This is a genomic window from Streptomyces sp. NPDC002845, from assembly GCF_053591955.1.
The window spans coordinates 1-56,909 of sequence record NZ_JBSFUU010000040.1; the positions used below are offsets into that span (position 1 = coordinate 1).

Here is a 56,909-nt window from a genome sequence, read left to right on the forward strand (position 1 = left end):
CAGGGGCTTTACGTCTGTTCGCAGCCGGGCCCAGTTCGCCCGACCCACCCACGCATGGTCTGTTTCACACCGCTTCGCGCAGATCATTTCGCTGAGAAAACGTCAGTCGCTGGACGAAGCCTTGGCGCTCAAGGCTCGCCACCCGGATTGGGTGGCGCTCAAAGACGGTCCGCCCGCGCCCGGGTTCGACATGGTCAACTCGCCGGGCCTGCTGCGGTCTGTTGACCTTGACGGACGGACCGTTGTGCAGAAAACCACGGCAGGGACGGTCGGCGCCCTCGCAGTCAAGGAGGCGTCGCTGGTGCTGTGCGCCAGCTTCGTGGTGGCGGAGGCGACGGCTCGGCTCTTGCGGACGCGCAAGAGTGACAGTGTCACGTTCGTGGTCACTGGCGAAGATGGGCAGGCCGATGAGGATCTGGCGTGTGCTCAATACATCGCTCGGAGGGTCACCGAGGCGGGGACGGATGCTGCTGAGTTCCTCCGCCGCGCTGCCGAGTCGCGCGCCGCTGCCGAGCTGGCGGAGGGTGTGCGTCAGGGAGTCCATTCTGATGACGTTGCACTCTGTCTTGAGGTGGACCGGTTCCCCTTTGCCATGGTGGCGACCTTGGAAGGTTCGCCCATGGTCCTCCGTCGGTGCGCCATGCCTTCGCTGACCGACGATGCCCCGATCTGATCGCTGGTGAGGTCGAACTCGCAGCATGCGAGAGTCAGCACCCAGTCGGGTATGCGGCATCAGCTGCATGTCCCGATGACGGTGGTTCGGGGTGGCGGCAGGCGGCTGACCTGGGTTGTGCCGACGGCGGCTTCGCGGAGCCGGATGATTTCTTCGTGCTGGGCGGCGAGCCGGGCCAGGGCCCGACCGCGGAAGTCGGTGAGTTCTTCGACCGTCTGCTCCGACTGGGTCAGCCGTTCCCGGAGCTTGGTGATCTCTTCCTTGAGCCGGGTGATCTGGGCCTCGCGGGGGTCGGGGATCTCGCCGGCGTCGTGAAGTGCCTGCACGCGTCGTTCGAACTCGGCGCGGAGGTGAGCGTAAGGGCGAGTGCCGTAGAACGCGGTGCGGTCGACGGCGGCCTCACTGGCGAGGGTCTTGATGTCACACTTTCCGCCGGGCGGGATCTCGCCGCGAAGAAGGCGGTCGATGGCGGCCCGTATGCGGTTCTCGTTCTCGGTCCGCTGAGCTGTGGAGATTCTCATGAGGCTTCCTCGTCCACGGTGTTGGCAGTGTCGATCTCGGCGACAACGCGGAGGGCCCGGTCGTAGTCGGCCTGGAGCCGGGTGCGTTCGGTCTTTCGTGTGGTGCCGAGCTGCCCGAGGAAGATCTCGGTCCGTTCGGCGTGCTCGGCCCAGACGGGGCGATGGCAGGGATGATGGGTGGCCTGCGGACAGCGGGCGGAGTCACACATCCCGACCAGCGGACGGTCGGCCTTCGGGGTGCTGGCCAGCTTCAGGCAGAGGGCCCGGGACGGGTCGGTGAACCAGCAGTAGTTCGCGGGCCCGAGGTGAAGCACCTTGGAGCATTCGGTCAACAGGTTGAGCACGTCGCGGTCACTGCGCTGGGTCTTGGGTGCCGTGACTGCTGCCGGGTCGAGCTTCTCGTCGATGCTGGCGAAGAACTCGGTGAGGCCCCGGGCGCCTGGACCGGCCGGCAGGATGCCCTGCTGGTAGTTGCGGAACTCTTCCATGACCAGGCTGAGGTTCCAGTCAGTCTCGTGCTTGTTGACCTCGGCCAGCAACTCGGCCTGAGCCCCGCCGGGGCGGGAGGCATACCCCTCGGTAGTGGCCACTGCGGCCGCCCGCGCTCTGGGCGCCGACACCGAAGCCATCCTGACCGCCGCCCACAAGCCCCGGACGACGGCCTGCCCGGTCGGCCGGGCACGCCGCGCAGATGATCGACGTGGCCCGCGGTCGTGGACAACGGCGTCATGTGGGCAAACCTGCCCTGTGATTTCCCGTATCGGCGGGTGCACGCCCTCGCGCGCCGCTGGCGGATCCAGGGCCTGCTCACCGAGCTCCACGATCGTCTGCGCGACCGCGTCCGGGAGAAGCCGGCGCATCGTCGTCAAGCACACCGATGCCGAGATGTGCCTCTGGCGGCCGCTGCAGGGCCGCACCGGGCGCCGCGAGGACTACGCCGAGACACACCGCGCCATCGCCGGACTGGTCTCCGACCGCGCCACCCGGCCCGTGCACAGCACCGAACTGGTGCTCGCCCAACAGGCTGCTACTGATCAACCACCAGCCGCGCCCGCAGGCGAGCACGCCCCGACCTCAAACGCCGACCGCGTCGTCACTTGGACGCGCCACGGCACCCCCTCCAGGAGGAGCACGGCCGGAACAGACCAGGACCCCGCGTGGCGCGTCCTGAGGAGAAGGAGCCGAAGGTCGTCCAGGCGCTCGGTGCACCACGACAGACGCTGCGACATCGTCGCGCCGCGCACTTGGAGGTTGCCCCCCAGCAGCACGCGACTGGCCTCGCCCCCCACGTGTACGCCCACGGACGGCACCATCAGGCTGTCCAGTCGTCCGGACACTCACCTCTCCATCGCCTCGCTGACGGCTGCTTCAGGAGATGTGCTGCGACCTCTTGACGCCCCGAGTGATGCACCTTACTTTCAGGGGTCTGCAGATTGCCGATCGTCTGACAATCTGCATTTTGGTCGACCACCCGAAGAGGGTCAGGGCCAGTTCCCGAGGAGTCGTTGGCCCTCGAAAAACGAGGAAGCGAGCACCAAGCCGATGGAGTCAGTACTTGTCGGAGTGGACCACAGCGAGAGTTCAAGACGGGCGGTGAAGTTCGCCCTGGAGCGGGCGCGAGTGAACCAGTGGCGGATGTCGATCGCCTACGTCATCAACTGGTCGCCCTACAACACGTTCCGCACACAGCAGGACAACGAGGCCCGGCCCGTGGTTCGTAAGGCCGAGATCGAACGGGCGCAGGCGGAGGTCATCGATCCCATCCTGAGTTGGGCCGAGTCGGAGAAGCACCTCGGTGACGTGGAGGTGACGCCGGTGATCCGCCACGGGCGCCCTTCAGAGGTTCTCGCCGACATCGCCGCCGAGGGCGGTCATGACCTCATCGTCGTCGGCCGGACCGGGGAGTCGAACCTGCGCACGGCGATCTTCGGGAGCACCGCCTACCGCCTGGTTCAGCACGCACCTGTCGCGGTGGTGGTGGTCCCGTGATGGCTACTTCCCCGATACACGCCACAGTGCTGGCGGCGACGTCCGAGAGCGGCGTCGACGCCTGGCTCGAGCGGTACTTCGGGCCGTTCGCCGAATGGCTGGCCTCTGTCGTCTTCTACTCGGTGCCCCTGTTCGGGACCGAGGTCCCGCTCATCGTGACGTGGCTCGTCGTCTGCGGCGTCTTCTTCACGATCTGGCTCAAGTTCCTCAACGTCCGGGGGATGAAGCACGCCGTAGACCTGGTGCGGGGCAAGTACACCCCGCCCGATGCCGAGGGTGAGGTCACCCACTTCCAGGCACTGGCGACGGCGCTCTCCAGCACCGTGGGGCTCGGGAACATCGCGGGCGTCGCGGTGGCCATCAGTCTCGGCGGTCCCGGAGCGGCCTTCTGGATGGTGCTCGCCGGGTTCGTCGGAATGTCGACGAAGATGGCCGAGTGCATGCTCGCCGTCAAGTATCGCCATGTTCACCCCGACGGCACCATCTCCGGTGGGCCGATGTACTACCTGCGTGACGGACTGGCCGAGATCGGTTACAAGAAGATCGGCAAGTTCCTCGCCGTGGCGTGGGCCATCTGCATGATGATCGCGGCCCTGGGGACCAACGCCTTTCAGGCCAACCAAGCCACCGAGCAGCTCGTCGGTGTCTCCGGGGACGGGTCCCTCGGCACGTGGCTGGGCGACAACCGGTGGGCGGTCGGCGTCACCATGGCGGTGCTGGCCGGCGCCGTCATCATCGGCGGGATCAAGTCGATCGCCCGGGTCACCAGTGTGATGGTGCCCTTCATGGCGGTTCTTTACGTTCTCGGGTGTCTGGTCGTCCTCGTGACCCACATCGGGTCCATTCCGGCCGCGGTCGGCGATATCGTCACGGGTGCGTTCTCGCCACAGGGCGTTGCCGGCGGAGTCGTCGGGGCTCTCATCGTCGGCTTCCAGCGGGCGACCTTCTCGAATTCCGCGGGAGTCGGTGACGCGCCGATCGCGCACTCCGTGGTCAAGACCAAGCGCCCGCCGACGGAAGGCTTCGTCGCCTCGCTCGAACCGTTCGTCGACACCATCATCGTCTGCTCGATGACCGCGTTGACGATCGTCGTGACCGGAACGTGGCAGGGCTCCGACGCGGGTGAGGTCAGCGGGGTCACCCTCACCTCGCGCTCCTTCGAGTCCGTCGTCTCGTGGTTCCCCTACATCCTGGCCGTCGCGGTGCTGCTGTTCGCCTTCTCCACGATTCTCAGCAACTCGTACTACGGGATGAAGGGCTTCGGATATCTCCTCGGGGACAACGGCAAGGCCGAAATGGCGTACAAGGGCGTCTTCCTCTGCTTCACCGTCATCGGGGCGGCGTCCGCGCTGGGTCCGGTCATCCTGTTCGCGGACTCGATCTTCTTCCTCCTGGCCCTGGTCAACGTGATCGGGCTGTACTTCCTGGCCAAGATGGTCCGCCGGGAGTTCAGGAAGTACTGGGGGGAACTGCAGGCGGGTGAGTACGAAATGGTCCGCGCGCCCCGTAAGTCGGAGATGGCATGAGGCGTACCGATCCCACGGCGTTGCTGCACGCCGCACGCGTCTGAGGAGGAAGGCATCGCCTGCGTCATCGTCACCCACGACATGGCGTTCGCCTCCAAGGCCGCCGGCCTCCTCTGCTTCTTCGAGGACGGCGTGATCAAGGAGGATGCCCTGCCCAGCGAGGCTTTCAGCAATCCCCGCACACCGGGCCTCAGTGCCTTCATCGACGCCATCCGCTTCTGAACACACCTCCCTGGAACTGCGACCCCGCTCACCACACCGAACCGGAGCCCGCTGCGCGGGTCCGAGCGGGGTTGCGCACCGTGGCAGGCCCCCGGGTCTCCTCCCCTGTCCGGGGGTCTGCCACGGTGTTCACCCCGGACGCTCTGCTTCGTACTGAAAGTTGAAGGGTCTCAGGCATGTCCCGACTCACCGAGTTCGCCCGCACACTGGCCTCCGGACCGAACTTCGCGACGGTCGCCACCATCGGCAAGGACGGTCTGCCGCAGCAGACCGTGGTCTGGGTGAAGGCCACCGACGACGGCGTCGCCTTCTCCACCGTCGATGGCCGGGTCAAACACCTCAACCTGCTGCGTGACCCGCGCGCCAGCGTACTGATCACCGACCGCGACAACGCCCACGTGTACGCCGTCGTACGCGGACCGGTCACCATCACCCGGGACGGCGGCCCGGAACTGATCGACGAACTCTCCCGCAAGTACGATGGCCGACCCTGGCAGGAGCGCGCGACGAGTCCCAGGGTGGTCGTGACCGTCCGGGCCGAGCACGTAACCGAGTACGGCGCCTGAAACCGCCGTGGGCCGCGCCGATGATCGCGCCCGAACGGTTCACTCGTGAACCCGGGACCGGCCGCCCCGAGACGCCCCTTGGCCTCCCCCGGCGGTGAACAGCGCTCACGTCCCCTTTGGGGTCACGGCAGCGCCTACGATGCGGTCTGACAATCTGCGGAGGATCAATGAGCGAACGCGCCCCCGCACAACAGCCGGACCCCGGCCGACCACCCCAGCAGACCCGCCGCGACGCCGTGGTGAACGGGCTGCGGCGCGCCATCCTGGCCGGTGAGCTGGGGCCGGGGCAGCGGCTCCGTGAGGTGCAGATCAGCGAACAGATGGGGGTCAGCCGGCCGACCCTCCGTGAGGCCATTTACCAGCTGATCCACGAAGGATTACTTGAGCAGCAGCCCTACCGCGGCGTCGTCGTGACCACGATCGACGAGAAGTTCATCACCGACGTAGCCGCAGCCCGGGTCGCCCTGGAGCAACTTGCCGCCCGCGCCCTGGCCAACGACCCCGACGGCTCCCGCAAGGCCAAACTCCGCGACTGCTGGGAGGAGTACAAGGCCGCACACGCCTCCCATGACGCGGACCGCCTCCGCCAGGCCCATATCAACCTGCACCGGACGATCTGGTCCGCCTCCGACAACACCATGCTCGAACGCATGTGACCCACCGTCGAAGCCCAGATCAACATCGCCATCACGGTCGACGAGAGCACCCGCTCGGACCCCGACCGCGCCCTCCACGTCCACGAACGACTGTTCGACGTGATCCTGGACGGCGACCCTCGGCTCATCGACGCCGAAGCCGAGCGGCACACCATGTGGAGTGCGGCGGGACTCATCGACATGCTCGCCGAACGGAAGAAGAGCGCCCGCAGGCCGGACGCCGTGTGATCGGGCCCGGCAGAACAGGCGGGAGCCATCACGACCGGCTTTGAGCGCCAGGCCACAACCTTGCCCACAGCCGGCCGGCCCGCGGCCTCAAGACTGTCGGCCGACTCGATCAAGCAGTCGACTTCCCCGACCGAACGGCTCATCGCTCATCGGTGGCCGACCCCAAGGCAGTCACTCGCCGTGACTGCCTTGCGTCATCAGACCGCTGTCGCCTGCCGGCGGTTTCCTCTCTTGCCTGCTGCCGCATCTCCCCGTGGCCATCCAGAGCTTGCCGCAGCCCCGTAGACCTTGCTCGGCGGTGTCTCCTCGCCCCCAAGCGCAGGCGGGCGGAATTCTGCTGGGCCCGGCCCAGCCGCTCCCTCTGGGGAGCGGCTGGGGAGTTCTCGTCACCCGGGGAGGCTCTGGGGAGTTCGGGCCGGAGCTCTCCTCCGCCCACTCCCCCAGCAGGCTATCGATCGCCCTGCGCCCCTTCCTCCCCGCCTCCAGTACGGCCCCGGTAGGGGCCGGTTGCCCGCGGCCGGTGGCGGGGCGCGTCACCCGTGCCCGTGCTCCGCCGGGCCGCTGTCCTCGGTGTGCTCGTCCTCCCCGGCGGCGGTGTCACCGCCGAGGCCCGCCCGGACGGTGAAGCTCGCGGTGCGCACCTCGCCGTCGTGCTTGAAGTCGAGGAAGAGGCGGTAGGCGTGGGCGCTGGGCGCGGTGGCGGTGAAGGAGACAGTGGGCCCGGGCTTCGTCTTGGCGTCACCTGCTTCGCTGTTGGGGTGGACGTGCAGGTAGGCCAGGTCTCCGGCGCGCAGCGCCACCAGGTGCCCGTACGCGCCGAGGTAGGGCTGCAGGTCGGTCACCGGCTTGCCGTCCTTGCTCACCTCGAAGGTCAGGTCCCGGGCAGAGCCGGTGTCGAGGTCGCCGCTCAGGGCGACCGTGTAGCCGTCGACCTCGCTGGTGCTCACCTGCTGGGGCAGCTCCTGCGGCTCGTAGCTGCCCGCCACCGCCAAGTCGGTGCCCAGGGTGAGGCTTTCACCGCCCTCCGCGGCCGGGGCGAAGTCCGCGAAGAGGCGGTAGTCCCCGGCCGTCGGCAGGTTCACGGACGTGCGCCACGTGCCGTCGGCGTCGCGCGTGGGGTGCAGGTGGCGGTAGACGGTCAGGTCGCGGGAGGCCAGGATCAGGTGGAGCTCCTTCTCCTGCTCCACCTCGTAGTCCGTGACCGCCTGCCCCTGCGCGTCGAGGATCGCGAACCGGATCTCGGTGCCGCGCCCGCGCTCGATCCGCGGGGTCCTCAGGTCGATCGAGTAGCCGTGGGCCGAGACCTGAAGCCCCTCGGGTACTTCCGCGGCGTCGTCCGCACCGCCGGCTTCCGCCGCCACGACCTCACGGCTGGTTCGCGCACCCGGTGCGGCATCCACGTCGCCTGATCCGGCGAGGCTGCCCACGCCGTAGGCCGCGCCGAACACGACGGCGAGCGCCGCGGCGAAGCCGGTGATCTTCGGCCAGGTCTTCATAAAAGTCTCCCGGGAGGGCCGCAGAAGGAACGTCACCCGAGGAATTTATACCCCCGTGGGGTATGAGGCAACAACCGGCTTGAATATACGGCTGGGGGGCATATAGCCTACCCCCCGGAGGTATGCGATCTTCACCTCTCGGGAATACCCCCAAGGGGTATATCGTTTGTCCCCGTGTCGGGAGGAGCGGCAATCAAGCCTTCTCCCTGGAGTACCCGCGCATCGACACCTGAGGTGAAACCCATGACCGCCCAGATCGCCACCGAGATCGCCGGAGAGTCTCCATGACCAGCACGGCTCCCGATACGACAAGGACACTGCCCGGCCCGGCATCCGCCTCCGCCGCCCCCTCCGAGGTCGAGCTCTCCATCGGCGGCATGACGTGCGCCTCCTGCTCGGCCCGCATCGAGAAGAAGCTCAACCGCATGGACGGCGTCACGGCGACCGTCAACTTCGCCACCGAGAAGGCGAAGATCTCCTATCCGGAGGGCATCGAGGTCGCCGAGCTCATCGCCACCGTCGAGAAGACCGGCTACACGGCCGAGGAGCCGCGTCCTCCCACTCCGTCGGCCGATGACGAGGGAGGGGGAGAGGGAGACGCCCGGGCGGCGGCCGGACCTGCTGCGGACGGGGAGTTGCTCTCCCTGCGGCAGCGTCTGCTGGGGTCGCTCGCGCTCTCGGTGCCGGTCGTGCTGATGGCCATGGTTCCGGCGCTGCAGTTCGACAACTGGCAGTGGCTGTCGCTGACTCTGGCCGCACCGGTCGTCGTCTGGGGCGCGTTCCCCTTCCACAGGGCCGCGTTCGCCAACGCCCGGCACGGCGCCGCGACCATGGACACCCTGGTGTCCCTCGGCACGCTCGCCGCGCTCGGCTGGTCGTTGTGGGCGCTGTTCTTCGGCCACGCGGGCATGCCGGGTATGCGGCACGGCTTCGAGTTCACCATCTCCCGTTCGGACGGCTCCTCCTCCATCTACCTGGAGGCCGCGGCCGGTGTGACCACGTTCATCCTCGCGGGCCGCTACCTGGAGGCGAAGTCCAAGCGCAAGGCGGGAGCGGCGCTGCGGGCGCTGCTGGAAATGGGCGCCAAGGACGTCTCCGTACTGCGCAACGGCGAGGAAGTACGCATCCCCGTCGCACGGTTGGCGGTCGGTGACCGCTTCGTCGTACGCCCCGGAGAGAAGATCGCGACCGACGGCACCGTCGTCGACGGGTCCTCGGCGGTGGACGCCTCGATGCTGACCGGCGAGTCGGTGCCGGTGGACGTGACCGTCGGCGACGCCGTGACCGGTGCGACCGTGAACGCCGGTGGGCGGCTGGTCGTCGAGGCGACCCGCATCGGCGCGGACACCCAGCTCGCCCGGATGGCGAAGCTGGTCGAGGACGCGCAGAACGGCAAGGCCGAGGTGCAGCGGCTCGCCGACCGGATCTCCGGCGTCTTCGTGCCCGCCGTCCTGTTCATCGCCGCCGCCACCCTCGGTGCCTGGCTCGGCGCCACGGGCGAGGTGGCCGCCGCCTTCACGGCCGCCGTGGCCGTGCTGATCATCGCCTGTCCGTGCGCGCTCGGCCTGGCCACGCCGACCGCTCTGATGGTCGGCACCGGCCGCGGTGCCCAGCTCGGCATCCTCATCAAGGGCCCGGAGGTCCTGGAGTCCACCCGCCGCGTCGACACCGTCGTCCTGGACAAGACCGGCACGGTGACCACCGGCCGGATGCAACTCCAGGACGTCTTCACCGTGCCCGGCGTGGACGAGGTCGAACTGCTGCGGGTGGCAGGTGCGTTGGAGCACGCCTCGGAGCACCCGATCGCCCGGGCCATCGCGGCCGGGGCCGGCGAGCGAAGCGAGACGGGTGTCCACCCGGCCGAAGGCCGGCGGAGGGCCGGAAGCCTGCCGGTGCCGGAGAGCTTCGAGAACGTCGCCGGCCTCGGCGTCCAGGGCGTCGTGGACGGGCGCGCCGTACTCGTGGGCCGCGAGAAGCTCCAGGACGAGTGGGCCATCGAGCTGCCCCGCGAGCTGGCCGAGGCCAAGGCCGCCGCAGAGGCCGAGGGACGTACGGCGGTCGCCGTCGCCTGGGACGGCGAGGCGCGGGGCGTCCTCACCGTCGCCGACGCGATCAAGGAGACCAGCGCTGAGGCGGTGGCGGAACTACGAGGGCTCGGCCTGAGGCCCGTCCTCCTGACCGGCGACAACCGACTCGTCGCCGAGTCGGTCGCCCGGGCCGTCGGCATCGACGAGGTGATCGCCGAAGTCCTGCCCCAGGACAAGGTCGACGTGGTCAAGCGGCTGCAGAAGGAAGGCCGTACGGTCGCCATGGTCGGCGACGGCGTCAACGACGCGGCCGCGCTGGCCACCGCCGACCTGGGCCTGGCGATGGGCACCGGCACCGACGCGGCGATCGAGGCGGGCGACCTGACCCTCGTACGCGGTGACCTGCGGGTGGCTGCCGACGCCATCCGCCTGTCCCGCAAGACCCTCACCACCATCAAGGGCAACCTCTTCTGGGCCTTCGGCTACAACGTCGCGGCCCTGCCGCTCGCCGCGCTCGGCATGCTCAACCCGATGATCGCCGGAGCCGCGATGGCCTTCTCCTCGGTCTTCGTCGTCACCAACAGTCTGCGCCTGCGGTCCTTCAGATAGACCAGGGCACATCACCAGGGCGAAACACGGCTCACCGCGAACGGTCTCTCAGGGAGTCCTGGCCCAGGCCGTGGTCCCGATGCGGCCCGTGTTGCCGAGGTCGATGCGGCCTTGCGGGGTGATGATCTCGGCGGGCCTGCCCAGCGCCGTGGCAAAACGCAGGTAAGTGCCGCTCACCGCGGTCGTGGTGGTGTCGGTGACCGTGTTGCGCCAGACCAGCACCGTGTGCGCCGACTGACCGGGCTTCAGGCTGACGGGGTGCGGGCCGGGGTCGGGCTGGCCCGTCGTGACCGGCTCCGTGCCTTCGAGGATCTGCACGTCGAGGGCTTCGCGGTGCTCGTCGAGGACCTGGACATCGGGGTAGCCGTAGACGTCGTACGTCGTCGTACCGCAGTTGGTGACGGTCACGCTCATCGCCCGCAGGCCCATCGCGGCGCTGATCGCCTCCGGCTGGATCCGTATGCCGGAGGGCGGGCAACCGGTCGACGTGGCGGGCGGGGAGTCCGCCGCCCCGGGAACGTCGACGCCGAGGTCCGTCGGGACCGCGCCCGGCGTCACGCCGTCGGGCGGTTCCGTCTCCGCGAGCGAGGCCGCCGCCTCGGAGGGCCTGGCCGTGCGTGCGGGATCGACTTCGCGGTCCAGCTCGGCCGACAGCCCGCAGCCGCTCACGGTGAGGGCCAGGATCGACACAGCCGGCAACAGCGCGCGGGGGGCCGTACGGCCGCGTATCGGAATCACGCGGCCGATCATGGCACGCGCCGTGGGCGGAAGCCGTGACTCCGCCCACGTGCCCTCCTCACTCGCTCCGCCCGCGTGCCGTCACCAGTCCCGACTCGTAGGCGAACACGACCAGTTGGGCCCGGTCCCGGGCCCCGAGCTTCGTCATCGCCCTGCTGATGTGCGTCTTGGCCGTGAACGGGCTGATGACCATGTGCGCGGCGATCTCCTCGTTGGTCAGGCCGCGGGCGGCGAGGGCGGTGACCTCGCGTTCGCGGCGGGTGAGGGTCTCCAGGCCGGGGGCGGTGGCACGGTCCGGAGGGCGGGAGACGAACTCGCCGATCAGGGTGCGGGTGACCGACGGGGACAGCAGGGCCTCGCCGCGGGCGACGACCTCGATGGCCTGGAGGAGGTCGTCGGGCTCGGTGTCCTTGAGGAGGAAACCGCTGGCGCCCGCCCGCAGCGCCTCGAAGACGTACTCGTCCAGGCCGTAGTTGGTGAGGATGACCACGCGGACACCGGACAGCTCCGGGTCGGCCGCGATGCGGCGGGTCGCCTCGATGCCCGTCATCACCGGCATCTGTACGTCGACGAGGGCGATGTCCGGAACCTCCGCGCGGACGAGGGCCAGCCCCTGTTCCCCGTCGGCGGCCTCGCCCACCACTTCGATGCCGTCCTCGGCGTCGAGCAGAGCACGGAAGCCGGCACGCATCAGGGCCTGGTCGTCGACCAGTGCGACCCGGATCGGTCCACAGCCCACCGGCACCCCGCGGGCCCCGCGCTCCGCCTCGCTCACGCCGCCCCCTCCCCCGCACCGTGCGACGGCAGTTCGGCCCGCACCGAGAAACCGCCGTCCGCGCGCGGGCCGGCGTCCAGACTGCCGCCGAGGGCCGTGACGCGTTCGCGCATGCCGGTGAGGCCGGTGCCCGGGGCGGGCGGCCGGGCGGGGTCGGCACAGCCGTCGTCGTCGACGCGTATCGCCAGCTTCTCCGCCCCGTAGTCGAGTTGGACGCTCACCTTGGCGGGTCCCGCGTGCCGGGCGGCGTTCGTCAGGCCTTCCTGGACGATGCGGTACGCGGCCCGGTCCACGGCCGCCGTCAGCGGGCGTTCGTCGCCGGTGACCGTCAGGTCGACGGTGAGGCCAGCCGCGCGTGCCCGTTCCACGAGGAGCGCGGGTGTGCCGGTCGGCTCGTCCGTGCGCAACACCTCCAGTGTGGCCCGCAGTTCGCGCATCGCCTCACCGCTCGCCTCCTGGATGGCGAGCAGCGCGGGCGGCACCTCCTCGCCGCGCTTGCGGGCGAGGTGGACGGCGACTCCCGCCTGGAGCTTGACGATCGAGATGCTGTGCGTGAGCGAGTCGTGCAACTCCCGGGCTATGCGGAGCCGTTCCTCGCCCGCCCGGCGCAGGGCGGCCTCCTCGCGGGTGCGTTCCGCCTCCAGCGCGCGCTGTTCCGTCTGGCGCAGGTACGCCTGCCAGTTGCGGTCGGCGAGACCGGTGACCACGGCGCACAGGAACCAGCCGACGAGCAGCGCGGCGCGCTCGGCCGTCTCCTGGGCCCCCGGGCCCGTGGCGAGGTATCCCGCGAGGAACACGGCACTCGCCACGGCCGCCACCCCTCGGTGCCCCACCCGGGCCGCCGTATGGACGGCGCCGAGCACGGGGAGGGCGGACACGGGGCCCGGGTGGGCGTGCAGGACGTACGCCGTCATGGCCGCCGTACTCACCACGAGGACGCCGCGCGGCGCCCGGCGATGGCCCGCGAGAACCAGGGACCCGACGGCGATGAGCGCGTGGTCGAGCGCCGTCGTGCCGTCGTCGAACGCGGCCGCGACCACGACCACGGCGCCCACGACGACGGCGAGCGTCACATCGGCCAGCCACCTGCGAACGACCTGGTGCGATTGCATGCACGGCACGTTAGCGCCCGGCACCGACAGTGACGTCAGCCCTGTGGACGGATCCCGGACTACTCCCGGCGAAGTAGTCCGCGCCGCGCCCCGCCCCGTCGGCTCAGCCGCGAATGCCTCCGGCCGTACGACGATTCCGGGCACCTCCCGAAGCCAGGGTTACGACAACCGGCAAACCCCGCACACCGACCACAAGGAGGCCCCATGCCCACCCCCTTCCGCCACACCGCCCCACCCCCGCCCGGGTCCGCCACCGGCGTCACCGCCGAGGTGTACGCCCAACTCGCCGTGGACTTCGGCATCGAGCGGGCCAGTCTCTTCGTGGCGCTCTCCTCGGCGCCCGAAATCCTCGCCCCCACCTGGGCGTTGCTGCGGGAGTCGCTGATCGCGGGGGCGGGCGGCCGGTCCGGCAAGGAGGTCGTGGCCCTCGGGGTCTCGCTCGTCAACCGCTGCCCCTTCTGTGTGGACGCGCACACGGTCATGCTCCACGCCACCGGGGACCACGGCCTCGCGGAGCTCATCGCGAAGGGTGGGACTCCCGACGACGAGGCGCACGCGCGCGTGCTGGCCTGGGCGAAAGCGACCCGCGTACCGGGTGGCCCGGGCCTCAGCCCGCTCCCCTTCGCCCGGGAGGAGGCCGCCGCCCACATCGGCACCGCCCTCTCGTTCCACTTCATCAACCGCATGGTGTCCGCCCTGCTGACCGAGAATCTCCTCCCGTACAACGCCCAGCGCTTCCGCGCGGTCCGCAGCCTGGGCGGCCGTTCGCTCGCGAAGACCGTCCGCCGCCGCCACACCCCGGGCGTGAGCCTGCCGCTCCTGGACGACTCCGGCCCCGGACCGCAGTGGGCGGCCGGCACGACGGTCGGCCCGGCCTACGCGGCCCTGCGCACCGCCGCCACCGCGGGCGCGGGCCTCCTCGACGAGCCCGAGCGGGATCTCGTACGGGAAACGCTGTACGCCTGGGATGGGGCGCACCCGTCGCTCGCGTGGGACGGCCTGCCGAGCCGGCACGACAGCCCTGGCGCGCGGCTGGCTCTCCTGACCGCGCTGGCCCCGTACCGCATCACGGACGAGGACGTGGCGGCCTGGCGCACGCCCGCCCACACCGACCACTGCCTGGTCCACCTCTTCGCCTACGGCGCGTTCGCCGCCGTCGACCGCATCGAGAGCGCCCTGCCCGTGCGGGCACAGCACCCGCACCCCCAGAAGGAGACGGCATGACCGCGACCGCCAACCCGCCCCAGGCGCAGGCCTGGAACGGTTTCCTGGGCACACACTGGGCCACGCACCAGGAGCGGTACGACACGATGCTCTCCGCCGTCGACGACGCGTTGTTCGAGGGCGCGGCGATCCGCGCGGGCGACCGGGTGCTCGACGTCGGCTGCGGCGCCGGGGCGACGACCCGGACCGCGGCCCGGCTGGCCCCGCACGGGCACGCGGTGGGCGTCGACATCTCGGAGCCGCTGCTGCGCAGGGCACGGGAGCTGACCGCCGCCGAGGGGGTGCCGAACACCGCCTACGAGCACGCCGACGCCGACCTGCACCGCTTCCCTCTGGGCGGGTACAACGTCGTCATCAGCCGGGGCGGGGTCATGTTCTTCGCCGACCACGCGGCCGCCTTCCGCAATCTGGCGCGAGCGCTCAGGCTGGGCGGACGGTTGGCGTTCGTGTGCCCCCGGCCGCCGGGGCCGGACACTGAGGAGTCGCGGATTCTCGGGCTGTTCAACAGGCTCCTGGAGGAGCGCGAAGGGCCGGCGGTACCGGACGCGCACGCCGCGGGGACGGCGATGATGTCGCTGACCGAGCCGTCCCGCATCCGGGCCGCGCTGCGGGACTACGTGGAGGTGACCGTCGCTCCGGTCGACGTGGCGACGGTGTGGGGGCGTGACGCGGCGGACGCGGCCGGCTTCCTGCTGTCCCGCACCCCGGACCGGACGGTCTCGGCCGACACCCGCTCCGCCCTGGAGGACATGCTGCGGCCGTACGAGACGGACCGAGGCGTACGACTGCGGGCGGGCGTCTGGCTGGTGACCGCCGTCGCTCCGTGCACAGCGCGGAAACCGTGAGGCTCTGTCACCACGCCGCCACGGAGCGAGTTGGCACTTCCGCCCCACAGGCAGTCATGTGAAACTGGCGTCCCCCACCGCCGTGCGGACCCCCGCACCGACCCCGAGAAGTGCGCCTTGCGTGATCTTCCCCTGCCACTCGCTCTGACCGCGCGTCTGCTGCCGGTCGCCGTACTCGCCTCCGCGGGCTGGGCGTTGACGTCCGGCCCGTTCGCCGCGAGCCCGGCGGCGCAGGACGAGTCGGCCCGGAAGCCGGAGTCCGGGTCGACCTCGGCCCCGTCGACCTCGGCGGCCACGAAGACGTATCCGAAGGCACCGGCGCCCTGCGACAGTCTCGCGGACAAAACGGTCAAATCCCTTGTCCCAGGCGCCAAGGCGGCGGGCAAGGAGATAGCGTCGACCGACAGTTCCGTGCGCCGCACCTGCTCCTGGAACGCGCTCAAGGAGTACGACTACCGCTGGCTCGACGTCTCGTTCGAGATCCGGGACACCGACGCGGAGGCCAAGACCGTCTACGAAAAGCGCGTCGAGGAGAACGGCGGCGGAGGAGCCGTACCCGGTCTCGGCGATTCCGGCTACTCCGTCGTGAACCTCACCACCGAGGACAAGCAGCAGACGCGCGAGGGCGTGGTGATCGCCCGCGCCGCGAACGCCCTCGTGGTCGTCACGTACAACGGCAGCGACTTCGAGACCAAGAAGGCACCCGGCACGGACGAGATCAACAAGGGCGCCATCAAGGCCGCGAAGGAGGCGGTGGCCGCGCTGGAGAAGACCGCCCAGTAGGCGGAACGTCTCTCCAGCGCGGCCACCGGTCCGTTCAGGAGACCTTCTCGCGTTCCCTTCCGCCCATCAGCAGCACGTACAGCAGCAGCGAGGCGCCCAGGCCCACCGCCCAGCCGTAGTCGGCCAGCGGCTTGAGGAACGGGATCAGACCGTCGGCCGGGAAGGGGCCGGCCTTGTTGCCGTCGGCGTCGACGTTGGAGTACGAGCCGCCGACGGCGAGAACGGCACCCACGGCGAAGGCCGCCAGGGCCCGCCAGTTCCAGCCGTTCTCGTACCAGTAGCGGCCGCCCTCGGTGTAGAGGCCGGGCAGGTCCAGCTTGGTGCGGCGGACCAGCCAGTAGTCGGCGATGAGGACGCCGGCCACGGTGCCGAGGAGACCGCCGACGGTGCCCAGCCAGGTGAAGATGTAGATGTCCGGGTTCTCGATCAGCTTCCACGGGAAGATGATCACGCCGACGAAGCAGGCGATGAGGGCCCCGGTGCGGAAGTTGATGAGCTTCGGGGCCAGGTTGGACAGGTCGTACGCCGGGCTGACCAGGTTGGCGGCGATGTTCGTGGACAGCGTGGCGAGCAGCAGGATGAACAGCGCGAAGATCACGCCGACCGTGCTGTCCATCCGGGCCGCGAGCTCGCTCGGGTCCCAGATCGGCTCGCCGTAGACGGCCTGTGCGCCCGAGGTGACCAGCACCGACAGCAGCGCGAAGACGGCCATGGTGGTGGGCAGGCCCAGCGACTGGCCCCACACCTGGGCCCTCTGTCCGGCGCCGAAGCGGGTGAAGTCGGGGATGTTGAGGGAGAGCGTCGACCAGAAGCCGATCATGCCCATCAGCGCCGGGAAGAAGACCTTCCAGAAGTCGGCGCCCCAGCCGAGCTGCGAGGGCTGGTCGAGCAGCGGGCCGAAGCCGCCCGCCTTGTCGGCGATCCAGATCAGCAGGGCCACCGCGCCCGCCAGCATCAGCGGCGCCGCCCAGTTCTCCAGCTTCCGTACCGCCTCCATGCCGCGCAGGATGATGACGATCTCGATAGCGAAGAAGAGCAGGAAGCACAGCCACTGCGTCCACGGGTAGCCGCCGACCTGGCCGGCGTCGGTCCACCAGCTGCCCGCCCCGAACATCTTCCCGGCGAGGAAGAAGATGGACTGGCCGCCGATCCAGGTCTGGATGCCGAACCAGGCACAGGCCACCAGGCCGCGCAGCAGCGCGGGGAGGTTGGCTCCGCGCAGCCCGAAGGAGGCGCGGGCCAGCACGGGGAACGGGATGCCGTACTTGGGCCCGGCGTGGCCGGTGAGCAGCATCGGAAACAGCACGATGATGTTGCCGAGCGCGATGGTGAGAACGGCCTGCTTCCAGTCCATGCCGAGTGCGACCAGGCTGGCGGCGAGCGTCCACGACGGGACGTTGACCGCCATGCCGATCCACAGCGCGGCGAAGTTGTACGTCGTCCAGCGCCGCTCGGCGACGGGGACCGGAGCCAGGTCCTCGTTGGCGTAGCGGCTGCCGGCCGGTATGGCGTCGGCGGGGAGTTCTATGCGGCCGCTGGGGTCGGCGGTCTGCGTGGTGGGCGACCCCGTGGGAGCTGTTTCGGTCATGGGCAGGCCAATCGATAAGGCGGGACGGGGAGGAAAGGCCGTGCGGGGCCTTGGGCCCCTCCCCGGGACGCGGGGAGGGAGAACAAGGTGGGGGGTCTGTGTTGAGCGGTGCCTTACGTGGAGTTCGGTGCCTTACATGCAGTGGTCAGGAGTTGACCGCCGGGATGACCGTCTCGCCGTACGCGTCGATCACGGCCTCCTGGGCGTCGTGCATGTCGTAGACGGCGAACTGGTCGACGCCCAGTGCGCGCAGCGCGTTCAGCTTCTCGATGTGCTGCTCGGGGGTGCCGATGAGGCAGAAGCGGTCGACGATCTCGTCCGGCACGAACTGGGTGTCGGGGTTGCCGCTGCGCCCGTGGTGGGCGTAGTCGTAGCCCTCGCGGGACCTGATGTAGTCGGTGAGTTCCTGCGGGACCATGCCGCCGTCGGTGCCGTACTTGGAGACGAGGTCGGCGACATGGTTGCCGACCATCCCGCCGAACCAGCGGCACTGTTCGCGCGCGTGGGCGAGCGCCTGAGGCGAGTCGTCGGCGGTGACGTAGGCGGGCGCGGCCACGCAGATCTTGACCTCGTCAGGGTCGCGTCCGGCGGCGACGGCGGCGTCCTTGACGGCCTTGACCATGTACTCGGTCAGGTAGAGGTCGGCGAGCTGGAGGATGAAGCCGTCGGCCTCCTCGCCGGTCATCTTCAGGGCCTTGGGGCCGTACGCGGCCATCCAGACCGGGAGTTCGGCACCGGGCTTGATCCACGGGAACCTGACGACCGTGCCGCCGAGGTCGGCCTCGTCGCCCCGGCCCAGCGCGCGGATGACCTTCATGGCCTCGCTGATGCGGGCCAGCGTGTTGGGCTTGCGGCCCGCGACGCGCATCGCCGAGTCGCCGCGCCCGATGCCGCACACGGTGCGGTTGCCGAACATGTCGTTGAGCGTGGCGAAGGTCGAGGCGGTGACCTCCCAGGTGCGGGTGCCCGGGTTGGTGACCATGGGGCCGACCGTCAGTTTCTCGGTGCTGGAGAGGATCTGGCTGTAGATCACGAACGGCTCCTGCCACAGCACGGCGGAGTCGAAGGTCCAGCCGTGGGTGAAGCCGTTGTTCTCGGCCCGCTTCATCAGCTCGATGACACGCGAGGCCGGCGGGTCCGTCTGCAGGACGAGTCCGAAGTCCATGTGCGTCGCCACTCCTAGTTCAAGTACTGGCAGGTGGAGCGGGGGGTGTAGACGCCGTGCCCGGCGCGTCCGGTGAACTCCCGCTCGGTGATGACGAGTTCGCCGCGCGAGAGGACCGTCTCGACCCGGCCGGTGGTGCGCTTGCCCTCGTACGCCGAGTAGTCGACGTTCATGTGGTGGGTCTCGGCGGACATGACCTGCTCGGCGCCCGGGTCGTAGATGACGACGTCGGCGTCGGCGCCCGGGGCGATGGTGCCCTTCTTCGGGTACAGGCCGAACATGCGGGCCGGGGTCGCGCAGGCGATCTCGATCCAGCGGCGGCGCGAGATGTGCCCGTCGACGACGGCCTGGTGGAGCAGGTCCATGCGGTTCTCGACGCCCGGGAGACCGTTGGGGATCTTCGAGAAGTCGCCGCGGCCCAGCTCCTTCTGGCCGGTGAAGCAGAAGGGGCAGTGGTCGGTGGAGACCACCTGGAGGTCGTTGGTGCGCAGGCCCTTCCACAGGTGAGCCTGGTGCTCCTTCGGGCGCAGGGGCGTGCTGCACACGTACTTCGCGCCCTCGAAGTCGGGTTCGGCCAGGTTGTCGGTCGACAGGAACAGATACTGCGGGCACGTCTCACCGAAGACGTTGAGCCCCTCGTCGCGCGCCCTGGCCAGCTCGGCGACTGCCTCCATCGCCGAGACGTGCACGACGTACAGGGGCGCACCGGCCACCTGGGCGAGCTTGATGGCGCGGTGGGTGGCCTCGGCCTCCAACAAAGCCTTCCGCACTTCGCCGTGATAGCGCGGGTCGGTCTCGCCACGGGCCAGCGCCTGCTCCACCAGCACGTCGATCGCGATGCCGTTCTCCGCGTGCATCATGATCAGGCCGCCGTTCTCGGCGGAGCGCTGCATGGCGCGCAGGATCTGGCCGTCGTCGCTGTAGAAGACGCCCGGGTAGGCCATGAACTGCTTGAAGGAGGTGACGCCCTCCTCGACCAGCAGGTCCATCTCCTTGAGCGTCTCCTGGTTGACGTCGGAGACGATCATGTGGAAGGCGTAGTCGATGGCGCACTTGCCGTCGGCCTTGGCGTTCCAGGCGTCGAGGCCCTCGCGCAGTGTGTGGCCGACGCTCTGCACCGCGAAGTCGATGATGGTGGTGGTACCGCCCCAGGCCGCCGCCCGCGTCCCGGTCTCGAAGGTGTCCGCGGCGAAGGTGCCGCCGAACGGCAGCTCCATGTGGGTGTGCGCGTCGACGCCGCCCGGGATCACGTACTTCCCGGTGGCGTCGACGGTGTGCTCGGCCGTCCAGGACTCGGCGGCCGGGGTGCCGCTCGCGGCGAGGGCGGCGATGCGGCCGTCCTCGATCAGGACGTCTGCGTGCATCTCGTCGGACGCGGTGATGACGAGACCACCGCGGATGAGGGTACGGCCGACCATGGGTTCACGCTCCGTTCGGTTGTCGGAAAAGTACCGGTCGTCGGTGGCTGGTCGCGCAGTTCCCCGCGCCCCTTGAAAGCACGGGGCGCGGGTAGTGCGTTGTTACGGCGCTGTCAGCGGGTCGTACGCCTCGGGACGGCGGTCCCGGAAGAACTGCCAGCGGTCGCGCACCTCGCGCAGCTTGGCCATGTCGAGGTCGCGGACGACGAGTTCGGTCTCCTTGTCGCTCGCCACCTCGCCCACGAACTGGGCCTCCGGGTCCACGAAGTACGAGGTCCCGTAGAAGTCGTTGTCGCCGAGGTCCTCGACACCGACCCGGTTGATCGCGCCGATGAAGTACTCGTTGGCGACGGCCGACGCCGGCTGCTCCAGCTGCCACAGGTAGCGGGAGAGGCCGCGCGAAGTGGCCGACGGGTTGAACACGATCTCGGCGCCCGCGAGACCGAGGGCGCGCCAGCCCTCCGGGAAGTGGCGGTCGTAGCAGATGTAGACGCCGATCTTGCCCACGGCGGTGTCGAAGACCGGCCAGCCCACGTTCCCCGGGCGGAAGTAGAACTTCTCCCAGAAGCCGGGGACCTGCGGGATGTGGTGCTTGCGGTACTTGCCGAGGTACGAGCCGTCGGCGTCGATCACGGCCGCGGTGTTGTAGAGGACGCCGGGCTGCTCCTCCTCGTACATCGGCAGGACGAGGACGATGCCCAGTTCCCTGGCGAGCGCCTGGAAACGCTTGACGATGGGGCCGTCCGGGATCTGTTCGGCGTACTCGTAGAACGCCTTGTCCTGGACCTGGCAGAAGTAAGGCCCGTAGAACAGTTCCTGGAAGCACAGGACCTGAGAACCCTGCGCGGCCGCGTCGCGGGCCGCCTGCTCGTGTACCTGGATCATCGATTCCTTGTCGCCGGTCCATGCGGTCTGGAAGACGGCGGCGCGGATCACCCGGTTCCTGATGGGGTACGCTGTTTGCGGTGCGTTGCGAGAATCAAGCACGTGCTACCTCCGATCTTGTTTCAAGATCCCGGGCTGGTTCCAACCCGGCTGGTGTTGATCGCGTAAGACTCGGCAGCTTGTTGAGCCAACGAGCGGCGTGAGCCAGGAATCCCGCTAGCCTCGGCTGGGGGGAGGGTTCAATCTGCTCATCGGGACCTCTGGTCGCTCGGTGTGCTGGGGCGGACGTGGGCGATGCCGTCGTCCGCCCCAGGAGCCTATGAAGTCCGCAAGCTGTCTCTGAGTTGCACCGTGTCACGTCTGCGGGCGCCCGGCGTTCCACGGTGTCACTCTCGCGTGGGCCCATGTTTCACCGCCGTTTTCCCAAGTCCTGCCATGTTTCAGTTCTGTTGCGCGTCGTGTGCGAGGAGCGCGATGTGCACGGACGCGGCCTGCTCGAAGTCGTCGAGGTCGACGCCGAGGCGGGCCTGGATCGCCTCCAGCCTGCGGTACAGCGCGGGCCGGCTGACGTGGTGCAGCTGGGCCGTGCGGGACTTGTTGCGGCCGGTCGCGAGATACGTCCGCAGGACGGGCAGCAGGTCCTGTTCGGCCGTCCCGTCGCCGGACAGCAGCCCGTCCAGCTCCCGTTCGGCGAAGGCCTGGACGTGCGGGTCGTCGCGCAGCAACCGGATCAGCCCGCGCAGATGGACGTCCCTGAGGCGTACGACCACGGGCAGGTCGAGGCCGGTCGAGCCCTGGGCGACCGCGTCGGCGACGTGCTGGGCCTCGCGCAGCCCGGCGGGCACGTCCTCCCAGGCGGTACGGGCGTCGGCGGCGGCCACGACCGTCCTGCCCACCCCGGACTCCGCGCGCAGCCGGGTCGCGAAGTGGGCCGCGAGCGCCTCGGCGTCCTGGTCCCGGGCGAGGCTGACCAGGACGGCGGTGGCGCCCTCGCCGAGCTCCGCGACGAGCCCTTGCAGCCCCACCATCCGCAGGACGCGGTCGAGCCCGGCCGGATCGCCGTCCCGGACGACGAGCGGCACGAAGGTCCGCCGGTTGACGGGCAGTCCGGCGGCCCGTGCGCGGGGCAGGAGCTGCCGGGCCGGTACGACACCGGAGACCAGGTCGGTCAGCAGGCCCTGCGCGGACTGCTCCTCCCAGCTGTGCGCCGCGCCACCGCCGAGCATGCGGTGCAGGACGAGCGCCTCGGCCGCACGGTCGGCGAGCAGCCGCCCGGTGGCGCTGTCGCCTCGGTACCCGCACAGCACGATCCGCCCCCAGCGCTCCCCGCGTCCGCCGAGCTCGGCCCGTACCCAGCCGTCGCCCTCGTTGCCGCCCGCCTGCCGGGAGATGCGCTCCCAGTCGCGCAGCACGTCGTCGACGGCGGACCGCTCCCCCGCCGTGGCGAGGACCCGGTGGGCGAGGTTGGTGACGACGACGGGGCAGGCGGCGTGCTGGGCGATCTCGTCGAGCAGCCGTTGCAGCGGGGCGCCCGCGGTGATGAGCCCGGTCAGCGTCGTCCGTACCGCCTCGGACAGACTGACGGCCGCGAACTTCCTTCGTACGAGCCGGGACTGGACCTCCTCGGTCAGGTCGGCGAAGGGGAACGGCCGGTGGAGCACCACCATGGGCAGCCCGCACCGCTCGGCCGCCCGGCGCATCACGTCGGGCGGTGTGGGAAAGGCGCGGCCGAGTCCGAGGACGACGGCCGCGGCCTCGGCGCGGTGCAGCGAGCGGATGTACTCGGCCTGGGCGTCCGTGTTCCCGGCGAGCAGCACCCCGGTGGTGAGCACCATCTCGCCGCCGCTGAGCATCACGCCCACGTCGGCGGCCTCGGCGACGTGCACCCAGCGCACGGGCCGGTCGAGCTGGCCCGCCCCGGCCACCACCTCGGGCTCTCCGGCGAGAACCCGGTCCAGGGTGAGGACCTGGCGCACCGACAGGGCGGGTTCCAAGGTGGTGGTCATGACATGTTCCCTTGCTCGGGCCTTACTGGACGCTCCTCAGGGCGCGTTCGAGGATCTCGGCGCCCTCCTCCGCCTCGGCGACGGTCAGCGACAGGGGCGGGGCGACGCGCAGTGCGCTGGTGTTGTGTCCGCCTCCCTTGCCGATCAGCAGGCCTTCCGCGCGGGCGGCTTCGAGTACGGCGGCGGCCGCGTCCGGGTTCGCTTCGTCCGTGCCGGGTTTGACCAGCTCGACGCCGATCATGAGCCCGCGGCCCCGCACCTCCCGTACGACGGGCAGCTGCGCGCCGATCGCCCGCAGCCGTTCGAGGAGCAGCCCGCCGACGCGCCGGGCGTTGCCCTGGAGGTCGTGCTCCACCAGATAGGTGAGGTTGGCGAGCCCGGCCGCCATGGTGATCTGTGTGCCGCCGAAGGTCGAGATGGAGTTGGAGTCCAGGCAGTTCATGATCTCGGCGCGGGCGACGACACCGCCGATGGACATGCCGTTGCCGATGCCCTTGGCGAAGGTGAGGATGTCCGGCGGCCCGTTCTCGCCGTGTGCCTGCCAGCCCCAGAAGTGGTCGCCGGTGCGGCCCCAGCCGGTCTGCACCTCGTCGGAGATCCACAGCGCACCGTGCCGCTGGAGCACCTCGCGGAAGGCCGCGTACAGTCCGTCCGGCGGTGAGGTGAAGCCTCCGACGCCCTGGATCGGCTCGGCGATCAGGGCGGCGGGCGGGCGGACATGGCCGAGCAGGTCCTCCAGGTCGGCGACGCAGGCCGCGATGAAGTCGGCGTCGCTCAACTCCGCATACGGGCCGCGCGTCCGCACGCCCCCGTGGACGTACAGCGTCTGGAGCGGTGACAGCGAGGTCGGCGACCAGCCCTTGTTGCCGGTGATGCCGACCGTGCTGAACGACCGCCCGTGGTAGCTGTTGCGCATGGCGAGGATCTGGTTGCTGCGGCGGTACGTCGTGGCCAGCAGCAGCGCGGTGTCGTTGGCCTCGGTGCCGGAGGTGGTGAAGAACACGCGCGCGTCCGGGATGCCCGACAGCTGGGCGATCCGCTCGGCGAGTTCGACCATCGGCCGGTTGAGGTACAGGGTCGACGCGTGGATGATCCGCCCGGCCTGCTCGCTCACCGCCTTGGTGACCTCGGGCAGGGCGTGCGCGGTCATCGTGGTGAGGATGCCGCCGAAGAAGTCGAGGTACTTGTTGCCCTCCGCGTCCCACACATGGCGTCCCTCGCCGTGCGTGAGCTCCATCGGGTCGGCGTAGTAGAGCGCCAGCCAGTCGGGCAGAACGGCGCGGTGGCGGTCGTACAGGTCGCTCACGGCTGTACCAGTCCTTCGTACGCGTCCGGTCGGCGGTCCCGGTAGAACGCCCACTGCTGCCGGACTTCCTCGATCAGGTCGAAGTCGAGGTCCCGGACGACGAGTTCCTCGCTCTTGTCGCTGGCGACCTCGCCGACGAACTGCCCACGGGGGTCGACGAAATAGCTCGTCCCGTAGAAGTCGTTGTCCCCGTACTCCTCCTGCCCGACCCGGTTGATCGCGGCGATGTAGTACTCGTTGGCGACCGCCGCCGCGGGCTGCTCCAGCTGCCAGAGGTAGGCGGACAGGCCACGGGAGGTGGCGGACGGGTTGTAGACGAGCTGGGCGCCGTTCAGGCCGAGCTGGCGCCAGCCCTCCGGGAAGTGGCGGTCGTAGCAGATGTAGACGCCGACCTTGCCGACGGCGGTGTCGAAGACGGGCCAGCCCAGGTTCCCCGGTTTGAAGTAGTACTTCTCCCAGAAGCCCTTGACCTGCGGGATGTGGTGCTTGCGGTACTTGCCGAGGAAGGTGCCGTCGGCGTCGATCACGGCCGCGGTGTTGTAGTAGAAACCGGACTGCTCGACCTCGAAGACCGGGACGACGATCACCATGGCGGTTTCGCGGGCCAGTTCCCGCATACGAGTGACGGTCGGCCCGTCGGGCACGGGTTCGGCCCAGTCGTAGTGCTCGGGTTCCTGGACCTGGCAGAAGTAGGGGGCGTTGAAGACTTCCTGGAAGCCGATGACCTTGGCACCCTGCCGGGCCGCCTCCCGGGCGTGCTCCACGTGCTTGGCGACCATGGATTCGGTGTCGCCGGTCCAGGTGGCCTGGACCAGAGCGGCGCGTACGACGTTGGCCATGTGAGCTGCTCCTTCGACGGGAACGTCAGAGAGCCTCTACGCCCGTAGATGCAGGCTGTAGAGGCTTGAACGTAAGCCTCGTCGACGTGCTGGGCAAGACCATCGTCGTTAACCGGGCGAGTCGATCACGTTTCTTACTCCTCCGAGTGACCGTCCGGGCCGCCGGGGTACGCGTATCGGGTGCGGCCGACGGGCTCAGGCGGTGAAGCCGGCGACCCGCAGGGCGTGCACCAGGTCCCAGTAGCGGTCCTCCGAGACACCCCGGGCCGCGTTCAGGAGGAGGGGCCCGAGGCGCTGCGGGTCCGGTTCCACACTGCGGGCGGCTTCTTCGGGTGTACGGACGCGTACGTACGCGTCGAGGAGCGCGCGCACCTCACGCTCACGCCCCTCGCGGGCGAGGCCGAGCACGGCGGTGCCGATCTCGGCGGCCGGGCGGGCGACGCCCTGCCGCAGCATCTGCTCGCCGTCCGTGGTGCGGCCCGCGGCCGCGAGGGCGTCCGCGGCGGCGACCAGCCGGTCGGCGGGCAGCGAGGCGGCCTCCCAGAGCAGGGTGGCCCAGTCGGCTCCGAGGCCCGCGCGGTGCAGTTCGGCGGCGAGCAGCGGGAAGCGGGCGGGGGGCCAGTAGGCGGCCTCGACCAGCAGGGCGTGCGCCTCGCCGCTGCGGCGCTCGCCGCGCAGCCGCATCAGCCCCTCGACGGTCGCCACCGTCTCCCGGCGCGCCTCATCGTCCAGCGGCTCCCGGGCGGGCGGCGTCCGGGGCCGCTCGGCCTCTTCGGTCACCCCGGCGAACCTGGCGCCTCGGGGGGTGCGGGCCTTCGGCGCGACTGGGGCGGGCGCCGTTTCGGGGACCCCTACGGGCGGGGCGGCATCTTCGACGTCCATCGCGCCGGCGAAGCGGGCGCCGCCTCGGGGGCGGCGTTTGGTGCGTTGCTTGGCGGGGCGGGGGGCGGGCTCGGGGGCGGCCTGGGGCTCGGGGTCGGGTTCGGGTTCGGGGGCGGTGTGCGTGGGCCGGTCGGCGTCAGGGGCGGCTGTCCGCGCGTGGCGGTCCGGCGTCCGGTTCGTACGTCCGTCGTGGTCCCACCCCGCCTCCGTACGGGCGTCGGGTTCCGGCACCCGGAAGGCGTCGCCGGCGTCTCCGTCCGCGAGGTGCGGTCCGCCCATGGCAGGGGTGCGGAGGGCGCGGCGGTCGATGTCCTCCACACGGGCGCGGATCTCGGCGCAGCGGGCGGTGGCGCGCTCGTGGTCGTCATGGGCCCAGGCCAGGTCGAGGCGAATGGACTCGGCCTCCTGCCGCGTGGTGGCCGAGTGGAGCCGGCGGTTCAGTTCGGCGGTGCGCTCGGCGGCGTAGCGCTGTTCGCGGATCATCACGTCGAGACGGTCACCGAGGGCGTCGCGGGCGCCGGGGCGGGAGTCGTATGCGGCGAGGGAGGCGCGGTGCAGGGCGTAGGCCCGTTCGGTCTCCTGGGCGGCGGCCGCGGGGCCGTACGCCGCGGCGAGGTCCGTCAGGAGCGCCTCCACGACGTCCCAGGGCGGGACCTCCCGGCCGTCGAGACAGGCGCGCATTCCGTCGGCGTCACGCTGCCAGAACACCGCGCACCAGCCGGTGCTCTGGTCGAGCCGCGTCAGCAGCTTGTTCAGGTAGCTCGCGAACTCCCGCACCCTGCCCGGGAGTTGATCCACTGCCATCGCCACAACTCCCGCCAGACTGGAGCACTCCGGTTCGCCAGACAACACCAGCCGTGTTACGGACGCGCTACGAGGAGTTTTCGGAGTGGGCGCAGAGTGCTGTACGGGGTCAACCGACGCCTGTGCGTTACCTCTTCGCGATCAAGCCGGGCACGCTGACCGGGGTCGATCCCGACCGGGTTCGATTCAGACCGGGTTCGATTCAGACTCCGGCCAGGGCGCACTGTCCGGCGAGGTCGTCCATGGACAGGCCGAGGGCGCGCGCGAGGGCCGCGACCGTGAAGAAGGCCGGGGTCGGGGCCCGGCCGGTCTCGATCTTGCGGAGCGTCTCCGCCGAGAGCCCGGCGCTGGCGGCCACCTCCGCCATGCTCCGCCCGCCGCGGGCCTCGCGCAGCAACTTCCCGAGCCGCTCGCCGCGTTCACGCTCTTCGGGGGTGAGAGGGGTGCGCACCATGACCCCATTCTAATACCGACCCCCACACATCGGACCGGTATAATAATTGGGCGTCGACCGGTATAGTAATTGGCATGGTGGAACTGAAGACGGATGCGTCCATCGACGCGATGTACGAAGCCGGGCAGGTCGTGGGGCGTGCGCTCACGGCCGTACGGAAGGCCGCCGGCGTGGGGGGCTCCCTGCCGGAGCTGGACGAGGTGGCGCACGATGTGCTGCGGGAGGCGGGCGCGGCGTCCCCCTTCCTCGGCTATCACCCCTCCTTCGCACCCACCCCCTTCCCGGCGGTGATCTGCGCCTCCGTGAACGACGCGATCGTGCATGGCATCCCGACCGCGTACCGGCTGCGGGACGGCGACCTCGTCTCCGTCGACTTCGGCGCCGAACTGTGCGGCTGGGTCGGCGACTCGGCGATCAGCTTCGTCGTGGGCGAGCCGCGCGTGGCCGACCTGCGCCTCATCGAGACCGCCGAACGCGCCCTCGACGCGGGCATCGAGGCCGCCGTCGTCGGCAACCGCATCGGCGACATCGCCCACGCCATCGGCTCCGTGTGCCGCGCGGCCGGGTACGGCATCCCGGACGGCTTCGGCGGCCACGGGATCGGCCGCCGCATGCACGAGGACCCGCCGGTGCCGAACGAGGGCCGCTCCGGCCGGGGGTTGCCCCTGCGGCACGGGATGGTGCTGGCCATCGAGCCCATGGTGATCGGGGGCGGCACGGACGGATTCCACGCGGCACCGGACGGGTGGACCCTGCGCACGGACGACGGTTCCCGGGCGGCGCACGCGGAGCACACGGTGGCCATTACGGAGGCGGGGCCGCGGGTGCTTACGGAGAGGTAGCGCTCCGCTGGGGGGCAGGACACCACGGGCCGTCTTGCGGGTACGGGCTGGGGCTGGTCCTACCCCGCGGCGGAGCCGTTGACGGCGCCGCCAACGGGCACGCGGGCCGGCGTTGGCCTGCGGCATGCTCTTCAGGAACGGCACCCCGAACGACACCGAGCGCATCGCCTCGCTGCACACCGCCAGTTGGCGCTCCGCGTACGCCTCGCTCATGCCGGCCCGCCACCTCGACGGCTCCCCTTGCCCGAGGAACACCTGGCCAAGTGGCGGGCCCGCATGGCCGAACACCCCGGTCGGGATACCTACTCGGAGGTGCTGAGCGGCAACTCCCAGGGCGATCGCCTTCTACGAACGCGAGGGTGGCGTGCCCACCGCCGAGCGGCCGCTGACCGTGGCCCCGGGCATCGAGCTCGACGAGATCGAGTACACGTGGCCCGCGACCACGGTCAGCCGTCCGGCGGTCTCCTGACGCTCGGGGCAGCGGGCTCTCTACGGCGCCGGGTGCACCACCATCGCCGAACCGCCCCCGCGCCGTACGGCCTCCGCCGCGGCCAGCCACTTGCCGTTCGGCAGGCGTTGGACACCGGTGGCCGCGCCGATCTCGGCACTCACCGTGAAGGTGTGCCCGATCGACTCCAGCCGAGCCCGCGACGCGCTGTCGTACAGGCCCGGTTCGAGGTTCGTCGCCGTCGTGTTGCGCTGGCTGGCGCGCGGCGCGGCGATCGCGTCGGCGAGCGGCAGGCCGCGGTCGAGGAAGCCGGTCAGCGTCTGCAGAACTGTTGTGATGATGGTCGAGCCACCCGGCGAACCGAGCGCCACCACCGGCCTGTTGTGCTGGTCGAGGACGATCGTCGGCGACATCGACGAGCGCGGGCGCTTGCCCGGCCCCGGCAGGTTCGGGTCGTGGACGGCCGGGTTGGCCGGGGTGAAGGAGAAGTCCGTCAGCTCGTTGTTGAGGAGGAAGCCACGGCCCGGGACGGTGATGCCGCTGCCGCCGGTCTGCTCGATGGTGAGCGTGTACGACACGACGTTGCCCCACTTGTCGGCCACCGTGAGGTGGGTCGTGCTGTCGCCCTCGTACGTCGTCGGCGCCGCCGTACCGCCCGCCGCGCACGCCGCCGGGTTGCGCGGGTCACCCGGCGCCACGGGGCTCGTCAGCACCGCGTCGTCCTTGATCAGGCACGCGCGCGAGTCGGCGTACTTCTGGGAGAGGAGTTCCTTCGTCGGTACGTCCTCGAAGGCCGGGTCGCCGAGCCAGCGGCCCCGGTCCGCGAACGCGATCCGGCTCGCCTCGATGTAGCGGTGCAGGTACCGGACGTCGCTCGCCTTCGAAAGGTCGGTCCGCTCAAGGATGTTGAGCGCCTCGCCGACCGTGGTGCCACCCGAGGAGGAGGGCGCCATCGAGTAGACGTCGACACCGCGGTACGACGCCTTCGACGGCGCCTGGAGCTTGGTCCGGTACGCCGCCAGGTCCTTCAGCGACAGCTCGCCCGGCCGGGCGTGGTAGCCCGACCCCGGGTCCACCGGGGGCTCGTTGACCGTGTCGACGATGTCCCGGGCCAGCGCGCCGCGGTACAGGGCGCCGGTGCCCTTGCGGCCCAGCTCCTGGTAGGTGCGGGCGAGATCGGGGTTCTTGAAGGTCGAGCCGACCACCGGCAGCTCACCGCCCGGCAGGAAGAGGTCCACCGTGTCCGGGAAGTGGCGGAACCGGGTCTCGTTGGACGCGGTCTGCGCGCGGAAGGTCTCGTCCACGGTGAAACCGTCGCGGGCGAGCCGCACGGCGGGCTTCAGCAGGGTGCGAAGGGATTTGCTGCCCCAACTCCGCAGTGCCGTCCGCCAGGTGGCGGGCGTGCCGGGGGTGCCGACGCCCAGTCCGCTGGTGACGGCCTCGGCGAAGGGGATCGCCCGGCCGTTCTCGACGAAGAGGTTCTCGTCGGCGGTCAGAGGTGCCGTTTCGCGGCCGTCGACGGTGTGCACGGCACGGGACCTGGCATCGTAGTAGACGAAGTAGCCACCTCCGCCGATGCCCGCCGAGTACGGCTCGGTGACGCCGAGCGCGGCGGCCGTGGCGACCGCGGCGTCGACCGCGTTGCCGCCCTTCCTCAGGACCTCGATGCCGGCGGCGGAGGCGTCCGGGTCGACACTGGAGACGGCCCCGCCGTAGCCGACGGCCACCGGGCTCTTCTCGACCGGGCTTCCGGGAGCGCCGGGTGGCGCCGCCGCCCCGACCGAGACCACGGCGGCCGACACCGCCAGGACCGCCAGTTTCCGCGCGACAGGACGACGACGCATCCATACCTCCTCAACGACCGTCCGCGCAGACTAACTTGGTTGGTGTGGTCGCGTCAGGGGCGTCCCCGGACAGTGATCCGTACAGCGATTCGGCCAGCGATTCAGCTAGGGATTCGGACAGTGTTCGATGCCGACCGCTACCATGCGCGCCCATGAATGACGACGTGCGCAACATCGTCCTCGGTGTGACAGCGATGGTCCTGTCCGTCTCCATCGGCTGGATCGCCCGGACCTATCTGTGGAAGCGGAAACTCCGCCGCAAGCAGTCCTTCTTCGGGTTGCCCGACAACTCCGAGTCGCTGCTCGTGGTCAACCGCGAGGCGGGAGGCCCTGATCTGACGGTGACGCGTCACGACGTGTCCGCACTGCTCGAACTCTCCGCCCTCATCAAGGACTGCGGCGCCCACGCGCAGATCGTCGCGCACGACGCGACCCAGCAGGGCTTCGGGGAACGCACGGAGTTCTGCGTCGGGCATCCGGCCCCGAATCGCCGCATGGCGGCCCATCTGACCTCCTTGCTGCCCGGCGTACACGTGAACACCGACCCCGAGCCCGGCCCGGACCGGGGCGCCTTCCTGATCGGCAAGGAGCGGTACCGGCTGGAGCCGGGCCGCAGCGAGTACGTCCTCCTCGCCCGCCTCACCGCGGACCAGGGCCACCGGGCCCGCCCGGTCTTCCTCTTCTGCGGCCAGCGCGCGATCACGACTCAGGCCGCGACCCGTTACCTCGCCCGCAACCACGGACGGCTGGCCCGCAAGCACCGCAACAGCACCTTCGCCCTGCTGCTCAAGGTCGTGAACTCGCAGGCGTACGGCCCCGATGTCGTCGAACTCGTCGCGGACGTCACCCGCGCCGCCCAGACACCCCTGCCGGCCCCGACGCCGCCCGACTCGCACCGGGCGACCCCCTGAACCGTCGCCCGCGGACCGCACCGGAACACACGGAATCCGCACGTCAAGAGCCCGGAACGCACACTTCTGGAGCCCTGACGCTCACGAAATGAACACTTCAGCAATCGTTACCCGCACGTAACTTACCGGCGGGTTACTCGCGGTAAGAGGCTGCGGTTACCGTCGGGTCACTTTGCATTGACACGAGTGAGGAGTGCCCCGTGGGACACGGTCGTAACACCCTGCGCACGACCGCCGTCGGTGCCGTCTCCGCAACGCTGATCGCCGGGACGATCGTCGGCCTGGCCCCGGCCGCCCAGGCCGCCGCCCCGGCCGTACGTTTCGTCGACATCACCGGCGACGGCGGTACGGTCCTCAAGGCCAACGTCGTCACGCCCGCGGGGGCCGACGGCACGCGCCGCCACCCGCTGCTCGTGCTCCCCACGAGCTGGGGCCTGCCGCAGATCGAGTATCTGGCCCAGGCGCAGCGGCTGGCGAACTCCGGCTATGTGGTGGTCAGCTACAACGTGCGCGGCTTCTGGCAGTCCGGCGGCCACATAGAGGTCGCGGGCCCGCCCGACGTCGCCGACGCGTCCAGGGTGATCGACTGGGCGCTCGCGAACACCCCGGCCGATGCGGAGAAGGTCGGCATGGCGGGGCTCTCGTACGGCGCCGGGATCAGCCTGCTCGCCGCGGCGCACGACCGGCGCGTCAAGGCGGTCGCCGCGCTGAGCGGCTGGGCGGACCTGATCGACTCGATCTACTCCGGCCGCACCCAGCATGTACAGGCGGCCGGTCTGCTGGACTTCGCCGGCAGCCTCACCGGCCGCCAGAGCCCCGAAGTCCGGCAGGTGTTCAAGGACTTCTTCGCCTCAAATCTGGCCAAGGAGCCGGAGCTGATCGCCTGGGGGAAGAAACGTTCCCCCGCGACCTACGTCGACCGTATGAACGCGAACGGCACGGCGGTCATGCTGGCCAACGCCTGGGGCGACACGGTCTTCCCGCCCAACCAGTACGCCGACTTCTACGAGAAGCTGACCGGCCCGAAGCGGCTTCAGCTGCGCCCCGGAGACCACGCCACCACCGAGCTGACCGGGCTGCTCGGTCTGCCCAGCGACGTGTGGGCCGACACCGCGCGCTGGTTCGACCACTACCTCAAGGGCGAGGACAACGGCGTCGACCGCGAGCTGCCGGTCCGGCTCAAGTCCCGTTCCGCGGGCGGCTACGAGGGCTACCCGGACTGGAAGTCGGTCGCCGCCACCCGGAAGAAGATTTCCCTCGGCGGGACCACCACGATCCGCGCCAACGTGAACTCGGGCGCGGACGGCGGAGTCGTCCTCCTGTCCGGCGTCCTCGACCAGGTGGCCCGGCTGCCTCCCATGGCGTCGATCCCGCTGCTCCCGCGCCGCTACGCCGCCGCATGGCGGTCGGAGCGGTACTCCACCGCCCAACGGGTGCGCGGCACGGCGACGTTGCACACCACGGTCACGAGCACCGAGGAGAGCGGCACCCTCATCGCATACCTGTACGACGTGGGGCCGCTCGGCCTCGGCAAGCTGGTCAGCAACGCGCCGTACACCTTCCACGGGCAGGCGCCCGACAAGCCGTTCGGCGTGGACCTGGAGCTGTTCTCCACGGCCTACGACGTCCCGGCAGGGCATCGCCTCGCCCTGGTCGTCGACACGGTCGACCCGCTCTACACCGAGCACAACCCGTCCGGCGCGCAGCTGACCTTCTCCTCGCCGCCGCACGACCCGTCCTATGTGTCGGTGCCGCTGCGCGAGCAGTGATCTCCGGCTGCCGCCGGGCGGGCCTGGCCCTGTGAGCTGCCACTCTCCCCCTAAGGTCGCGGGGCGGTGGGGGGAGGTCCCCCACCCGGCAGCAGCGTCCCTGGTTCGGCCGGGGCGACACCCACGGCCTCCGCCTCCCTCACCACGGGGATGAACGGCACATCGTAGTCGAGGTCCCCGCGGCCCATGTGCGGCCGGTCCGGCCTGCCGTGGCCGGTCCCGCGTACCCCGGCCGGGCGCACACGTGTCCTGCGCGGCGTCAACTCGGCTCCCCGGCTCAGTGCCTGAGGATCTTCGAGAGGAAGTCCCTGGCGCGGGCGCTGCGCGGGTCGGTGAAGAACTCCTCGGGGGTGCGGTCCTCGATGATGCGGCCGCCGTCCATGAAGACGACGCGGTTGGCGGCCGAGCGGGCGAAGCCCATCTCGTGGGTGACGACCACCATGGTCATGCCGTCGCTCGCCAACTGCTGCATGACGTCGAGGACTTCGGTGATCATCTCCGGGTCGAGGGCCGAGGTCGGCTCGTCGAACAGCAGCGCCTTGGGGTTCATGGCGAGGGCCCGGGCGATGGCGACGCGCTGTTGCTGGCCGCCGGAGAGCTGTGCGGGGTACTTGGGCGCCTGATCGGCGAGGCCGACGCGGTCGAGGAGTTCACGGGAGCGCCGGTCCGCCTCGTCCTTCTTCCGCTTGCGCACCTTGATCTGGCCGAGCGAGACGTTCTGCAGCACGGTCTTGTGCGCGAAGAGGTTGAAGGACTGGAAGACCATGCCGACCTCGGCGCGGAGCTGTGCCAGTTCCTTGCCCTCGTCGGGCAGCAGCCGGCCGTCGAGCTTGATCGTCCCCGTTGCGATCGGTTCCAGCCGGTTGATCGTCCGGCACAGGGTCGACTTCCCCGATCCGGACGGGCCGATGACCACGACCACCTCCCCCCTGCTGACGGTGAGGTCGATGTCCTGGAGGACATGCAGCTCGCCGAAGTACTTGTTCACGCCCTGCATTTCGATCAGCGGATCGCCAGCCATGCCCTGCCCGCCCTACTCGCTCTCAGCCGTCTCGCGGTTGCCGCAAACTATCCAGGCCGGTACCACCTTAAGGCGCGACACGCATTTTCGGACATTAGCCACATTTAAGTCAATGGGCTGGGCGCGCCGGTCGTCACCGCTTACCCCTCCGCCACCTCGGCATACCTCTGCGAAAGTTCCGGCACACCGCTCGCGGCCCACTCGTGACCGGAGGTGACCACGTCGATCTCACGGCCGGAGGCCAGCCGCACCACGGGCTGACCGCTGGGCCAGATGTCCCAGCGGGCGCCCTGGAGCGTGCGCACGATGACCGTGCCGAGGTAGAGCCCAGCGTCGTTCCCCAGCCAGGCCATCGTCTCCTCGTCGTCGCGCCAGCGCGGCACAAGCTGGTCGAGCGCCTCCAGGGAGACGGCGGAGTCGTCGAGTTCGACGCCCGCCCGCTGCGCCTGCGCGCGCAGCAGCTCGCACTCGGAGAGCAGTTCGGCGAGCCCCGAGTGGTCCTCGTCGCCGTCGGAGAACACCGCGACGCCGAAGTCGGGGCCGCGCTTCTTGCGCCAGTTACCGAGGAAGGGGATGTTCATGGGCCCAGCGTGTCATTCGCACTGGCTTCGCACCACAGGTTACGCGGCGGCCGTCTGGCGGCGGTGCGCCCGGGATGGGCGTGGGATCGGGGGCACGGGGCGGTTGCAGCCGGGCGGGAAGTGCCGCGCCCGGGGCTGGGGCGGCGGGCGGCAGGCCGCAGGCCGCAGGCCGCAGGCCGCAGGCCGCAGGCCGCAGGCGGATTGTGCGGTAGCCGTAGGGGACGCCCGGGGTCGGTCGTGGCCGTGCCGCCCGCCTCGGCGCCGCCCGCCTCGGCGCCGCCCGTGCGCGACCGGACCGAGGAGCGCCCCGCCTACACGCCCAGGTCCACCACCACCGGCGCGTGGTCCGACGCGCCCTTGCCCTTGCGCTCCTCCCGGTCCACGTAAGCGTCCTTGACCGCCTTGGAGAACGCCTCGTTGCCGTACACCAGGTCGATTCGCATGCCGCGGTTCTTGGGGAAGCAGAGCTGGCGGTAGTCCCAGTACGTGAAGGGGTGGTCGTACTTGAGCGGGCGCGGGACCACGTCCGTCAGGCCCGTCTCGCGGAGGGTGGCGAGGGCGGCGCGCTCGGCGGGGGTGACGTGGGTGAGGCCCTCGAAGGCGGCGACGTCGTACACGTCGTCGTCCGTCGGGGCCACGTTGTAGTCGCCCATGACGGCGAAGGGGCGGCTGCCCGCCGCGTCGCCCGCGACGGCGGCCTTGAGTGCCTCGAACCACTGGAGCTTGTACGCGTAGTGGGGGTGGTCGACCTCGCGGCCGTTCGGCACGTACACCGACCAGACGCGGACGGGGCCGCAGGTCGCGGAGAGGGCTCGGGGTTCCTGGTCGCCGTCGAAGCCCGGGTCGCCGGGCAGGCCCTTGACCACGTCGTCCAGGCCCACGCGGGAGATCACCGCCACGCCGTTCCACCGGCCGGTCGCGTGGACCGCCGCCTCGTAGCCCAGCTCGCGGAGCTGGTCGAACGGGAAGCTGGCCTCGGCGACCTTGGCCTCCTGGAGGCACAGCACATCCGTGCCGCTGCTCTCCAGCCAGGCCAGGAGCCTCGGGAGGCGGGCGGTGATCGAGTTCACGTTCCAGGTCGCGATGCGCATGACTCACAACCTACCCGGAGGGTCTGACAACGGTCCCCGGTGGTGCCGTGCCTCAGAGCTCCGCCGACGCCCCCGACGTGAGCCGCAGGTGTTCGGCGCCGCCCAGGGCCCCGATCTGGTTGTCGTAGATCGGGCGGGCGAGGTCGGTGAGCAGGGCGTCGTGGATGTCGTACGCGCGCTGCGGCTTGACCTCGCGGACGTAGTCGATGACCTCGGCGATCTTGCTCCAGGGGGCCATGACGGGCAGGAGCAGCGTCTCGACGGGGTGGCCGGGCACGGTGAGGGCGTCGCCGGGGTGGAACACAGAGCCGTCGACGAGGTAGCCGACGTTGGTGATGCGCGGGATGTCCGGGTGGATGACGGCGTGGAGTTCGCCGTGGACCTGGACGTCGAAGCCCGCGGCGGTGAACGTGTCGCCGTGGCCGACGATGTGGACGCGGCCCGGGAAGGCGGCGGAGATCTTCTCGGCGACGGACCTGAGGGTCCAGATCTCGGCGGCCGGGTTGGCCTCCAGACAGGCCCGCAGCCGCTCCTCGTTGAAGTGGTCGGGGTGCTCGTGCGTGACCAGGACGGCGTCGGCGCCGACCGCGGCGTCCTCCTCGCTGAAACCGCCCGGGTCGATGACGAGCGTGCGTCCTTCCTTCTCCAGACGGACGCAGGAGTGCGACTTCTTCGTGAGCTTCATGGCTCCATCCTGCCCCCGGCCACGGGAACCGGCGCACTCCGGGGCCCGTCCGCGGACCCGTCACTCCTGGGGCGTGGTCTCCTCGCGGATGACCTGCTGTGCCACCTTGAACGCGCTGTTCGCGGCCGGGACACCGCAGTAGACGGCGGCCTGGAGGAGGACTTCCTTGATCTCGTCGGGGGTGAGGCCGTTTCGGAGGGCCGCGCGGGTGTGGAAGGCGAGCTCGTCCAGGTGCCCGCCCGCGACCAGCGCGGTCAGCGTGACACAGCTGCGGGAACGGCGGTCGAGGCCGGGCCGGTCCCAGATCTCGCCCCACGCGTAGCGGGTGATGAACTCCTGGAAGTCACCGGAGAACGCGTCGGCCGAGGCCAGTGCCCGGTCCACATGCGCGTCGCCGAGCACCTCCCGCCGGACCTTGATCCCGGCGTCGTACGGGTCCGGTCTGCTCGCGGGCTCGGGTTCGGCGACGGCCGGGGCGATCTCGGCGAGAGGCCCGGTCTGCGGGGGTGCGGCGAGGACCGGCTTGGGCTGGGCCGCCGTGATGACCGCCATCTGTCCGGTGGTCGAGTCGAACGCGGGCTGCCAGGCGGTCGAGAAGTGCCGCACGAGGAGGTCGGTGACCGCGGCGGGCTGTTCGACCGGGACGAGGTGGGAGGCGCCGGGGACGACCGCGAGACGGGCGTCGGGGATGCCGGCGACCAGGGTGCGGGCCTCGGCGGGCCCGGTGACCTGGTCGTCGGAGCCGACGAGGACGAGCGTCGGTACGCCGATGCGGCCCAGCTCCGCGCGCATGTCGAACGTGGCGAGCGCCTCGCAGGCCGCGATGTAGCAGCCGGGGTCGGTGGTGCGCACCATCTGCACGGCCCACTCGGTGATCGCGGGCTGCGCGGCCGCGAACCCGCTGGTGAACCACCGCTCCGGGGACGATCGGGCGATGGGGTCGAGCCCGTTCGTCCGTACGATCACTCCGCGCTGCCGGAACTCGTCGGCCGAGCCGAAGCGGGGCGAGGCGGCGATCAGGGTGAGCGAGGCGACGCGCTCCGGTTGGCGCAGCGCGAGTTCGGCTCCGATGGCGCCGCCGAGCGCGCAGCCCGCGTAGCCGAAGCGCTGGACGCCGAGGGCGTCGAGCGTGGTGAGCAGCCGCGCGGCCAGCTCGGTGACCGAACCGGCGGGGTGCGCGGGCGCGCCGCCGTGGCCCGGCAGGTCGAAGCGGAAGATCCGCCACTGCTTCGACAGCTCGGGGACCTGGCGATCCCACATGTGCCACGTCGTGCCGAGCGAGGGGCCGAGGATGAGGACCGGGGCGTCTTCCGGGCCGTCGAAGCGGTACTGGAGGGCAGGGGTCGTCGTCTCACTCACCGCTCCACGCTAACGTCCGTTCCTGTACGGTCCGGCCACGGGTACCCGGTCTCCCCAGCGGGCTCCCGAACATCAGCGGCGGACTCTCACACCGCCTTCACGGTTCTCAGGGGTCGTCAGGGGGCGCGGAAGTCCTCAGGGGTCGTCCGTCGCTCCCAGGCCCGTCAGCGCGCCGACCGGGTCCAGGTCGGGGGTGCCTCTGGGCCACCAGTCCTCGCGGCCCGGCTCGGACTCGTACGCGTACCACAGGCCGTCGCGGCCCAGGCGGAGTTGGACATGGCCCTGGGGGTGGGTGAGGTGGTTGCCCCAGGGGCGGAAGGCGGGCAGGTCCGCGGCGAGGAGCAGCGGGCGGGCCCGGTCGAAGCGGCCCGCCGGCGGGTCCCAGGGTTCTTCGAGGACGGCGAGCCCTTCGAGTCCGCCCTGGCGCCAGGCGGCGACCGCGCGGGCCAGGTCGGCCGGGGTGCGGCCGGTGGCGGTGGCGAGCGAGGAGTAGAGGGCGCGGGTCCCCGCGGTGAGGCCGGAGCCGGGGCGGGCGGCGGCGAGCCGTACCGCGTCCTGCCAGAGCGTCAGCTCCGCGACGGGGTCACGTCCGGCGGTGAGCAGGGCGTGCGCGCGGGCTGCCGCGTCGGTGGCGAGCTGGTCCAGCGCGAACGGGTCAGGGCCGCCCGGGGCGCCCGGGTACACCGGGGGTTGTTCGGGGTGCGGGGGCGGCGGCAGTGGTGCCGGGAGGGGCGGGAGCGTGCGCGGGGCGAGCGCGTCACGGGCGTGTACGCCGGCCGGGGGCGCCGGTTCCCGTTCCTGGGCGGCGCGGGCCGCGCGGGTGGCGCTCAGCCGGGACAGCGCGTCGAGCAGCTCGCGCTCGCCCCGGCCGCGCAGCAGGAGCAGGACGAAGGGGTCCTCGTCCAGCAGGCGTGCGGTCTGATAGCAGAGCGCGGCCGCATGCTTGCAGGGGTGGCCGAAGTCGGGGCAGCTGCACTGCGGTTCGAGGTCGCCGGCGCCGGGGAGCAGCTGTACCCCGCACTCGGCGAGCGACTGGGGCATCTCCTTGTCCAGCAACGCGGCGATGTGCCCCGGCCGTTCGGCCGCCGCGTCCAGGAAGCGGTCCCAGTCGGCGTCCGGGAGCGTCCGCAACCGTACCTGCGCGCGATACGGCCGCGGGCGGCTCCCGTGTACGTACGCCAGCACGAGCCCGGGTGTCACGGTGATCGCGTCCACGTGCCCCTGGCTCGCGTACGTCCGCCCCCGCGCCAGCCGCGCCGCGTCCAACGCGCCCTCTTCCAGCGCCGTCACCCACGCGTTGCCCCACCAGGTCTCCGCGAAGCCGCCGCCCGTCGCCGAGGGGCGGGGCGGGAAGGCGGGGAAGGTGCGGCGGAGTTCGCCGTCGCGGTTGGGAGCGGCCATGGAGCGGGGGACGTGTGGGGTCACGGGTACGTCTTCCGACTCGCCTCCGGTGGCTGCGGGTCGGTGCTCGGGGTGCGGGGGGTCCTTGGGCGGCGTCGCGTCGTCGGTGGGCAGCTCGAAGGCGCCTGAGAGGAGTTCGCGTACGTCCCGGGTCCGGTCCTCTCGCGCTCCTTGCCCACGGCTCCGGGCGCGCGCCCTCGCCGGGGTGGTGGCCCGACGTTCGGGCTCGGCTTCCTTGGCGTCAGCGCCCGTTCGTGCTCGCGCGGCGCGCAGGGCCTCACGCGCGATGTCGCCGGGGCGCGCACCACTCGGGGGCTCATCGGCTGAGGGGGTCTCCGGCGCGGCGGGAAGGGGCTCCGTATCCGGGTCCTCGGGTGCGGACGCCTTGGCTCCCATCGCTCGTCGCAACGCCTCCCGCGCCACGTCACCGGGCCGTTCCCCCTGGACCGGGGCCCTCCCACCCTGCGCGGAGGACGACTCCGGTCGATCGGACGGCGCCTCCCGCGCGGCACGCAACGCCCGGCGGGCCCGCTCGGCGGGACTCAGCTCCTCCCTTCCCCCGCTCACACCGGCCTCCGCAAGGACACCAGGTCCGACAGGTCGCGATCCGTCAGCTCCGTGAGGGCGGCCTCGCCCGAGCCGAGGATCGCGTCGGCGAGGGCGCGCTTGGACTCCAGCATCTCGGCGATGCGGTCCTCGACGGTGCCCTCGGTGATGAGGCGGTGGACCTGGACGGGCTGGGTCTGGCCGATGCGGTAGGCGCGGTCGGTGGCCTGTTCCTCGACGGCCGGGTTCCACCAGCGGTCGAAGTGGACGACATGGCCGGCGCGGGTGAGGTTGAGGCCCGTGCCCGCCGCCTTGAGGGAGAGGACCAGAACCGGGGTCGCGCCGGCCTGGAAGCGGTCCACCATCAGCTCGCGGTCCTTGACCGGGGTGCCGCCGTGGAGGAGCTCCACAGGGATCGCGCGGGCGGCCAGGTGTGCCGTGATGAGGCGGGCCATGCCCACGTACTGCGTGAACACCAGCGCCGAGCCGTCCTCCGACAGCAACGTGTCCAGCAGCTCGTCCAGCAGGGCGAGTTTGCCGGAGCGTACGGCCAGGCGGTCTCCCGTGGGGGCCTCCTCCTTCAGGTACAGCGCCGGGTGGTCGCAGATCTGCTTGAGCGCGCCGAGGAGCTTGAGGACCAGGCCCCGGCGGGCGATCCCCTCCGCCGTCTCGATGGCCAGCAGCGACTCGCGCACCACCGCCTCGTACAGCGCGGCCTGTTCGCGGGTCAGCGGGACGGGGTGGTCGGTCTCCGTCTTGGGCGGGAGTTCGGGGACGATGCCCGGGTCGGACTTCTTGCGGCGCAGGAGGAAGGGGCGCACCAGGCGGGCCAGCCGGGCCACCGCCTCCCCGTTCTCGGCGTTCTCGCCGTTCTCCACGGCGCGCGCGTGCCGGGCCCGGAAGGACTTGAGCGGGCCCAGCAGTCCGGGTGTCGTCCAGTCGAGCAGCGCCCAGAGTTCGGAGAGGTTGTTCTCGACGGGTGTGCCCGTCAGGGCGACCCGTGCCGGGGTGGGGATCGTCCGCAGGGCCTTGGCCGTCGCCGAGTACGGGTTCTTGACGTGCTGGGCCTCGTCCGCGACGACCATGCCCCACCGCTGCTCGGCCAGCCGTGGCGCCGCCGACCGCATCGTCCCGTACGTGGTGAGGACGAAACCGGCGTCCAGGTCCTCCAGGGTGCGGTCCGGCCCGTGGTAGCGGCGGACCGGGACGCCGGGCGCGAACCGGGTGATCTCCCGCTGCCAGTTGCCCAGCAGGGAGGCCGGGCAGACGACGAGCGTGGGTTCCGTGCGCGCCCGGCGCAGGTGCAGGGCGATCACCGTGACCGTCTTGCCGAGCCCCATGTCGTCGGCGAGGCAGCCGCCGAGGCCGAGGGAGGTCATGAGGTCCAGCCAGGCCAGTCCCCGGAGTTGGTAGTCGCGGAGGACGGCTCGCAGCCCCTCGGGCGGGTCGGCGGGCCGTACCCCCGCCGTCAGCCGGTCCCGCAGCGTCGCCAGCGCACCCACCGGCACCGCCTCCACGGTCTCCCCGTCGACCTCGGCGCTGCCGGTGAGGGCTACGGAGAGCGCGTCCACCGGGTCGAGCAGGCCCAGTTCGCGCTTGCGGGCCTTGCGGACGAGGGCCGGGTCGACCAGCACCCACTGGTCCCTCAGCCGGACGACCGGGCGGTGGGCCTCGGCGAGCGCGTCCATCTCGGACTCGGTGAGGGGGTCGCCGCCGAGCGCCAGCTGCCAACGGAACTGCAGGAGTTCCTCGCCCTCGAAGAAGCCCGTGCCGTCGGTCGCCGAGCCGGGCGCCGGGCGCACCACGGCCGCCGCGCTGAGGTCCTGGGCCAGGTCCCGGGGCCAGTGCACGGCGACCCCGGCCGCGCCGAGCCGGGTGGCCGCGACGCCGAGCAGGTCGGAGAGCTCCTCCTCGGAGAGGGCGAGGACATCGGGCACGTCCTGTTCCGAGAGGCGGTCCAGGGGCGGCCAGACGCGCGCCGCGCGGCGGACGGCCAAGGCGGCGTCCACGCGCGCGCGTGGCCCGAACGCCGCGTCCGCGGTGCCCGCCCACAACGCCCCCGCGTCGGCGACGAGCGTGGGATCGGCGAGGCTGTGCACCTGGACGACGGCCGCGCCGGCCCGCCGCGCACCCTCGCCGTCGTCAAAGAGGTCGTACGCGGAGAGGTCGAGGCGCAGGGAGACGCGTACGCCCGCGTCCATGCCCGCGGCGACCTCGGCCGCCCAGTCGTGCGCCCCGGGCAGCCGCTGCGGGCCGGTGGCCGCGAAGGGCTTCCCTGAGGCGTACGGCGCGGCCGGGGTGCGGGGCAGCGTGTCGGCGACCGCGTCCAGGAAGGACCGCATCAGCGCCTCCGGCTCGGGCAGCCGGAGCGGGCCCTTGCCGGGCAGCGGGACCGCGTGGCCCTCGTACGGGAGCGCCGCGGCCACGGCCCTCAGGTGGGCGATGTCGTCCTGGTCCAGGGGTCCCGCCCGCCAGGCGTCGTGTCCCTCGGCCGTCAGTCCGGGCAGCAGCCGCCCGCGCGCGACCAGCCGCAGCGCGTGCAGCGCGGCGGCGCCCCAGCAGGCCGTGGCGGGATGCGCCGCGGGATCACGGCGGGCGCCGGCCAGCAACGGCAGGGCCTCCCCGACCGGCAGCGACACAGCGGGAACGGTGCCTCTGCGGACGCCGGAGCCGTGCGGTCGTACGACCGTGATCTCCGAGCCGCCGGGCGACGGCAGTGCCCCGCCCGCCGGATCCCAGAACGCCACCCGTCCCTCGCGCGGCAGCGGCGCGGGCAGGAAGACGGCGGCCAGCCGTACGGAAACGGCCCCCGCGTTCGCCCCGTCACCCATACGTCCGGTCACCTCCCACCCTCGTGTCGTGCCAGTCGTTTCAGACGCGTCAGACGTCTGTGCCAGACATCCGTGTCAGACGTCTTCGACTGTACGGGCGGGGTCTGACAATCGGCCCCGACGGCAACGCCGGGGCCGGACGTCAGGGATTCGTCCGCGAGACCACGTACACCATGGGGTGCTCGGAGTTCGACCAGTTCACGACGATGTCCTGGCTCGGCGCCGGGCTCTTCTGCTTGTGCTCCAGGCCGGACCACGGGCCGGGGCCGGTGAAGTCCCAGTCGACGATCCGCTGGTGGTGGGCGCTGATGGTGATGTCGCCGTCCTTGAGGTCGTCCCGGGTGACGCCGACGTTGGCGAGGAACGTGTCCAGGCCCTCGTCGTTGGTGAGGAACTGCGCGTACAGGCGGCTGGTCTTCCAGTTGTTCGTCTCGTAGTAGGCGACGTCGGCCGAGCCCCCGGGGATCGGCACCTGGTAGATGCGGCGCTGGACGCGGGCGGGCCAGGCGTAGGTCAGGCCCCTCGCCGCGTACTTCGCCTGCTTGTCCTCGCCGCTGTCGCGGCTCTGGTTGGCGGAGATCACCAGATAGCCGGCGGGTACGCCGATGAGCAGCACGATGATCAGCAGGGTCAGCGCGCGGCGGCGGATCATGCGGGCCCTGTCCTCGGGCGGGCGCGGCGGCTCGTCGGCCGCTGGGCTCTGGCGCGACAGCGAGGCGGTCATACGGACCCCTGACCGGCGCGGCGGGCCTCCGCGTACCGCTCATAGCGCTCGTACCGTTCGACGCGGCGCCGTTTGGCCCGGCGGAAGCGGCGGGCGACCAGGCGGGCGAGGTCGGCGGCGCCCACCATGCCGGCCTCGGGGCCCAGCTGGGCGCGGGCGATGCGGGCCTCGGGGCGGTAGCCGCGGCCGGTGAGGTGGCGCTTGAAGGCGTCCCGGGCCGGGCCGATGAGCAGGTCGTCGGCGGCCGAGACACCGCCGCCGATGACGAAGCAGGACGGGTCGAGGGCGGCGGCGAGGTTGGCGATGCCGACGCCGAGCCACTGGCCGATGTCCTGGAGCAGCTCGATGCACATCGCGTCGCCGTCGCGGGCCAGCTCGGTGATCATCGGGCCGGTGATGTCGGAGATGTTGCCCTTGACGTGCTCGATGATCCCGTACGCCACCGGGGAGTCCGCGGCGGCGAGTTCGCGGGCCTCGCGGACGAGGGCGTTCCCGGAGCTGTACTGCTCCCAGCAGCCGCGGTTGCCGCAGGGGCAGCGGTGGCCGCCGGGCACGACCTGCATATGGCCGAACTCGCCCGCGACACCGTACTTGCCGCGCTTGACCTGGCCGTCCTCCAGGATCGCGCCGCCGATGCCGGTGCCCAGCGTGATCATGACGAGGTGGTCCTCGCCGCGTCCGGCGCCGAAGCGCCACTCGGCCCAGGCGGCGGCGTTGGCGTCGTTGTCGACCAGCACGGGCACGGCGAGGCGTCCCGCGAGGCGGTCGCGCAGCGGCTCGTTGCGCCAGGAGAGGTGGGGGGCGAACAGGACGCGGCTGCGGTCCGCGTCGACCCAGCCGGCCGCGCCGATGCCGACCGCGTGTACGTCGTGCCGGTCGGAGAGGTCCAGGACCAGCTCGACGATGGTGTCCTCGACGACCTTGGGGCTCTTGGACTTTTCGGGCGTCTCCGTGCGGAGCTTCTCCAGGATGTTGCCGTCGGCGTCGACGACGCCGGCCATCACCTTCGTACCGCCGATGTCGATGCCGACCGTGGGGACGCGGGGCGCCGTCAGATGGGAACGGCGCTCCCGGGTGCCCACGGTCCGCAGGATGGTGGGCCGCCCCGATCCGATGGGGGCGCCGCCCGCCGCTCGAGCGGAGCCGAGAGCTCGGGGGAGCGCGAGGTCGCGGTAGGTGCTCATCGGGCCGATTCTGCCTCACGCGCGGGTGGCCCCGCATGGCGGCGCCCCCGAGGGCCCGCCTTCACCCACGCCTTCATCGATGTAGTACTGACATAGGACATAGACATAGAAATGGACATAGATCTGACATACGAGAAGCCGGTACGACTCAGGGCCGCACCAGCAGCTGGAACTCGAAGGCGTACCGCGAGGCGCGGTAGATGTGGCTGCCGTACTCGACGGCGCGGCCGGTGTCGTCGTACGCCGTGCGCTGCATGGTGAGCAGGGCGGTGCACTCAGGTTCTTGGAGTCGCTCGGCCTCCTCCGGCGTGGCGTTGCGGGCGCCGATGGACTGGCGGGCGCTGTGCAGGGTGATGCCGACGGTGCGGAGCATGCGGTAGAGGCCGGTGACCTCCAGCCGGGCGGTGTCGATGTCCAGCAGGCCCTCGGGGATGTAGTTGCACAGGGCCGCGACGGGTTCGCCGTGGGCGAGGCGCAGCCGGTCGACGCGGTGCACCCCGCTGCCCTCGGCGATGCCCAGGGCGGCGGCGACCTCGGCGGAGGCCGGTTCGACCTCGTTGTGCAGCACCCGGGTCGCGGGGTTCTGGCCGGCGGCCTCCAGGTCGTCGTAGAGGCTGCTGAGTTCGAGCGGGCGCTTGACCTGGCTGTGGACCACCTGCGTGCCCACGCCGCGGCGGCGGACCAGCAGGCCCTTGTCGACCAGTGACTGGATGGCCTGGCGGACCGTGGGGCGGGACAGGCCGAGGCGTCCCGCGAGCTCGATCTCGTTGCCCAGCAGGCTGCCGGGGGCCAGCACGCCGTGCTCGATCGCGGACTCCAGCTGCTGCGCGAACTGGTAGTACAGCGGGACGGGGCTGCTGCGATCGAGGGTGAAGTCGAGGCCAGTGGGTACGGAGGTCGTCACGGTTCGAGAGTAACCAGTGGTTCGGTTGGCAGGAACCCTTGTCATCACATTGTCCTGACAATCGGTCTTGGCGGTGGCCGCCGCGGGAGGGCATGAGCGCTCCCCTTGGCGGCCACCGCCGGCAGCCGGGAGTGGCTCAGGAGTTGCTGGGGAAGCCGAGGTTGATGCCACTGTCGGCCGGGTCCGGCCAGCGGGTGGTGATCACCTTGCCCTGGGTGTAGAAGGCGATGCCGTCGTTGCCGTAGACGTGCAGGTCGCCGAAGAGGGAGTCCTTCCAGCCACCGAAGGAGTGGTAGCCGACGGGCACCGGGATCGGCACGTTCACGCCGACCATGCCCGCCTGGACCTCCAGCTGGAAGCGGCGGGCCGCGCCGCCGTCGCGGGTGAAGATCGCGGTGCCGTTGCCCCAGCGGGAGCTGTTGATCAGCTTGATGGCTTCCTCGTACGTGTCGGCGCGCACCACGCACAGGACAGGGCCGAAGATCTCGTCCTTGTACGCGTCCGCCGTCACCGGAACCCTGTCGAGCAGCGAGACACCGAGGAAGAAGCCGTCAGCGCATTCGGGGTGGTCGTCCACCGTGTAGCCGGTGCCGTCGACCACGACCTCGGCGCCCTGGGCGGCCGCACCGGAGACGTACGACGCCACCTTGTCGCGGTGCTCGCGCGTGATCAGCGGGCCCATCTCGGAGGCCGGGTCGTCGCCGGGGCCGATGCGCAGGCCCTTGGCGCGCTCGGCGATCTTGCCGACCAGCTCGTCGCCGGTCTCGCCGACCGCGACGACGACGGACACGGCCATGCAGCGCTCGCCCGCCGAGCCGTACGCGGCGTTGATGGCCTGGTCGGCGGCGAAGTCGAGGTCGGCGTCGGGGAGGACGAGCATGTGGTTCTTGGCGCCGCCGAGGGCCTGTACGCGCTTGTCGTGCTCGACGGCCTTCAGCTGGATGTACTTGGCGATCGGGGTGGAGCCGACGAAGGAGACCGCGGCGATGTCCGGGTGCTCCAGGAGGCGGTCCACGGCCACCTTGTCACCCTGCACGATGTTGAACACGCCGTCCGGCAGCCCGGCCTCGGACAGCAGCTCGGCCAGGCGGTACGAGGCCGACGGGTCCTTCTCGCTCGGCTTGAGCACGAAGGTGTTGCCGCAGGCGATGGCCAGCGGGAACATCCACATCGGCACCATGGCCGGGAAGTTGAACGGCGTGATGCCCGCGACGACGCCGAGCGGCTGGCGGATCGAGGCGACGTCGACCCGGGTCGAGACCTGCGTCGACAGCTCGCCCTTGAGCTGCACGCTGATCCCGCAGGCCAGCTCCACGATCTCCAGGCCGCGCGCGACCTCACCGAGCGCGTCCGAGTGGACCTTGCCGTGTTCGGCGCTGATCAGCGCGGCGATCTCGTCACGGTGGGCGTCGAGCAGCTCACGGAACTTGAACAGCACGGCCGTGCGCTTGGCCAGCGAGGCGCTGCCCCAGCTCTCGAAGGCGGCCTTGGCGTCGGCGACCGCGGCGTCGACCTCGTCGACGGTGGCGAAGCCGACCTGCTTCTCCTGGGCGCCGGTGGCCGGGTTGTAGACGGGGCCGAAGCGCCCGGAGGCGGACTCGACGGGCTTGCCGCCGATCCAGTGGGTGATGGTCTTCATGGTGCGGGGGGCCTTCCTGAACGGGGAGCGGGGAGCGGGGCGTCAGAGGAGGTGGCGTCGGCGGTCGGCGACGTTGCGGTCGTACCTCTCGCGGGCCTCGACGGCGGCCGCGCGGGAGGCGGTCTCGGCGACCGGCACGTCCCACCAGGCCTCGGCCGGGGGTGCGGTGGGCGTCGGGTCGGTCTCGACGTACACGCAGGTCGGCCGGTCGGAGGCGCGCGCTTCGGCGAGGGCGTCGCGCAGTTCCCGTACGGTCTTGGCGCGCAGGACGTCCATGCCGAGGCTGGCGGCGTTGGCGGCGAGGTCGACCGGGAGCGGGGCTCCGGTGAAGGTGCCGTCGGCAGCGCGGTAGCGGTAGGCGGTGCCGAAGCGCTCGCCGCCGGTCTCCTCGGAGAGGCCGCCGATGGAGGCGTAGCCGTGGTTCTGGATGAGGACCAGGTTGACGGGCAGGCCCTCCTGGACGGCGGTGACGATCTCCGTCGGCATCATCAGATACGTGCCGTCGCCGACCAGCGACCAGACCGGCGTGCCGGGGGCGGCCTGCTGGACGCCGATGCCGGCGGGGATCTCGTAGCCCATGCAGGAGTAGCCGTACTCCAGGTGGTACTGGCGCGGAGAGCGGGCGCGCCACAGCTTGTGCAGGTCGCCGGGGAGCGAGCCGGCCGCGTTGATGACCACGTCGTCGTCGCCGACCACGGAGTCCAGGGCACCGAGGACCTGGGTCTGGGTGGGGACGGCGGAGTCGTCGCCCCGGTAGGCGGCCTCGACGACCGCCTCCCAGCGCTCCTTGCCCGCGCGGTACTCGGCCTCGTACGCCGCGTCCACGCGATGGCCTGACAGCCCCTCTGCGAGCGCCTCCAGGCCCGCCCTCGCATCCGCCACCAGCGTGCGCGCGGCGAGCTTGTGGGCGTCGAAGGCGGCGATGTTGAGGTTGACGAAGCGGACGCCGGGGGCCTGGAACAGCGTGTTGGAGGCGGTGGTGAAGTCGGTGTACCGGGTGCCGACGCCGATGATCAGGTCGGCGGTGCGGGCGATGTCGTCGCAGACGGCTGTGCCGGTGTGGCCGATGCCGCCGAGGTCGGCGGGGTGGCCGTGGCGCAGGGAGCCCTTGCCCGCCTGGGTGGAGGCGACCGGGATGCCGGTGGCGTCGGCCAGGGCCTTCAGCGCGTCCTCGGCCTCGCTGTGGTGGACGCCGCCGCCCGCGACGATCAGGGGGCGCTCGGCGGCGCGGATCGCCCGGACGGCCTCGGCCAGCTCGACCGGGTCGGGCACGGGACGCCGTACCCGCCAGACGCGCTCGGCGAAGAACTCCTCCGGCCAGTCGAAGCCTTCCGCCTGCACGTCCTGCGGCATGGCGAGCGTGACGGCGCCGGTCTCGGCCGGGTCGGTGAGCACGCGCATCGCTTGAAGGGCCGACGGGATCAGCATCTCCGGGCGGGTGATCCGGTCGAAGTACCTCGACACGGGGCGCAGGGTGTCGTTGACGGAGACGTCGGCCTCGGTCGGGTGCTCCAGCTGCTGGAGCAGCGGGTCGGCCGGGCGGGTCGCGAAGTAGTCGCCGGGGAGGAGGAGCACGGGCAGGCGGTTGACGGTGGCCAGGGCGGCGCCGGTGACCAGGTTGGTGGCGCCGGGGCCGATGGACGTGGTGACCGCCTGCGCGGAGAGCCGGTTGAGCTGGCGGGCGTAGCCGACCGCCGCGTGCACCATGGACTGCTCGTTGCGGCCCTGGTGGAACGGCATGGTGTCCTCGCCGGCCTCCAGCAGAGCCTGGCCGATGCCCGCCACATTGCCGTGGCCGAAGATGCCCCAGGTGCCGGCGATCAGCCGGTGGCGCACGCCGTCGCGCTCGCTGAACTGCGCGGACAGGAACCGCACCAGTGCCTGCGCGACGGTCAGGCGGCGGGTGGTGGTGCTCATCGGGACCTCTCGGGTGCGGTGTAGAGGGGCAGGCGGGGGTCGACCGGCTGCTCGGGCCAGGTGTCGCGGATCCAGCCGTGGTCGGGGTGGTCGCAGATCAGCCAGGCGCGGTCGGGGTCGGGACCCGCCATGACGTTGAGGTAGTACATGTGGTGGCCCGGCGTGGCCATGGACGGGCCGTGCCAGCCGTCGGGGATGAGGACGACGTCGCCGTCGCGCACCTCGGCCAGGACGTCGGTGCCCGCGCCGTGGCCGGAGGGCGAGACCCGCTGGTAGCCGAGGCCGGGGGTGCCCTCGTGGGCGGCGAACTCGAAGTAGTAGATCTCCTCCAGCTCGGACTCCTCGCCGGGCCGGTGCTCGTCGTGCTTGTGCGGCGGGAAGGAGGACCAGTTGCCGCCCGGGGTGATCACCTCGACGGCGATCAGCTTGTCGCACTCGAAGACCCCTGCCGCGCCGAAGTTGTTGACCTGGCGGGAGCAGGTGCCGGTGCCGCGCAGCTCGACCGGGACGGAGGAGGCGGGGCCATAGCGGGCGGGCAGCCGGCGGTTGCAGCGGGCGCCGGTGAGCGCGTAGCGTCCGCCGGCCCGCGTCGCGATCGAGACCTGGGCGTCCCGGGGCACGTACGCGAAGTCGGTGACGCCGCTGAAGACGCTCTCGCGGCCGGCCAGCCGGAACGTGTCGCCGCCGACGGCCACGGTGCAGGAGCCCGCCAGCGGCAGCACGATCCACTCGCTGTCGCCGGTGTCGAAGGTGTGCCGGCCGCCGGGCGGCAGTTCGAGTACGCGGAGGCTGGAGTAGCCCCAGCCGGCCGACTCGGGAGTGACGTTCACGGCGTAGGCGTCGCCGGTGGCCTTGCCCGCGGGCAGGTGGTGCGAGGTGGTCATGAGGCCTTCCTTCCAAGCGGTGTCAGAGCAGGCCGACCGCGGTGTCGACCGCGGTCTCCACAGTGCCTTCGGCGGGGTAGAGCAGGGACCGGCCGACGACCATGCCCTGCACGGTGGGCAGCCGCAGGGCCTTGCGCCACCTCTCGTACGCGCCTTCCTGGTCCTCGCCGACCTCGCCGCCCAGGAGGACGGCGGGCAGGGTGGAGGTCTCCAGCACCGCGGCCATGTCGTCGGGGTCGCTGGTGACCGGCAGTTTCAGCCAGGTGTAGGCGGATGTGCCGCCAAGGCCGGAGGCGATCGCGATGGACTTGGTGACGGCCTCGGCGCTCAGGTCGTTGCGGACCTTGCCCTCGGTCCGGCGCGATATGAACGGCTCGACGAACAAGGGGAGCCGGCGGGCCGCCATGTCGTCGATCGCGCGGGCCGCGGAGTACAGGGTCCGAAGGGAGCCGGGGTCGTCGTAGTCGATGCGCAGCAGCAGCTTTCCGGCGTCGAAGCGGAGCCGCTCGATGTCCTCGGCGCGGTGGCCGGTGAAGCGGTCGTCCATCTCGAAGGAGGCGCCGGCCAGCCCGCCGCGGTTCAGGGAGCCCATGACCACCTTGTTGTCGAGGACGCCCAGGAGCAGCAGGTCCTCCAGGATGTCGGCGGTGGCGAGCACCCCGTCGACGCCGGGCCGCGACAGCGCGATGCACAGACGCTCCAGCAGATCGGCGCGGTTCGCCATGGCCAGGCGGTGGTCGCCGACGCCGAGCGCGCCGCGGGCGGGGTGGTCGGCGGCCACGATCATCAGTCGGCCGCTCTCACCGACCAGCGGTCTGCGGACCCGGCGGGCGGCCGCTTCGGCGATGGCCTCCGGGTGCCGGGCGCGCACCGTGACGAGGTCGGGGATGCTGATGCTCAAGTCAGGCTCCGTTCAGGGGATGGCGTCGGTCAGCCGCGCGCGAGGAGGTCCGCGACCTCGGACTCGGTGGGCATCGCGGAGGAGCAGGCGAGCCGGGAGGCGACGAGCGCGCCGGCCGCGTTGGCGTACCGGATGGTCTTCTCCAGCTCCCATCCGCCGAGCAGGCCGTGGCACAGGGAGCCGCCGAACGCGTCGCCCGCGCCGAGGCCGTTGACGACCTCCACCGGCACCGGGGGGACCTCGGCGACGGTGCCGTCACGGTGCACGGCGAGGACACCCTTGGGGCCCTGTTTGACGACGGCCAGTTCCACCCCGGCGTCGAGCAACGCCTGGGCACAGGCCTGCGGTTCGCGGACGCCGGTGGCGATCTCGCACTCGTCGAGGTTGCCCACGGCGACCGTGACATGGCGCAGGGCCTCGGCGTAGTACGGGCGGGCGGCGTCGGGATCACGCCAGAACATGGGGCGCCAGTCCAGGTCGAAGACCGTCGTGGCAGACTTGGCGCGCGCTTTCAGGGCGGCCAGGGTGGCCGACCGGCTGGGCTCTTCGCTCAGGCCGGTTCCGGTGATCCAGAAGATGCGGGCCGAGCGGATGGCGAAGAAGTCGAGTTCGTCGGTCTGGATCTCCAGATCCGGCGCCTTCGGTTGACGGTAGAAGTAGAGCGGGAAGTCGTCCGGAGGGAAGATCTCGCAGAAGGTGATCGGAGTGGGGTACGCGTCGACGGGCGTGACGAAGCGGTCGTCGACGCCGAACGCCTTGAGCTCTGCGTGCAGATACGTCCCGAAGGGGTCCCGTCCGGTGCGGGTGATCACCGCGGTGTTACGGCCCAGCCGGGCGGCGGCGACCGCTACGTTGGCCGCGGAACCACCGAGGAACTTGCCGAAGGACTCCACCTGCGGCAGCCCCACCCCCGTCTGCAGAGGGTAGAGATCGACGCCGATGCGTCCCATCGTGATGAGGTCGAAGGGTTCAGCGGACCCAGGCATGCGTGTCGCTCCTGATGCGGGGGATCGGGCTTCAGGTGCCCGGTGTCTCCTAGGTGTAAAGCCCACAGGAACTCCGTGTCAAGCGTTTGTACTGACATTAGGACCTGCTCGTGAAATGATGTCTTAACAAAGTATTGACAGGCGGGGGCAGCAGGAGCTTTGATCCCGTCCCAACGAAACAGCCGCGTCACCGGCATACGCCCGGGCTCCCGTCCGGGTCCCACGGGTCTCGTGCCCGGCACAGTCCCACCCCTTTCCCCCCAGGTCGCACAGTGAGGTGCAAGGAAAGATGGACCGCAGGTTTCACCCCCGTTCCCGCAGATTCGCACCGATCGTCGCCATGGCCGCGGCGTCCGCGCTCTTCATAGCCGGTTGCTCCAGCAGCTCCGGCGGCAAGGACTCCGAGGAGGAGACCGGAGGCACCGCGGCAGCGGGGCAGGCCGACACTCCCCGCATGAAGGTCGCGATGATCACCCACGCGGCCCCCGGCGACACCTTCTGGGACCTCATCCGCAAGGGCGCCGAGGCCGCCGCCGCGAAGGACAACGTCGAGCTGATCTACTCCAGCGCCCCCGAGGCGTCCGACCAGGCCAACCTCGTCCAGAACGCGATCGACCAGAAGGTCGACGGCATCGCCGTCACCCTGGCGAAGCCGGACGCGATGAAGAGCGCGGTCACCAAGGCCATCGACGCCGGCATCCCCGTGGTCGGTTTCAACGGCGGCATCGACGACTGGAGGGACCAGGGCCTGCTCGAGTACTTCGGTCAGGACGAGACCGTCGCCGGCGAGGCCTTCGGCAACAAGCTCAACGACCTCGGCGCCAAGAACGCCGTCTGCGTGATCCAGGAACAGGGTCACGTCGCACTGGAGGCCCGCTGCGCCGGTGTGAAGAAGACCTTCGAGGGCGAGACGCAGAACCTGTACGTCAACGGCACCGACATGCCGTCCGTGCAGTCCACCATCACCGCCAAGCTCCAGCAGGACAGCTCGATCGACTACGTGGTCACGCTCGGCGCCCCGTTCGCACTGACCGCTGTGAAGTCGGCGAGCGACGCGGGCAGCAAGGCCAGTGTCGCGACCTTCGACCTCAACAAGGACCTGGTCGGGGCCATCGAGGACGGCGACATCAAGTTCGCCGTCGACCAGCAGCCCTATCTGCAGGGCTACCTGTCGGTCGACGGGCTCTGGCTCTACAAGAACAACGGCAACTACAGCGGCGGCGGCGAGGCCCCGGTGCTGACCGGCCCGGCCTTCGTCGACGAGTCCAACATCGAGGACATCGCCAAGTTCGCCGCGAAGGGCACCCGGTGATTCCCATGACCCAGCAGGCTGCGCCGGCGGTGACCTCACCGCCGGCCTCCGGCCCCCAGCAGACCGACGGGCGCACGGCGCAGCGCCCCCTGTGGCTGAAGCTGCTCGCCCGGCCCGAGGTCGGTGTCTTCCTCGGCGCCGTCGCGGTGTTCGTCTTCTTCCTCGTCATGGCGCCGCCGGTCCGTCAGGCCGACTCCATGGCCACCATCCTGTACCAGTCCTCGACCATCGGGATCATGGCCCTGCCCGTGGCCCTGCTGATGATCGGCGGCGAGTTCGACCTGTCGTCCGGTGTCGCCGTGATCACCTCGGCGCTCACCGCCAGCATGACCAGCTACCAGCTGACCATGAACGTGTGGGTGGGCGTGATCGTCGCGCTCGCAGTGTCGCTCGGGATCGGCTTCCTCAACGGCTGGATGCTGGTCCGCACCGGGCTGCCGAGCTTCCTGATCACACTCGGCATGTTCCTCATCCTGCAGGGCGTCAACCTCGCCGTGACCAAGCTGGTCACCGGCAACGTCGCGACCGACAACATCAGCGACATGGACAGCTTCGACCAGGCCAAGGCGCTCTTCGCGTCGTCCTTCAACATCGGTGACGTCCAGGTGAAGATCACCATCCTGTGGTGGATCGCCTTCGCCGCCCTGGCGACCTGGGTGCTGCTGCGCACCAAGTACGGCAACTGGATCTTCGCGGTCGGCGGCAACAAGGACAGCGCCCGCGCGGTCGGCGTGCCGGTGGCCTTCACCAAGATCACGCTGTTCATGGCCGTGGGCTTCGGCGCCTGGTTCGTCGGCATGCACCAGCTGTTCGCCTTCAACACCGTGCAGTCCGGCGGAGGCGTCGGCAACGAGCTGATCTACATCGCCGCGGCGGTGATCGGCGGCTGCCTGCTGACCGGCGGCTACGGTTCCGCGATCGGCCCCGTCTTCGGCGCCTTCATGTTCGGCATGGTGCAGCAGGGCATCGTCTACGCCAACTGGAACCCCGACTGGTTCTTCGCCTTCCTCGGTGTGATGCTGCTCGGCGCCACCCTCGTCAATCTGTGGGTCCGCCGCACGGCGACCCGGAGGTGATCTGATCCCATGACAACCAACGGATCCTCGCCCAACGGGGCGACCGTCAAGGACGCCGCGCCCGTCGTCAAGGACAAGCCCATCGTCGAACTGCGCGGCGCGGGCAAGGCGTACGGCAACATCCGTGCCCTGCACGGCGTGGACCTGGCCGTCAGCCCCCACCAGGTGACCTGCGTCCTGGGCGACAACGGCGCCGGCAAGTCCACCCTCATCAAGATCATCGCCGGGTTGCACCAGCACACCGAGGGCGAGTTCCTCGTCGACGGCGAACCGGTGCACTTCTCCACCCCCCGCGAGGCCCTCGACCGCGGCATCGCCACCGTCTACCAGGACCTCGCCACCGTGCCCCTGATGCCGGTCTGGCGCAACTTCTTCCTCGGCTCCGAGATGACCAAGGGCCCCTGGCCCGTCCGCCGCCTCGACATCGAGAGGATGAAGAAGACCGCGGACGAAGAACTGCGCAACATGGGCATCGTCCTGGACGACCTGGAACAGCCCATCGGCACCCTCTCCGGCGGCCAGCGCCAGTCCGTGGCCATCGCCCGCGCCGTCTACTTCGGCGCCCGCGTCCTCATCCTCGACGAGCCCACCGCCGCCCTCGGCGTCAAGCAGTCCGGCGTCGTGCTGAAGTACATCGCCGCCGCCCGCGACCGCGGTCTCGGCGTCATCTTCATCACCCACAACCCCCACCACGCCTACATGGTCGGCGACCACTTCAGCGTGCTGCGCCTGGGCACCATGGAACTGTCCGCAGACCGCAGCGAGGTCAGCCTCGAAGAGCTGACCAACCACATGGCCGGCGGCGCCGAACTCGCCGCGCTCAAGCACGAGCTGGCACAAGTCAGCGGCGTGGACATCGAGGAACTCCCCGAAGAGGAGGACCTCACCGCGCCCGTGGCGGCCCCCTCCGAAGGGAACTGACGACATGGCAACTCCCCTGGACCGCATCCGGGTCGGCTCGGCCCCCGACTCCTGGGGCGTCTGGTTCCCCGACGACCCGCAGCAGGTGCCCTGGGAACGGTTCCTGGACGAGGTCACCGAGTCCGGCTACAAGTGGATCGAGCTCGGCCCTTACGGCTACCTGCCCACCGACCCGGCCCGCCTCACCGACGAGGTGACCGAGCGGGGCCTGAAGGTCTCCGCGGGCACGATCTTCTGCGGCCTGCACCGAGGCCCGTCCGAATGGGACTCCACCTGGGAGCAGGTCAGCAGGGTCGCCGCGCTCACCCAGGCCATGGACGCCAAGCACCTGGTCGTCATCCCGTCCTTCTGGCGCGACGACAAGACCGCCGAGATCATCGAGCCGCCGGAGCTCACCACCGAGCAGTGGGGCCACCTCACTTCGGGCATGGAACGGCTCGGCCGCCGGGTCAAGGAGACATACGGCCTCGACATCGTGGTCCACCCGCACGCGGACACCCACATCGACACCGAGGAACACGTCGAGCACTTCCTCGACTCCACCGACTCCGGCCTGGTCAACCTGTGCCTGGACACCGGGCACTACGCCTACTGCGGCGGCGACAGCGTCAAGCTGATCGAGACGTACGGCGAGCGCATCGGCTATCTGCACCTCAAGCAGGTCGACCCTGAGATCCTCGCGGACGTCGTCAAGAACGGGGTCCCGTTCGGCCCCGCCGTCCAGCGCGGCGTGATGTGCGAACCCCCGGGGGGCGTACCGGAGTTGGAGCCGGTCCTGGCCGCCGCCCAGGGCCTGGGCGTGGACCTGTTCGCCATCGTCGAGCAGGACATGTACCCGTGCGAGCCGGACAAGCCGCTGCCCATCGCCGTACGCACCCGCAACTTCCTCCGCTCCTGCGGCGCCTGAACCACTCGAAGGGACGACCACCCACCATGACTCAGCGCGGAACGCTCGGGATCGCCGTCATCGGCACCGGCCGGATGGGGGCCGACCACGTACGCCGCATCGACGAGGTGATCAGCGGGGCACGTGTGGCCGCCGTCGTGGACATCGACGCGGAGCGGGCCAAGCAGCTCGCGGCGGACATCGACGGCTGCACGGCCTACAACGATCCGGTCGCCGCGATGGCCGCGGACGACGTCGACGCCGTCGTCATCGCCTCACCGGGCCCCGCCCACGAGGCGGCGCTGCTCACGGCCTTCGAGCACGACCTGCCCGTACTGTGCGAGAAGCCGCTCACCCCGGACGCGGCCTCGGCACTGCGTGTCCTGGAGGCCGAGCAGAAGGTGGGCCACCGCCTGGTCCAGGTGGGCTTCATGCGGCGCTACGACGCCGAGTACATGAAGCTCAAGGCGCTGCTGGACAGCGGGCAGCTGGGCCGGCCGCTGATGCTGCACAACCGGCACCGCAACGCGACCCTCCCGGTGCCCGGCTTCACCAGCGAGATGCTCATCAACGACGCCGTCGTGCATGAGATGGACATCACCAGGTGGCTGCTGGACCAGGAGATCACCGCGGTCACCGTGATGAAGCCCAGGCCGTCGTCCAACGCGCCCGAGGGCCTCCAGGACCCGCAGTTCGTCATCTTCGAGACCGATGGCGGCGCGCTCGTCGACGTCGAGATCAACGTCAACTGCGGCTTCGGCTACCAGGTGAAGGCCGAGGCGGTCTGCGAGCGCGGCACCGCCCGCATCGGCGAGGAGCAGTCCCTGGTCACCGACATGGCGGGCCGCTGGGGCGGCACCATCGCCCCGGACTTCGTGGAACGCTTCGCCGACGCCTACGACCGAGAGG

The 56,909-nt window shown here is 70.8% G+C and carries 50 protein-coding genes (1 of these 50 running past the window's edge); 19 read left to right on the forward strand and 31 right to left on the reverse strand.

Annotated elements, in window-relative coordinates; translation table 11 throughout:
• On the forward strand, positions 1-673 hold a 673-nt coding region (locus ACWD3C_RS26795; protein WP_451148158.1), incomplete at its 5' end, for a 2-phosphosulfolactate phosphatase.
• A 59-nt stretch (positions 674-732) separates the two neighbouring features.
• Here ACWD3C_RS26795 and ACWD3C_RS26800 read toward each other — a convergent pair.
• Together ACWD3C_RS26800 and ACWD3C_RS26805 are read right to left on the reverse strand one after the other, a co-directional pair.
• Positions 733-1,194, reverse strand: coding sequence for a hypothetical protein (locus ACWD3C_RS26800; protein ID WP_451148160.1), 462 nt, complete (start codon positions 1,192-1,194; stop codon positions 733-735).
• Entirely contained in the window at positions 1,191-1,814 is a 624-nt protein-coding gene (locus tag ACWD3C_RS26805) for a hypothetical protein (RefSeq protein ID WP_451148162.1), read from the reverse strand. The genes ACWD3C_RS26800 and ACWD3C_RS26805 overlap by 4 nt, the downstream gene beginning before the upstream one ends.
• A 922-nt stretch (positions 1,815-2,736) precedes the next feature.
• On the opposite strand from ACWD3C_RS26805, the gene ACWD3C_RS26810 reads away from it, so the two are divergent.
• The 6 genes from ACWD3C_RS26810 (at position 2,737) to ACWD3C_RS26835 (ending at position 6,381) form a co-directional block, all read left to right on the forward strand.
• The gene (locus ACWD3C_RS26810; RefSeq protein WP_451148164.1) at positions 2,737-3,183 is read left to right on the forward strand and encodes a universal stress protein; all 447 of its coding nucleotides are present in this window, start codon (positions 2,737-2,739) and stop codon (positions 3,181-3,183) included.
• A complete protein-coding gene (locus ACWD3C_RS26815) occupies positions 3,183-4,709 on the forward strand; it encodes an alanine/glycine:cation symporter family protein (RefSeq protein ID WP_451148166.1) in 1,527 nt (508 codons plus the stop codon). Before ACWD3C_RS26810 ends, ACWD3C_RS26815 begins: the two co-directional genes overlap by 1 nt.
• A gap of 81 nt (positions 4,710-4,790) precedes the next feature.
• Entirely contained in the window at positions 4,791-4,931 is a 141-nt protein-coding gene (locus tag ACWD3C_RS26820) for a hypothetical protein (RefSeq protein WP_451148168.1), read from the forward strand.
• Positions 4,932-5,107: 176 nt separating this feature from the next.
• A complete protein-coding gene (locus ACWD3C_RS26825; protein ID WP_451148170.1) occupies positions 5,108-5,497 on the forward strand; it encodes a PPOX class F420-dependent oxidoreductase in 390 nt (129 codons plus the stop codon).
• Positions 5,498-5,664: 167 nt separating this feature from the next.
• Positions 5,665-6,153 carry a GntR family transcriptional regulator gene (locus ACWD3C_RS26830; RefSeq protein ID WP_451148172.1) on the forward strand — a complete coding sequence of 163 codons (489 nt, stop codon included), beginning with the start codon at positions 5,665-5,667 and terminating at the stop codon, positions 6,151-6,153.
• Positions 6,154-6,252: 99 nt separating this feature from the next.
• The gene (locus tag ACWD3C_RS26835; RefSeq protein WP_451148174.1) at positions 6,253-6,381 is read left to right on the forward strand and encodes a hypothetical protein; all 129 of its coding nucleotides are present in this window, start codon (positions 6,253-6,255) and stop codon (positions 6,379-6,381) included.
• A gap of 533 nt (positions 6,382-6,914) precedes the next feature.
• Here ACWD3C_RS26835 and ACWD3C_RS26840 read toward each other — a convergent pair.
• Entirely contained in the window at positions 6,915-7,877 is a 963-nt protein-coding gene (locus ACWD3C_RS26840) for a hypothetical protein (RefSeq protein ID WP_451148175.1), read from the reverse strand.
• Positions 7,878-8,161: 284 nt separating this feature from the next.
• Between ACWD3C_RS26840 and ACWD3C_RS26845 the strand changes: the two genes are divergently transcribed.
• Entirely contained in the window at positions 8,162-10,513 is a 2,352-nt protein-coding gene (locus ACWD3C_RS26845) for a heavy metal translocating P-type ATPase (RefSeq protein ID WP_451148177.1), read from the forward strand.
• 48 nt (positions 10,514-10,561) lie between these two features.
• Here the strand turns inward: ACWD3C_RS26845 and ACWD3C_RS26850 are convergent, their stop codons facing one another.
• Genes ACWD3C_RS26850 through ACWD3C_RS26860 form a run of 3 tightly spaced genes read right to left on the reverse strand, consistent with a single transcriptional unit; the run spans position 10,562 to position 13,138 of the window.
• On the reverse strand, positions 10,562-11,251 hold the full coding sequence (locus tag ACWD3C_RS26850; RefSeq protein WP_451148179.1) for a DUF4232 domain-containing protein: 690 nt from the start codon (positions 11,249-11,251) through the stop codon (positions 10,562-10,564).
• A gap of 58 nt (positions 11,252-11,309) precedes the next feature.
• Positions 11,310-12,026, reverse strand: coding sequence for a response regulator (locus tag ACWD3C_RS26855; protein WP_451148181.1), 717 nt, complete (start codon positions 12,024-12,026; stop codon positions 11,310-11,312).
• Positions 12,023-13,138: a sensor histidine kinase gene (locus ACWD3C_RS26860; protein ID WP_451148183.1), complete on the reverse strand. Its 1,116-nt coding sequence runs from the start codon at positions 13,136-13,138 to the stop codon at positions 12,023-12,025. Before ACWD3C_RS26860 ends, ACWD3C_RS26855 begins: the two co-directional genes overlap by 4 nt.
• A 204-nt stretch (positions 13,139-13,342) precedes the next feature.
• On the opposite strand from ACWD3C_RS26860, the gene ACWD3C_RS26865 reads away from it, so the two are divergent.
• The 3 genes from ACWD3C_RS26865 (at position 13,343) to ACWD3C_RS26875 (ending at position 15,990) form a co-directional block, all read left to right on the forward strand.
• Complete coding sequence (locus ACWD3C_RS26865; RefSeq protein ID WP_451148185.1) at positions 13,343-14,362, forward strand: carboxymuconolactone decarboxylase family protein; 1,020 nt, start codon at positions 13,343-13,345, stop codon at positions 14,360-14,362.
• Complete coding sequence (locus tag ACWD3C_RS26870) at positions 14,359-15,207, forward strand: class I SAM-dependent methyltransferase (protein WP_451148187.1); 849 nt, start codon at positions 14,359-14,361, stop codon at positions 15,205-15,207. The genes ACWD3C_RS26865 and ACWD3C_RS26870 overlap by 4 nt, the downstream gene beginning before the upstream one ends.
• A gap of 117 nt (positions 15,208-15,324) precedes the next feature.
• Entirely contained in the window at positions 15,325-15,990 is a 666-nt protein-coding gene (locus ACWD3C_RS26875) for a hypothetical protein (protein ID WP_451148189.1), read from the forward strand.
• A 34-nt stretch (positions 15,991-16,024) separates the two neighbouring features.
• Here the strand turns inward: ACWD3C_RS26875 and ACWD3C_RS26880 are convergent, their stop codons facing one another.
• From ACWD3C_RS26880 to ACWD3C_RS26920, 9 genes are all read right to left on the reverse strand, one after another.
• Complete coding sequence (locus ACWD3C_RS26880) at positions 16,025-17,578, reverse strand: NCS1 family nucleobase:cation symporter-1 (RefSeq protein ID WP_451148191.1); 1,554 nt, start codon at positions 17,576-17,578, stop codon at positions 16,025-16,027.
• Between the two features lie 145 nt (positions 17,579-17,723).
• The gene (locus ACWD3C_RS26885) at positions 17,724-18,743 is read right to left on the reverse strand and encodes a TIGR03842 family LLM class F420-dependent oxidoreductase (protein WP_451148193.1); all 1,020 of its coding nucleotides are present in this window, start codon (positions 18,741-18,743) and stop codon (positions 17,724-17,726) included.
• Between the two features lie 14 nt (positions 18,744-18,757).
• Positions 18,758-20,161 carry a dihydropyrimidinase gene (gene hydA, locus ACWD3C_RS26890; protein WP_451148195.1) on the reverse strand — a complete coding sequence of 468 codons (1,404 nt, stop codon included), beginning with the start codon at positions 20,159-20,161 and terminating at the stop codon, positions 18,758-18,760.
• A 102-nt stretch (positions 20,162-20,263) separates the two neighbouring features.
• Complete coding sequence (locus ACWD3C_RS26895) at positions 20,264-21,097, reverse strand: nitrilase-related carbon-nitrogen hydrolase (protein WP_451148196.1); 834 nt, start codon at positions 21,095-21,097, stop codon at positions 20,264-20,266.
• A 389-nt stretch (positions 21,098-21,486) separates the two neighbouring features.
• Positions 21,487-23,052, reverse strand: coding sequence for a PucR family transcriptional regulator (locus ACWD3C_RS26900; protein WP_451148198.1), 1,566 nt, complete (start codon positions 23,050-23,052; stop codon positions 21,487-21,489).
• A 22-nt stretch (positions 23,053-23,074) separates the two neighbouring features.
• Positions 23,075-24,358, reverse strand: coding sequence for an aspartate aminotransferase family protein (locus ACWD3C_RS26905; protein WP_451148200.1), 1,284 nt, complete (start codon positions 24,356-24,358; stop codon positions 23,075-23,077).
• Positions 24,355-25,197 carry a nitrilase-related carbon-nitrogen hydrolase gene (locus ACWD3C_RS26910; RefSeq protein WP_451148202.1) on the reverse strand — a complete coding sequence of 281 codons (843 nt, stop codon included), beginning with the start codon at positions 25,195-25,197 and terminating at the stop codon, positions 24,355-24,357. The genes ACWD3C_RS26905 and ACWD3C_RS26910 overlap by 4 nt, the downstream gene beginning before the upstream one ends.
• A gap of 195 nt (positions 25,198-25,392) precedes the next feature.
• Entirely contained in the window at positions 25,393-26,883 is a 1,491-nt protein-coding gene (locus tag ACWD3C_RS26915; protein WP_451148204.1) for a hypothetical protein, read from the reverse strand.
• A 202-nt stretch (positions 26,884-27,085) separates the two neighbouring features.
• On the reverse strand, positions 27,086-27,337 hold the full coding sequence (locus ACWD3C_RS26920; protein ID WP_451148206.1) for a helix-turn-helix domain-containing protein: 252 nt from the start codon (positions 27,335-27,337) through the stop codon (positions 27,086-27,088).
• A gap of 74 nt (positions 27,338-27,411) precedes the next feature.
• Between ACWD3C_RS26920 and map the strand changes: the two genes are divergently transcribed.
• Positions 27,412-28,179, forward strand: coding sequence for a type I methionyl aminopeptidase (map, locus tag ACWD3C_RS26925; RefSeq protein WP_451148208.1), 768 nt, complete (start codon positions 27,412-27,414; stop codon positions 28,177-28,179).
• Positions 28,180-28,668: 489 nt separating this feature from the next.
• Here map and ggt read toward each other — a convergent pair whose 3' ends face one another.
• Positions 28,669-30,471 (reverse strand): gamma-glutamyltransferase, encoded by a 1,803-nt coding sequence (gene ggt, locus ACWD3C_RS26930; protein ID WP_451148210.1) that lies wholly within the window; start codon positions 30,469-30,471, stop codon positions 28,669-28,671.
• A gap of 152 nt (positions 30,472-30,623) precedes the next feature.
• Here ggt and ACWD3C_RS26935 point away from each other — a divergent pair, with 152 nt between their 5' ends.
• A complete protein-coding gene (locus ACWD3C_RS26935; protein WP_451148212.1) occupies positions 30,624-31,382 on the forward strand; it encodes a hypothetical protein in 759 nt (252 codons plus the stop codon).
• A 200-nt stretch (positions 31,383-31,582) separates the two neighbouring features.
• A complete protein-coding gene (locus ACWD3C_RS26940) occupies positions 31,583-33,151 on the forward strand; it encodes an alpha/beta fold hydrolase (RefSeq protein ID WP_451148214.1) in 1,569 nt (522 codons plus the stop codon).
• Between the two features lie 277 nt (positions 33,152-33,428).
• On the opposite strand, the gene ACWD3C_RS26945 is transcribed toward ACWD3C_RS26940, so the two are convergent.
• The 15 genes from ACWD3C_RS26945 to iolC all read right to left on the reverse strand — a co-directional run bounded on the left by ACWD3C_RS26945 (position 33,429) and on the right by iolC (position 51,805).
• Positions 33,429-34,172, reverse strand: a complete 744-nt coding sequence (locus ACWD3C_RS26945; RefSeq protein ID WP_451148216.1) for an amino acid ABC transporter ATP-binding protein — start codon at positions 34,170-34,172, stop codon at positions 33,429-33,431.
• 140 nt (positions 34,173-34,312) lie between these two features.
• The gene (locus tag ACWD3C_RS26950; RefSeq protein ID WP_451148218.1) at positions 34,313-34,753 is read right to left on the reverse strand and encodes a DUF6278 family protein; all 441 of its coding nucleotides are present in this window, start codon (positions 34,751-34,753) and stop codon (positions 34,313-34,315) included.
• Between the two features lie 311 nt (positions 34,754-35,064).
• Positions 35,065-35,844, reverse strand: a complete 780-nt coding sequence (locus tag ACWD3C_RS26955) for an exodeoxyribonuclease III (protein ID WP_451148220.1) — start codon at positions 35,842-35,844, stop codon at positions 35,065-35,067.
• Between the two features lie 52 nt (positions 35,845-35,896).
• The gene (locus tag ACWD3C_RS26960; RefSeq protein WP_451148222.1) at positions 35,897-36,529 is read right to left on the reverse strand and encodes an MBL fold metallo-hydrolase; all 633 of its coding nucleotides are present in this window, start codon (positions 36,527-36,529) and stop codon (positions 35,897-35,899) included.
• Positions 36,530-36,589: 60 nt separating this feature from the next.
• A complete protein-coding gene (gene pcaDC / locus ACWD3C_RS26965; RefSeq protein ID WP_451148224.1) occupies positions 36,590-37,888 on the reverse strand; it encodes a bifunctional 3-oxoadipate enol-lactonase/4-carboxymuconolactone decarboxylase PcaDC in 1,299 nt (432 codons plus the stop codon).
• Positions 37,889-38,023: 135 nt separating this feature from the next.
• The gene (locus tag ACWD3C_RS26970; RefSeq protein ID WP_451148225.1) at positions 38,024-39,856 is read right to left on the reverse strand and encodes an SWIM zinc finger family protein; all 1,833 of its coding nucleotides are present in this window, start codon (positions 39,854-39,856) and stop codon (positions 38,024-38,026) included.
• A complete protein-coding gene (locus ACWD3C_RS26975; protein ID WP_451148227.1) occupies positions 39,853-42,666 on the reverse strand; it encodes an SNF2-related protein in 2,814 nt (937 codons plus the stop codon). The genes ACWD3C_RS26970 and ACWD3C_RS26975 overlap by 4 nt, the downstream gene beginning before the upstream one ends.
• Positions 42,667-42,808: 142 nt before the next feature.
• Positions 42,809-43,390: a sugar kinase gene (locus ACWD3C_RS26980; protein WP_451148229.1), complete on the reverse strand. Its 582-nt coding sequence runs from the start codon at positions 43,388-43,390 to the stop codon at positions 42,809-42,811.
• Positions 43,387-44,574 carry an ROK family glucokinase gene (locus tag ACWD3C_RS26985; protein ID WP_451148231.1) on the reverse strand — a complete coding sequence of 396 codons (1,188 nt, stop codon included), beginning with the start codon at positions 44,572-44,574 and terminating at the stop codon, positions 43,387-43,389. The genes ACWD3C_RS26980 and ACWD3C_RS26985 overlap by 4 nt, the downstream gene beginning before the upstream one ends.
• A gap of 148 nt (positions 44,575-44,722) precedes the next feature.
• A complete protein-coding gene (locus ACWD3C_RS26990; RefSeq protein ID WP_451148233.1) occupies positions 44,723-45,523 on the reverse strand; it encodes a GntR family transcriptional regulator in 801 nt (266 codons plus the stop codon).
• Positions 45,524-45,614: 91 nt separating this feature from the next.
• Entirely contained in the window at positions 45,615-47,117 is a 1,503-nt protein-coding gene (locus tag ACWD3C_RS26995; RefSeq protein ID WP_451148235.1) for a CoA-acylating methylmalonate-semialdehyde dehydrogenase, read from the reverse strand.
• Between the two features lie 42 nt (positions 47,118-47,159).
• Entirely contained in the window at positions 47,160-49,034 is a 1,875-nt protein-coding gene (gene iolD / locus ACWD3C_RS27000; RefSeq protein ID WP_451148237.1) for a 3D-(3,5/4)-trihydroxycyclohexane-1,2-dione acylhydrolase (decyclizing), read from the reverse strand.
• Positions 49,031-49,918, reverse strand: coding sequence for a 5-deoxy-glucuronate isomerase (gene iolB, locus ACWD3C_RS27005; protein ID WP_451148239.1), 888 nt, complete (start codon positions 49,916-49,918; stop codon positions 49,031-49,033). The genes iolD and iolB overlap by 4 nt, the downstream gene beginning before the upstream one ends.
• A gap of 22 nt (positions 49,919-49,940) precedes the next feature.
• Complete coding sequence (locus ACWD3C_RS27010) at positions 49,941-50,819, reverse strand: Cgl0159 family (beta/alpha)8-fold protein (RefSeq protein ID WP_451148241.1); 879 nt, start codon at positions 50,817-50,819, stop codon at positions 49,941-49,943.
• A gap of 29 nt (positions 50,820-50,848) precedes the next feature.
• Complete coding sequence (gene iolC, locus ACWD3C_RS27015) at positions 50,849-51,805, reverse strand: 5-dehydro-2-deoxygluconokinase (RefSeq protein WP_451148243.1); 957 nt, start codon at positions 51,803-51,805, stop codon at positions 50,849-50,851.
• Positions 51,806-52,094: 289 nt separating this feature from the next.
• On the opposite strand from iolC, the gene ACWD3C_RS27020 reads away from it, so the two are divergent.
• The 5 genes in view from ACWD3C_RS27020 to ACWD3C_RS27040 are tightly spaced (at most 26 nt apart) and all read left to right on the forward strand, a layout consistent with a single transcriptional unit that may run on beyond the window.
• Entirely contained in the window at positions 52,095-53,117 is a 1,023-nt protein-coding gene (locus ACWD3C_RS27020) for a sugar ABC transporter substrate-binding protein (protein WP_451148245.1), read from the forward strand.
• Positions 53,117-54,193 carry an ABC transporter permease gene (locus ACWD3C_RS27025; RefSeq protein ID WP_451148305.1) on the forward strand — a complete coding sequence of 359 codons (1,077 nt, stop codon included), beginning with the start codon at positions 53,117-53,119 and terminating at the stop codon, positions 54,191-54,193. Before ACWD3C_RS27020 ends, ACWD3C_RS27025 begins: the two co-directional genes overlap by 1 nt.
• Before the next feature lie 9 nt (positions 54,194-54,202).
• Positions 54,203-55,114 carry an ATP-binding cassette domain-containing protein gene (locus ACWD3C_RS27030; RefSeq protein WP_451148247.1) on the forward strand — a complete coding sequence of 304 codons (912 nt, stop codon included), beginning with the start codon at positions 54,203-54,205 and terminating at the stop codon, positions 55,112-55,114.
• Positions 55,115-55,118: 4 nt separating this feature from the next.
• Positions 55,119-56,021 (forward strand): sugar phosphate isomerase/epimerase family protein, encoded by a 903-nt coding sequence (locus ACWD3C_RS27035; protein ID WP_451148249.1) that lies wholly within the window; start codon positions 55,119-55,121, stop codon positions 56,019-56,021.
• Between the two features lie 26 nt (positions 56,022-56,047).
• Positions 56,048-56,909 carry the 5' portion of a Gfo/Idh/MocA family protein gene (locus ACWD3C_RS27040; protein WP_451148251.1) on the forward strand. Its footprint extends 161 nt past the window's final position, so 862 of the gene's 1,023 nt are visible here — the first part of the coding sequence; the start codon lies at positions 56,048-56,050; its stop codon lies off the right edge, out of view.

Coding starts and splice junctions, on each gene's coding strand:
- ACWD3C_RS26800 (WP_451148160.1), bottom strand. CDS start 1,194: ATGAGAATCTCCACAGCTCAGCGGACCGAGAACGAGAACCGCATACGG.
- ACWD3C_RS26810 (WP_451148164.1), top strand. CDS start 2,737: ATGGAGTCAGTACTTGTCGGAGTGGACCACAGCGAGAGTTCAAGACGG.
- ACWD3C_RS26815 (WP_451148166.1), top strand. CDS start 3,183: ATGGCTACTTCCCCGATACACGCCACAGTGCTGGCGGCGACGTCCGAG.
- ACWD3C_RS26820 (WP_451148168.1), top strand. CDS start 4,791: ATGGCGTTCGCCTCCAAGGCCGCCGGCCTCCTCTGCTTCTTCGAGGAC.
- ACWD3C_RS26825 (WP_451148170.1), top strand. CDS start 5,108: ATGTCCCGACTCACCGAGTTCGCCCGCACACTGGCCTCCGGACCGAAC.
- ACWD3C_RS26830 (WP_451148172.1), top strand. CDS start 5,665: ATGAGCGAACGCGCCCCCGCACAACAGCCGGACCCCGGCCGACCACCC.
- ACWD3C_RS26840 (WP_451148175.1), bottom strand. CDS start 7,877: ATGAAGACCTGGCCGAAGATCACCGGCTTCGCCGCGGCGCTCGCCGTC.
- ACWD3C_RS26845 (WP_451148177.1), top strand. CDS start 8,162: ATGACCAGCACGGCTCCCGATACGACAAGGACACTGCCCGGCCCGGCA.
- ACWD3C_RS26860 (WP_451148183.1), bottom strand. CDS start 13,138: ATGCAATCGCACCAGGTCGTTCGCAGGTGGCTGGCCGATGTGACGCTC.
- ACWD3C_RS26865 (WP_451148185.1), top strand. CDS start 13,343: ATGCCCACCCCCTTCCGCCACACCGCCCCACCCCCGCCCGGGTCCGCC.
- ACWD3C_RS26870 (WP_451148187.1), top strand. CDS start 14,359: ATGACCGCGACCGCCAACCCGCCCCAGGCGCAGGCCTGGAACGGTTTC.
- ACWD3C_RS26880 (WP_451148191.1), bottom strand. CDS start 17,578: ATGACCGAAACAGCTCCCACGGGGTCGCCCACCACGCAGACCGCCGAC.
- ACWD3C_RS26885 (WP_451148193.1), bottom strand. CDS start 18,743: ATGGACTTCGGACTCGTCCTGCAGACGGACCCGCCGGCCTCGCGTGTC.
- hydA (WP_451148195.1), bottom strand. CDS start 20,161: ATGGTCGGCCGTACCCTCATCCGCGGTGGTCTCGTCATCACCGCGTCC.
- ACWD3C_RS26900 (WP_451148198.1), bottom strand. CDS start 23,052: ATGACCACCACCTTGGAACCCGCCCTGTCGGTGCGCCAGGTCCTCACC.
- ACWD3C_RS26910 (WP_451148202.1), bottom strand. CDS start 25,197: ATGGCCAACGTCGTACGCGCCGCTCTGGTCCAGGCCACCTGGACCGGC.
- ACWD3C_RS26915 (WP_451148204.1), bottom strand. CDS start 26,883: ATGGCAGTGGATCAACTCCCGGGCAGGGTGCGGGAGTTCGCGAGCTAC.
- ACWD3C_RS26920 (WP_451148206.1), bottom strand. CDS start 27,337: ATGGTGCGCACCCCTCTCACCCCCGAAGAGCGTGAACGCGGCGAGCGG.
- map (WP_451148208.1), top strand. CDS start 27,412: ATGGTGGAACTGAAGACGGATGCGTCCATCGACGCGATGTACGAAGCC.
- ggt (WP_451148210.1), bottom strand. CDS start 30,471: ATGCGTCGTCGTCCTGTCGCGCGGAAACTGGCGGTCCTGGCGGTGTCG.
- ACWD3C_RS26935 (WP_451148212.1), top strand. CDS start 30,624: ATGAATGACGACGTGCGCAACATCGTCCTCGGTGTGACAGCGATGGTC.
- ACWD3C_RS26945 (WP_451148216.1), bottom strand. CDS start 34,172: ATGGCTGGCGATCCGCTGATCGAAATGCAGGGCGTGAACAAGTACTTC.
- ACWD3C_RS26950 (WP_451148218.1), bottom strand. CDS start 34,753: ATGAACATCCCCTTCCTCGGTAACTGGCGCAAGAAGCGCGGCCCCGAC.
- ACWD3C_RS26955 (WP_451148220.1), bottom strand. CDS start 35,844: ATGCGCATCGCGACCTGGAACGTGAACTCGATCACCGCCCGCCTCCCG.
- ACWD3C_RS26960 (WP_451148222.1), bottom strand. CDS start 36,529: ATGAAGCTCACGAAGAAGTCGCACTCCTGCGTCCGTCTGGAGAAGGAA.
- ACWD3C_RS26975 (WP_451148227.1), bottom strand. CDS start 42,666: ATGGGTGACGGGGCGAACGCGGGGGCCGTTTCCGTACGGCTGGCCGCC.
- ACWD3C_RS26980 (WP_451148229.1), bottom strand. CDS start 43,390: ATGACCGCCTCGCTGTCGCGCCAGAGCCCAGCGGCCGACGAGCCGCCG.
- ACWD3C_RS26985 (WP_451148231.1), bottom strand. CDS start 44,574: ATGAGCACCTACCGCGACCTCGCGCTCCCCCGAGCTCTCGGCTCCGCT.
- ACWD3C_RS26990 (WP_451148233.1), bottom strand. CDS start 45,523: ATGACAAGGGTTCCTGCCAACCGAACCACTGGTTACTCTCGAACCGTG.
- ACWD3C_RS26995 (WP_451148235.1), bottom strand. CDS start 47,117: ATGAAGACCATCACCCACTGGATCGGCGGCAAGCCCGTCGAGTCCGCC.
- iolD (WP_451148237.1), bottom strand. CDS start 49,034: ATGAGCACCACCACCCGCCGCCTGACCGTCGCGCAGGCACTGGTGCGG.
- iolB (WP_451148239.1), bottom strand. CDS start 49,918: ATGACCACCTCGCACCACCTGCCCGCGGGCAAGGCCACCGGCGACGCC.
- iolC (WP_451148243.1), bottom strand. CDS start 51,805: ATGCCTGGGTCCGCTGAACCCTTCGACCTCATCACGATGGGACGCATC.
- ACWD3C_RS27020 (WP_451148245.1), top strand. CDS start 52,095: ATGGACCGCAGGTTTCACCCCCGTTCCCGCAGATTCGCACCGATCGTC.
- ACWD3C_RS27030 (WP_451148247.1), top strand. CDS start 54,203: ATGACAACCAACGGATCCTCGCCCAACGGGGCGACCGTCAAGGACGCC.
- ACWD3C_RS27035 (WP_451148249.1), top strand. CDS start 55,119: ATGGCAACTCCCCTGGACCGCATCCGGGTCGGCTCGGCCCCCGACTCC.